The 57,671-nt window shown below is 38.8% G+C and carries 52 protein-coding genes and 2 pseudogenes (2 of these 54 cut by a window edge); 9 read left to right on the top strand and 45 right to left on the bottom strand.

Annotated elements, in window-relative coordinates:
- The 5 genes in view from purC to A3223_RS00530 are tightly spaced (at most 8 nt apart) and all read left to right on the top strand, a layout consistent with a single transcriptional unit that may run on beyond the window.
- Positions 1–22 carry the final stretch of a phosphoribosylaminoimidazolesuccinocarboxamide synthase gene (gene purC / locus A3223_RS00550; protein ID WP_021091373.1) on the top strand. It extends 689 nt beyond the left edge of the window, so 22 of the gene's 711 nt are visible here — the last part of the coding sequence; the start codon falls outside the window, past its left edge; its stop codon occupies positions 20–22.
- An 8-nt stretch (positions 23–30) separates the two neighbouring features.
- Positions 31–267 (top strand): phosphoribosylformylglycinamidine synthase subunit PurS, encoded by a 237-nt coding sequence (gene purS / locus A3223_RS00545; protein WP_021091323.1) that lies wholly within the window; start codon positions 31–33, stop codon positions 265–267.
- Complete coding sequence (gene purQ, locus A3223_RS00540) at positions 264–929, top strand: phosphoribosylformylglycinamidine synthase I (RefSeq protein WP_084107919.1); 666 nt, start codon at positions 264–266, stop codon at positions 927–929. The genes purS and purQ overlap by 4 nt, the downstream gene beginning before the upstream one ends.
- Positions 923–2,218: an SH3 domain-containing protein gene (locus tag A3223_RS00535; RefSeq protein ID WP_084107918.1), complete on the top strand. Its 1,296-nt coding sequence runs from the start codon at positions 923–925 to the stop codon at positions 2,216–2,218. Before purQ ends, A3223_RS00535 begins: the two co-directional genes overlap by 7 nt.
- A complete protein-coding gene (locus A3223_RS00530; protein WP_257639246.1) occupies positions 2,199–2,873 on the top strand; it encodes a lysophospholipid acyltransferase family protein in 675 nt (224 codons plus the stop codon). Before A3223_RS00535 ends, A3223_RS00530 begins: the two co-directional genes overlap by 20 nt.
- A 142-nt stretch (positions 2,874–3,015) precedes the next feature.
- Here the strand turns inward: A3223_RS00530 and A3223_RS09955 are convergent.
- Both A3223_RS09955 and A3223_RS09950 read right to left on the bottom strand, forming a co-directional pair.
- A pseudogene (locus tag A3223_RS09955) lies at positions 3,016–4,068 on the bottom strand (methyl-accepting chemotaxis protein); the annotation flags it as partial.
- Positions 4,069–4,095: 27 nt separating this feature from the next.
- Positions 4,096–4,929 (bottom strand): annotated as a pseudogene (locus tag A3223_RS09950) (Cache 3/Cache 2 fusion domain-containing protein); the annotation flags it as partial.
- 309 nt (positions 4,930–5,238) lie between these two features.
- Between A3223_RS09950 and htpG the strand changes: the two are divergent.
- Complete coding sequence (gene htpG / locus A3223_RS00520) at positions 5,239–7,095, top strand: molecular chaperone HtpG (protein ID WP_084107915.1); 1,857 nt, start codon at positions 5,239–5,241, stop codon at positions 7,093–7,095.
- A gap of 59 nt (positions 7,096–7,154) precedes the next feature.
- On the opposite strand, the gene A3223_RS00515 is transcribed toward htpG, so the two are convergent.
- From A3223_RS00515 to mltG, 18 genes are all read right to left on the bottom strand, one after another.
- Positions 7,155–11,861, bottom strand: coding sequence for a hypothetical protein (locus A3223_RS00515; RefSeq protein ID WP_084107914.1), 4,707 nt, complete (start codon positions 11,859–11,861; stop codon positions 7,155–7,157).
- Positions 11,862–12,086: 225 nt separating this feature from the next.
- On the bottom strand, positions 12,087–12,944 hold the full coding sequence (gene sdhE / locus A3223_RS00510; protein WP_084107913.1) for an 8-methylmenaquinol:fumarate reductase membrane anchor subunit: 858 nt from the start codon (positions 12,942–12,944) through the stop codon (positions 12,087–12,089).
- A gap of 2 nt (positions 12,945–12,946) precedes the next feature.
- Complete coding sequence (sdhB, locus tag A3223_RS00505) at positions 12,947–13,912, bottom strand: 8-methylmenaquinol:fumarate reductase iron-sulfur subunit (protein WP_084107912.1); 966 nt, start codon at positions 13,910–13,912, stop codon at positions 12,947–12,949.
- Between the two features lie 9 nt (positions 13,913–13,921).
- A complete protein-coding gene (gene sdhA, locus A3223_RS00500) occupies positions 13,922–15,784 on the bottom strand; it encodes an 8-methylmenaquinol:fumarate reductase flavoprotein subunit (protein ID WP_084107911.1) in 1,863 nt (620 codons plus the stop codon).
- A gap of 399 nt (positions 15,785–16,183) precedes the next feature.
- Positions 16,184–16,651, bottom strand: coding sequence for a hypothetical protein (locus tag A3223_RS09755; protein WP_234402226.1), 468 nt, complete (start codon positions 16,649–16,651; stop codon positions 16,184–16,186).
- Positions 16,652–16,671: 20 nt separating this feature from the next.
- Positions 16,672–17,196, bottom strand: coding sequence for a hypothetical protein (locus A3223_RS09750; protein ID WP_257639218.1), 525 nt, complete (start codon positions 17,194–17,196; stop codon positions 16,672–16,674).
- 11 nt (positions 17,197–17,207) lie between these two features.
- The gene (locus A3223_RS00490; RefSeq protein WP_084107910.1) at positions 17,208–17,951 is read right to left on the bottom strand and encodes an ABC transporter ATP-binding protein; all 744 of its coding nucleotides are present in this window, start codon (positions 17,949–17,951) and stop codon (positions 17,208–17,210) included.
- A complete protein-coding gene (locus A3223_RS00485) occupies positions 17,948–18,859 on the bottom strand; it encodes a FecCD family ABC transporter permease (protein WP_257639245.1) in 912 nt (303 codons plus the stop codon). Before A3223_RS00485 ends, A3223_RS00490 begins: the two co-directional genes overlap by 4 nt.
- Before the next feature lie 90 nt (positions 18,860–18,949).
- Positions 18,950–19,789 carry a class I SAM-dependent methyltransferase gene (locus tag A3223_RS00480; RefSeq protein WP_084107909.1) on the bottom strand — a complete coding sequence of 280 codons (840 nt, stop codon included), beginning with the start codon at positions 19,787–19,789 and terminating at the stop codon, positions 18,950–18,952.
- A gap of 86 nt (positions 19,790–19,875) precedes the next feature.
- Positions 19,876–21,489 (bottom strand): TonB-dependent receptor, encoded by a 1,614-nt coding sequence (locus A3223_RS00475; RefSeq protein ID WP_234402224.1) that lies wholly within the window; start codon positions 21,487–21,489, stop codon positions 19,876–19,878.
- A gap of 24 nt (positions 21,490–21,513) precedes the next feature.
- Positions 21,514–22,059, bottom strand: a complete 546-nt coding sequence (locus A3223_RS09745) for a Plug domain-containing protein (RefSeq protein ID WP_234402223.1) — start codon at positions 22,057–22,059, stop codon at positions 21,514–21,516.
- A 281-nt stretch (positions 22,060–22,340) separates the two neighbouring features.
- Positions 22,341–22,892 carry a 2-oxoacid:acceptor oxidoreductase family protein gene (locus tag A3223_RS00470; protein WP_084107908.1) on the bottom strand — a complete coding sequence of 184 codons (552 nt, stop codon included), beginning with the start codon at positions 22,890–22,892 and terminating at the stop codon, positions 22,341–22,343.
- Positions 22,889–23,734, bottom strand: a complete 846-nt coding sequence (locus A3223_RS00465; RefSeq protein WP_084107907.1) for a 2-oxoglutarate ferredoxin oxidoreductase subunit beta — start codon at positions 23,732–23,734, stop codon at positions 22,889–22,891. The genes A3223_RS00470 and A3223_RS00465 overlap by 4 nt, the downstream gene beginning before the upstream one ends.
- On the bottom strand, positions 23,724–24,854 hold the full coding sequence (locus A3223_RS00460) for a 2-oxoglutarate synthase subunit alpha (RefSeq protein WP_084107906.1): 1,131 nt from the start codon (positions 24,852–24,854) through the stop codon (positions 23,724–23,726). Before A3223_RS00460 ends, A3223_RS00465 begins: the two co-directional genes overlap by 11 nt.
- The gene (locus tag A3223_RS00455) at positions 24,851–25,162 is read right to left on the bottom strand and encodes a 4Fe-4S dicluster domain-containing protein (protein WP_084107905.1); all 312 of its coding nucleotides are present in this window, start codon (positions 25,160–25,162) and stop codon (positions 24,851–24,853) included. Before A3223_RS00455 ends, A3223_RS00460 begins: the two co-directional genes overlap by 4 nt.
- A gap of 8 nt (positions 25,163–25,170) precedes the next feature.
- Positions 25,171–26,064, bottom strand: a complete 894-nt coding sequence (locus A3223_RS00450) for a malate dehydrogenase (RefSeq protein WP_084107904.1) — start codon at positions 26,062–26,064, stop codon at positions 25,171–25,173.
- A gap of 4 nt (positions 26,065–26,068) precedes the next feature.
- Complete coding sequence (locus A3223_RS00445) at positions 26,069–28,243, bottom strand: NADP-dependent isocitrate dehydrogenase (protein ID WP_084107903.1); 2,175 nt, start codon at positions 28,241–28,243, stop codon at positions 26,069–26,071.
- Positions 28,244–28,326: 83 nt separating this feature from the next.
- A complete protein-coding gene (gene mltG, locus A3223_RS00440) occupies positions 28,327–29,271 on the bottom strand; it encodes an endolytic transglycosylase MltG (protein WP_084107902.1) in 945 nt (314 codons plus the stop codon).
- 73 nt (positions 29,272–29,344) lie between these two features.
- Between mltG and A3223_RS00435 the strand changes: the two genes are divergently transcribed.
- Positions 29,345–31,810, top strand: coding sequence for a YhdP family protein (locus tag A3223_RS00435; RefSeq protein ID WP_084109237.1), 2,466 nt, complete (start codon positions 29,345–29,347; stop codon positions 31,808–31,810).
- Between the two features lie 225 nt (positions 31,811–32,035).
- Here the strand turns inward: A3223_RS00435 and hypA are convergent, their stop codons facing one another.
- The 16 genes from hypA to flgH form a co-directional block, all read right to left on the bottom strand.
- The gene (gene hypA / locus A3223_RS00430; RefSeq protein WP_084107901.1) at positions 32,036–32,377 is read right to left on the bottom strand and encodes a hydrogenase maturation nickel metallochaperone HypA; all 342 of its coding nucleotides are present in this window, start codon (positions 32,375–32,377) and stop codon (positions 32,036–32,038) included.
- The gene (hypE, locus tag A3223_RS00425; protein WP_084107900.1) at positions 32,377–33,369 is read right to left on the bottom strand and encodes a hydrogenase expression/formation protein HypE; all 993 of its coding nucleotides are present in this window, start codon (positions 33,367–33,369) and stop codon (positions 32,377–32,379) included. Before hypE ends, hypA begins: the two co-directional genes overlap by 1 nt.
- 8 nt (positions 33,370–33,377) lie before the next feature.
- Complete coding sequence (gene hypD / locus A3223_RS00420; RefSeq protein WP_084107899.1) at positions 33,378–34,466, bottom strand: hydrogenase formation protein HypD; 1,089 nt, start codon at positions 34,464–34,466, stop codon at positions 33,378–33,380.
- The gene (locus A3223_RS00415) at positions 34,466–34,705 is read right to left on the bottom strand and encodes a HypC/HybG/HupF family hydrogenase formation chaperone (RefSeq protein ID WP_084107898.1); all 240 of its coding nucleotides are present in this window, start codon (positions 34,703–34,705) and stop codon (positions 34,466–34,468) included. Before A3223_RS00415 ends, hypD begins: the two co-directional genes overlap by 1 nt.
- Complete coding sequence (gene hypB, locus A3223_RS00410) at positions 34,705–35,535, bottom strand: hydrogenase nickel incorporation protein HypB (protein WP_084107897.1); 831 nt, start codon at positions 35,533–35,535, stop codon at positions 34,705–34,707. The genes A3223_RS00415 and hypB overlap by 1 nt, the downstream gene beginning before the upstream one ends.
- 170 nt (positions 35,536–35,705) lie before the next feature.
- The gene (locus A3223_RS00405; protein ID WP_084107896.1) at positions 35,706–36,311 is read right to left on the bottom strand and encodes a GDYXXLXY domain-containing protein; all 606 of its coding nucleotides are present in this window, start codon (positions 36,309–36,311) and stop codon (positions 35,706–35,708) included.
- On the bottom strand, positions 36,308–37,567 hold the full coding sequence (locus A3223_RS00400) for a DUF2157 domain-containing protein (RefSeq protein ID WP_084107895.1): 1,260 nt from the start codon (positions 37,565–37,567) through the stop codon (positions 36,308–36,310). Before A3223_RS00400 ends, A3223_RS00405 begins: the two co-directional genes overlap by 4 nt.
- 95 nt (positions 37,568–37,662) lie before the next feature.
- The gene (locus tag A3223_RS09945; protein WP_084107894.1) at positions 37,663–38,031 is read right to left on the bottom strand and encodes a Na+/H+ antiporter NhaA; all 369 of its coding nucleotides are present in this window, start codon (positions 38,029–38,031) and stop codon (positions 37,663–37,665) included.
- 16 nt (positions 38,032–38,047) lie between these two features.
- Positions 38,048–38,461 carry a nickel-responsive transcriptional regulator NikR gene (gene nikR / locus A3223_RS00390; RefSeq protein ID WP_021091291.1) on the bottom strand — a complete coding sequence of 138 codons (414 nt, stop codon included), beginning with the start codon at positions 38,459–38,461 and terminating at the stop codon, positions 38,048–38,050.
- Positions 38,462–38,506: 45 nt separating this feature from the next.
- Positions 38,507–40,732 carry a carbamoyltransferase HypF gene (gene hypF, locus A3223_RS00385; protein ID WP_084107893.1) on the bottom strand — a complete coding sequence of 742 codons (2,226 nt, stop codon included), beginning with the start codon at positions 40,730–40,732 and terminating at the stop codon, positions 38,507–38,509.
- On the bottom strand, positions 40,716–42,188 hold the full coding sequence (locus tag A3223_RS00380) for a hypothetical protein (protein WP_084107892.1): 1,473 nt from the start codon (positions 42,186–42,188) through the stop codon (positions 40,716–40,718). The genes hypF and A3223_RS00380 overlap by 17 nt, the downstream gene beginning before the upstream one ends.
- On the bottom strand, positions 42,185–42,727 hold the full coding sequence (locus A3223_RS00375; RefSeq protein WP_084107891.1) for a HyaD/HybD family hydrogenase maturation endopeptidase: 543 nt from the start codon (positions 42,725–42,727) through the stop codon (positions 42,185–42,187). The genes A3223_RS00380 and A3223_RS00375 overlap by 4 nt, the downstream gene beginning before the upstream one ends.
- The gene (gene cybH, locus A3223_RS00370; protein ID WP_084107890.1) at positions 42,727–43,407 is read right to left on the bottom strand and encodes a Ni/Fe-hydrogenase, b-type cytochrome subunit; all 681 of its coding nucleotides are present in this window, start codon (positions 43,405–43,407) and stop codon (positions 42,727–42,729) included. Before cybH ends, A3223_RS00375 begins: the two co-directional genes overlap by 1 nt.
- A gap of 9 nt (positions 43,408–43,416) precedes the next feature.
- Complete coding sequence (locus A3223_RS00365; protein WP_084107889.1) at positions 43,417–45,135, bottom strand: nickel-dependent hydrogenase large subunit; 1,719 nt, start codon at positions 45,133–45,135, stop codon at positions 43,417–43,419.
- Positions 45,136–45,144: 9 nt separating this feature from the next.
- Positions 45,145–46,290, bottom strand: a complete 1,146-nt coding sequence (locus A3223_RS00360; RefSeq protein ID WP_084107888.1) for a hydrogenase small subunit — start codon at positions 46,288–46,290, stop codon at positions 45,145–45,147.
- A 345-nt stretch (positions 46,291–46,635) separates the two neighbouring features.
- Complete coding sequence (gene flgH, locus A3223_RS00355) at positions 46,636–47,343, bottom strand: flagellar basal body L-ring protein FlgH (protein ID WP_084107887.1); 708 nt, start codon at positions 47,341–47,343, stop codon at positions 46,636–46,638.
- 68 nt (positions 47,344–47,411) lie between these two features.
- Between flgH and pta the strand changes: the two genes are divergently transcribed.
- Both pta and A3223_RS00345 read left to right on the top strand, forming a co-directional pair.
- Entirely contained in the window at positions 47,412–48,779 is a 1,368-nt protein-coding gene (gene pta, locus A3223_RS00350) for a phosphate acetyltransferase (protein WP_084107886.1), read from the top strand.
- A 1-nt stretch (position 48,780) separates the two neighbouring features.
- A complete protein-coding gene (locus A3223_RS00345) occupies positions 48,781–49,977 on the top strand; it encodes an acetate kinase (protein ID WP_084107885.1) in 1,197 nt (398 codons plus the stop codon).
- Positions 49,978–50,123: 146 nt separating this feature from the next.
- Here the strand turns inward: A3223_RS00345 and lpxD are convergent, their stop codons facing one another.
- The 9 genes from lpxD to A3223_RS00300 all read right to left on the bottom strand — a co-directional run.
- Positions 50,124–51,077 carry a UDP-3-O-(3-hydroxymyristoyl)glucosamine N-acyltransferase gene (gene lpxD / locus A3223_RS00340; RefSeq protein WP_084107884.1) on the bottom strand — a complete coding sequence of 318 codons (954 nt, stop codon included), beginning with the start codon at positions 51,075–51,077 and terminating at the stop codon, positions 50,124–50,126.
- On the bottom strand, positions 51,077–51,538 hold the full coding sequence (gene ilvN, locus A3223_RS00335) for an acetolactate synthase small subunit (protein WP_223154400.1): 462 nt from the start codon (positions 51,536–51,538) through the stop codon (positions 51,077–51,079). The genes lpxD and ilvN overlap by 1 nt, the downstream gene beginning before the upstream one ends.
- 2 nt (positions 51,539–51,540) lie before the next feature.
- The gene (locus tag A3223_RS00330) at positions 51,541–53,235 is read right to left on the bottom strand and encodes an acetolactate synthase large subunit (protein WP_257639244.1); all 1,695 of its coding nucleotides are present in this window, start codon (positions 53,233–53,235) and stop codon (positions 51,541–51,543) included.
- A 246-nt stretch (positions 53,236–53,481) separates the two neighbouring features.
- Positions 53,482–54,489 carry a tRNA 2-selenouridine(34) synthase MnmH gene (gene mnmH, locus A3223_RS00325; protein ID WP_084107881.1) on the bottom strand — a complete coding sequence of 336 codons (1,008 nt, stop codon included), beginning with the start codon at positions 54,487–54,489 and terminating at the stop codon, positions 53,482–53,484.
- Complete coding sequence (locus tag A3223_RS00320) at positions 54,476–54,958, bottom strand: HIT family protein (RefSeq protein ID WP_084107880.1); 483 nt, start codon at positions 54,956–54,958, stop codon at positions 54,476–54,478. Before A3223_RS00320 ends, mnmH begins: the two co-directional genes overlap by 14 nt.
- Positions 54,958–55,743: an indole-3-glycerol phosphate synthase TrpC gene (trpC, locus tag A3223_RS00315; protein WP_084107879.1), complete on the bottom strand. Its 786-nt coding sequence runs from the start codon at positions 55,741–55,743 to the stop codon at positions 54,958–54,960. Before trpC ends, A3223_RS00320 begins: the two co-directional genes overlap by 1 nt.
- Positions 55,740–57,005 carry a tetratricopeptide repeat protein gene (locus A3223_RS00310; RefSeq protein ID WP_084107878.1) on the bottom strand — a complete coding sequence of 422 codons (1,266 nt, stop codon included), beginning with the start codon at positions 57,003–57,005 and terminating at the stop codon, positions 55,740–55,742. Before A3223_RS00310 ends, trpC begins: the two co-directional genes overlap by 4 nt.
- A complete protein-coding gene (locus A3223_RS00305) occupies positions 56,984–57,349 on the bottom strand; it encodes a YkgJ family cysteine cluster protein (protein WP_084107877.1) in 366 nt (121 codons plus the stop codon). The genes A3223_RS00310 and A3223_RS00305 overlap by 22 nt, the downstream gene beginning before the upstream one ends.
- A protein-coding gene (locus tag A3223_RS00300) for a tRNA1(Val) (adenine(37)-N6)-methyltransferase (RefSeq protein WP_084107876.1) crosses the window boundary here: on the bottom strand, positions 57,346–57,671 show its 3' end. Its footprint extends 382 nt past the window's final position; the window shows 326 of its 708 coding nt (coding positions 383–708); its start codon lies off the right edge, out of view; the stop codon is at positions 57,346–57,348. Before A3223_RS00300 ends, A3223_RS00305 begins: the two co-directional genes overlap by 4 nt.

Genomic DNA, 57,671 nt, shown 5'->3' with positions numbered 1-57,671 from the left:
TTTAAGAAGAATTTTATCGTAAGGACAAAGATGAAAGCTGTTGTAAATATAGCATTAAGAAGTGGGGTCCTTGACCCTGCTGGCAAAGCAGTGGAGCATGCTTTAAATTCTCTCGGATTTAGCGGTGTATCAAATGTCAGAATAGGCAAACAAATCGTTTTAGATATCGATGAGAGTGATAAAGCTAAAGCGAATGAGCAACTAAAAGTGATGTGTGAAGAGCTTTTAGCAAATACCGTCATCGAAGACTATGAGATCGTGCTATGAAAGTAGCGATAATACTTTTTCCTGGCACAAACTGCGAAGAAGATACAGCTCACGCATTTAAATTACTTGGATGCCAAACACAGATCATTTGGCACAAAGAAGATAAAATAGATGCTGATCTAGTCGTTTTACCTGGTGGTTTTAGCTATGGAGATTATCTAAGAACAGCTGCGATAGCTAAATTTAGTCCAGCTATGCAAGCTGTAAAAGAGCATGCAAAAAAAGGCGGCTATATCTTAGGAATTTGCAATGGTTTTCAGATGCTGCTTGAGCTTGGACTCTTAAAGGGTGCGATGAGAAGAAATGAAAATTTAAATTTCGTCTCAAAATACCACCACCTAAAGGTAATCTCAAATAACAATAAATTCTTAGCAAATTTAGCCAAAAATGAAGTGGTTAATATCCCTATTGCTCATGGCGAGGGCAACTATTACACTGATGAAAACACTCTAAAAGGCCTTTACGACAACGATCAAGTGCTACTAAAATACTGTGATGCTAAAGGTAACGAAATAAATCCAAACGGCTCAGTCGACAATATAGCTGGAATCTGTGATGAAAGCAAAAGAATATTTGGCCTTATGCCTCATCCTGAGCGTGCTTGTGAGAAAATTTTAGGTACAGATGATGGTATGAAGATGCTAAAAGGCCTAGTTTGGTAAAACATTTTCTTTTTATTTCCCTACTCGTACTAAATTTATTTGCTGTAAATACCGATGAAGTAAGCGTTTTTGACATGATGGACGAAGCTAGGGAGGATAAATTTGTAAATAGCCCTACTTCAAATCCAAAAACTCAAAAACCGCCAAAAGAACAAGATTTTTCAAGAAAATTTGTGTCACCACAGCCAGAGCGTATCACTCCAGAGCAGATGCGAAACATCGTGCCAACAAACGAGCCAGATATTAGTGTTCCAGACAATCAAGTATATGACAAGATCAAAGTAAAAGAGCTTCTTTTAAAAGCCACAAATGTACCAAAAAATGTTGTTATAGGAGAAATTTTTAGTGTTGAGATAGTGGCTGATACACAAAATGACTTTGAGTTTGAGTTTGAGACACAGCTTGATGAAACAAATATCAAATGGCTAAATAAGAAAAATTTTCAATGGGTAAAAAGCGAAGACAACAAATATGTAGGTACTTTTTATCTTGAGGCAACAAGCATTGATGCAAAGACTTTAAAAGTTGGCTTGGATCTAAAAAGAAATGGCGAAAACTATCAAAGCTCAAGTATAAATATCTTTTTACCAAAGCTAAAAGAGCTTAGAAGTGATGAGAACTACAACCATATCGTGGCTGATAATCTTGAAGTTAAGAAATTTAAGACAACAAAATTTGATGATATAAACAATATCATGGTTGTAGAAATTTATGGTAACAACGTAGATCTAAGTGCTTTTAATATAGAAAATAAGACAATCTTAAAGCAAGGCGTAGATACGATAAATGGCGACTTTAACTCACAAAGCGCATATTATTTTGCAGTATTTAAGCCAAACAAAAAATCGCTTGACTTTAACTACTACAACCTAAAAAAGGCTAAATTTGAAAGCTTTTCTTTACCAGTGAGTGTCGAAGATGACGATGTCAGCACACAAATCGGACTAAATCCAAAACAAAGTGAGTTTAGCACCTATAAAGATGTCACGATCTACTCTTGTGTGGTAATTTTTTTATTATTAGCTATTTGGCGCAGAAGGCTTAGCTACTTTTTCGTAGCAGCCGTTTTTATAGCACTTGGAATTTACACCTACAACCCTTTTGGTAAGGCTGTTCTAAAACCAGATATTAGCGTTTCGATCTTGCCTACAAAAAACTCAACCATCTTTTACACATCCCGTAAAAATGAAAATGTAGAAATTTTAGACACAAAAGGTGACTACTCAAAAATTTTATTTGCTGATGGTAAGATTGGCTGGGTAAAAAAGGATAATCTTGTCAAAAATTAGAGCTTTATTTTTTGCTATTGAGTTTATTATCAGCGTTATTCTTGTCGTCTTTTTTATGTGGCTATTTAATGACAAAAATAGAGCCATAAGAAAATTTTGGGGAAGATCGCAAAGGTTTTTTGGTGGATATAAACTTGAAGTGATAGGCAATTTTAGTGATGAAGCAAATATCTTGCTCATAAACCACCAAAGCATGCTTGATATCATCGTCATCGAAGAGCTTCACCCAAAAAATGTATGCTGGATCGCAAAGGCGCAGATCGGCAAAATTCCTATAATTGGTAAAATTTTAAGCTTGCCAAAAATGATAGCGGTTGAACGTGAAAATAAACACTCGTTAATAAAGCTTTTAAGCGAAGCAAAAGATAGAGTTGAAAATGGCCGCGTTTTAGCGATATTCCCTGAAGGAACTAGATCTCAAACTAATAAGCTTTTGCCTTTTAAAGGTGGTGCAAAGATGTTAGTTGAAAAGCTAAATTTAAAAGTTCAACCTATCGTTATAGTAGGAAGCGATGCTATGAAAGTAAAAGAATTTAGCTTTAAAAAAGCAGATATCAAGCTCTTTTGCCTTGATCTAGTCGATACTTCAAAAGAAAACTGGCTAGAGGCAACTAGAGAGAATATGCAAAAAGTCCTAGACGAAAATAGAAAATAAATTTGGCTTTGCAAATTTACAAAGCTCCTACTCTATATCATTATCTATAAAAATTTGATTTTATATACTAGAAATTTTATCAATAAATTTAAAAAGGTCTAGCAAGGGCTAGACCTAAAAATATTAGCTTGTAGATAAGCTCTTAAGTTCTAAAGACACTAAGTTTTGAATTTAATGCATCTGTCATCTTATTTAGATGTTCTGCTGCTGAAGCTATCTCTTCGACACTTCTAGCATTTTCAGATGAAATTTGGTTGATATTTGAGATGCCTTCCATGATTTCATTTATATTTTTGCCAGTTGCGATGTAGTCTTGCATAGTCTTATCAGACATTGCTATAGCGTTATTCATTGTCTCACTCATAACATTTATAGTTTTTTCAACATCGCTTGCCACGTGAGTTAGCTCTTGGATCTGCTTAGAGTTGATACCCATTTGCTCGCTACTATCATTGATCGCTTGGACAATGACGTTAATAGTAGCATTTATCTCAGTTAAACTCTTTTGAGTCCTCTCAGCTAGCTGTCTAACTTCATCAGCAACAACGGCAAAGCCACGTCCATGCTCACCTGCTCTTGCAGCCTCAATAGCTGCGTTAAGTGCAAGTAAATTTGTCTGATCAGCTATATCATTGATAACAACAAGAACTGATTTTACCTGCTCGGCATCACGGCTAAGCTGATCGATCTTATCAGCCATTTGATTTTCTACATTAGCTGAATCAATAATCTGCGCTGATAGCGATCTTATAGCTTCAGTTGCCGTTTTTATATGTGTGCTTGCTTTTTGAAGATCGTCTTTGCCAGCTTGAGCTACCGCTAAAGATTCTTTCATATTTTCTTGCATTACTTTACATCTTTGATTTGTCTCTTCTACTATTTCAGTTGATTTTTCTACACGTTTGCCTGTCTGAAGAGATGTAGAACTAAGCTCATTTGCAACGGAGCTATTTTCGCTTGAAAGGTGCTTTGTATCACTTATTAATATTCTTATTCTTTCAATAAAATCATTTATATCTTTACTTATCTTAGCTATCTCGTCTTTACCATAAATAGGAATTTTAATTGTAAAGTCAGATGTTATCGCATTTAAATTTGTTCCTAGTCTATCAATAGGATTTGCAACCATCTTTTTAAGTAAGAGCATCGAAACAGCTATCAAAAGCAAGGTAACTATGATACTTGCTATGATGAAATTTTTACTAACTACTTTTAGTGGTGTTAAAAAATCATCAGTAACAGCTGAACCTAAAACCATCCAGTCTAGTTTATCAAATGACTCAAAAGCAACTATGCAGTCAACCCCATCAATTATAATAGGCTCAATACCTTTTCCTTTTTTAACAATATTATCCATAGTAGTTTTTAATTCGCTACTTAGCTCTTGATTTGTCTTGGTTGGATGAAAGTCAAATTTGCCAGTTTTAGTATTGTAAAGAGAAAAATATCCATGCTTACCAAGTTTCATCTCAGAAAAAGTCTTTTTCATATTGTTTAATCCCTCGGTAGGATCATAACCAACAAATAAAATTCCTATTACCTCGTTATTTTCAATAATAGGATCATAAATACTCATATAGTTGCGTCCAAATAAATTTACAACACCTATATACCTCTCTTTATTCATGATATTTTTATAGGCTTGACCGTTTTTGTCAATCATCGTACCAACAGCTCTACTACCATCAGCCTTCGTCACCGATGTACTAACTCTTAAAAAATTATCACCCGATTTTGCAAAAATGGTTGAAATTCCGCCTTTTGTAGCGTTATTAAATTTATCTAGAATATCGTAGTTATTGTTTAAAATACCATTTTGAGATATTAGTTCTATCGCCTCGTATTTGTCAGTTTTGCTCATCTGGTGATTAGTTGAAATTTTTCCAATCATCTCTTTAAAAACACTCATTATTAGCTCTGCACTACTTACATTATCTTTTTCAAATAATTTAACCGTATTCATAGCAAGCTGGACGTTTTGTTCTACTGTTGTAAGCACACCATCTTTTATCTCGCGCTCTAAAATATTTGATGTATATACAACAAAACAAGTCATAGATACTGCCAAAACCGTAGCAATCGTTGCTGAAACTTTTACCAAAATGCTTCGTAAATTCATTTTGTCTCCTTTTTCTAAAAATTTTCGCCTTGATTATAGTACTATTTTAAATAAACTTTATACAAGAATGCATAATTAATAATAATTAATAAATTATCATTATTATTTTATTCATAAACTATAACTTTTTTGAAATCATTTTAAAAAATTAATTTAAAAACCTTGATAGTAATGCTATCAAGGTTAAGTATATTTTTATCACTTTGTGTTATAATCTGCCAAAAATTTTAAAACAAGGAAAGAAAAATGGCAGATAAATTTGAATTTCAAACCGAGGTCAATGACCTTTTAAATTTGATGATCCACTCTCTTTACTCAAACAAAGAGATATTTTTAAGAGAGCTCATCTCAAACTCAAATGACGCTCTTGACAAGCTAAACTACCTTTGCTTGACCGATGAAAAATATAAAAACTTAAGCTACACTCCGAGGATCGACATCAAAGTAGATGAGAAAGCTAAGACTTTAACCATCAGCGACAATGGTATCGGCATGGATAAGGACGAGCTCATCGCAAATTTAGGTACCATCGCAAGAAGTGGCACAAAAGGTTTTATGAAAAATTTAAGCGGCGATGCCAAAAAAGATAGCTCGCTGATCGGTCAGTTTGGTGTTGGCTTTTACTCAGCATTTATGGTGGCAAACAAGATCGAGGTCATAAGCAAACGAGCACTTAGCGACAAAGCCTATAAATGGACATCTGATGCAAAAAGCTATGAGATCGAAGACACCCAAAAAGATAACTTTGGAACGGACATCATCTTGCATTTAAACGATGATGAGTTTGCAAATTCTTGGCGTATAGAAGAGATAGTCAAGAAGTATTCAAATCACATTCCTTATCCTATTTTTATGGATAAAGAGAACTATGTCGCTCCAAAAGAAGGCGAAAAAGAGGGCTCTTATGAGACCAAAAATGAGCAGATAAACAAGGCAAATGCGCTTTGGAGGCTAAATAAAGCTAGCCTAAAAGAGCAAGATTACAACGACTTTTATAAGCAAATTTCACACGATAGTAGCGATCCGCTCCTTTACATACACACAAAAGCTGAGGGCAAGATCGAGTATTCAACTCTATTTTATGTGCCAAGCACCGAGCCGTTTGATCTATTTAGGGTTGATTATCAAAGTGGCGTGAAACTCTATGTGAAAAGAGTCTTTATCACAGATGATGCAAAAGAACTCTTGCCGCCATATTTAAGATTCATCAAGGGTATCATTGATGTTGAGGATCTACCATTAAATGTAAGCCGTGAAATTTTACAAGAAAATGCGATCATGAGAAGCGTCAAAGAGCAAAGCGTGAAGAAAATTTTAAGCGAGCTTGCAAAGCTAAAAGATAACGATCGTGAAAAATACATAAAATTTTACAAACTATTTGGCAAGGTTTTAAAAGAGGGACTTTACGGCTTTAACGCTGAAAAAGAGCAAATTTTAGATCTTTGTCTGTTTAAAAGCTCAAAAAGAGATGAGCTTATCAGCCTAAAAGAGTACAAAGAGGCGATGAAAGAGGATCAAAAGTCAATCTACTACATCAGCGGCAACAATGAAAATATGCTAAGAAATTCGCCGCTTCTTGAGAGCTTTAAGAAAAACGACATCGAAGTGCTTATTATGGATGAAGAGATCGATACGATCGTAATGCCAATGGTAAATTATTTTGACAAAACACCTCTAAAATCAGTCTCACACGCTGACATAAACGACGAGATAAAAAGCGATGAGAAGGTCGATGAGAGCAAGGTTGCAAATACGCTTGTTAAAATGAAAGAAATTTTAAAAGATGAAGTCAAAGATGTAAGACTAAGCTCAAGACTATCAAGCTCGGCTGCGGTGCTAATTTACGATAAAAACGATCCTGATTACGCTATGCAAGAGATGCTTAAACAAATGGGACAAGGTGCAAATGCTCCAAAAATTAAACCGATCTTGGAGATCAACGCTGATCATGAAATCTTTGCAAAACTTGAAAAAAATGAGGCGATGGTTTATGACATAGCGCCTTTGCTTCTTGATATGGCAAGGCTAAATGAGGGCATGAGCCTAGAAAATCCTGCCAAATTTTCAGAGCTACTAACGAGAGTAATGATAAAAGCTATCTAATTTTATAAAGCCCAAAAGAAATTTTGGGCTTTAACCTACTTCTATAAATTTAAAATTCCCTATAATAAATCGACCTGTACGCCATCTTGTATCTCAAGAAAAACAGTGTGTCTTGTGTTTATTGTATTTCCATTGATAGTTTCTTGGCGATTAAATGTCGCTTTATATACTTGATTTACTGCATCACCCTCACTTGTAACATCTACTTTGTTGTACATATCACCTACAACACTATGTTTTCTATTTAGTGTAGCAACATCAGCTTTTGTAGCTTTTACAAAGTCATGTGTGAGCTGTACTAGGTCTTTGCTGTCGCCTATGACTTTTAGTACCGTATTTACACTCTCACTAGCTGCACTATTGCTTGCATCCCTTGTGTTTCTGCTATCAATAATATCAAAGACACCATCTGGGCTAAATTTTATAGATACCGCTTGATCGGCACTGCCTAGCTGGATCTTTTCAAAGTTATTTATCTTTTTAACGTTATCTAAATTTGAAAAATCCACATCATCAACGACTATCAGAGTATCCACACCACCTCTGCCGTCTATCGCCCTACCTTTACTATAAACAAAGGCATCGTCTAGGTTATCACCTTTTATATCGCCCTCTTGTCTTAGATATACTAGATCGCCAAAATTTGATTCGCCGTATTTACTAGCGTCACTTAGCTCGTAAGAATTTGTAGTCCCTATCTTTTTTAGATGTCCATTTTGAATAAGTGCTTCAACGTAATTGTTGCTAAAGAGATGCGTGCCACTACCTTGTGCTCCAACCAACATAGATGAAGGATACGGATCTTGGGGGCCATAAGTGTTTGCTACACTTTTTGGAAGCATATATAAAGATAAGTTCATCTCACCAGTTCCGTCCATATACTCCATATCAAGTTTATAAAAACCAGCTTTATCAAATGTAAAATCTCTACTCCACCACTGACCATTTTTACCATACGATGCTTCCGTCGTCGGGTTTATATATGTTGTTGGACTTCCAAATTTTTGTGTCGTTCCATTTATAGTAAGCTCTGCATAGTTATGCAAATCTGCTGCTCTTACAGAGTATATTCCAGGTGCACTTACATATATCCAGCCATTCATCTTCATAACAAGATCAGAACCAACAGGATTTGACTCACCAAGAGTATAGTTGCCGGGTCTACCTTTTAAAACACCATTTGCAAAGCCTATATTGTCACCAGTGCCAGCAGCAGTATCGACGCCATTTCTAAATTTCTTTGGTGCATATGGATTAGACGCATCATATAAAGCACTATCTTCATGCCTACCAACTCTAGCTAGATCCTCCGCATGCATATTTCCTTGATTAGACAAAGTCTTATAGTGTGTTCCTGAAGCAAACTGCACAACATCGTAGGTAGTAGAGGCGCTTGGAGAATAAATTTCCATATAGTTTTTATAGATAGGCTTGCCGCCTTGCGTACTATAAACACCAGAATTGTTACCAACTCTAGCTCTCCATGACGGATCTACGTAGTTGTAAAACCACATATCAGCATCAAGACCGCTGTTGCCAATAAATGTAACAGTGCTAATAGATACGTTTCCTGCGGCGTCAGAATTTTTTATCATAAAATTTGCCCCAGTGCTATTGGCTGATAGGGCAAAATTTTCAGAATAGCTATGTGTATTATCAAGAGACGAGCTTTTGTGAACAGAATTTAGCAAGTCATAAAGATCGACTTTATTTATGGTATTTTTATTAAGAGTATTGTTGCCATTTGAGTCGGTTCCAATACTACCTGAAATATCTACACTAGTAACATTAGACGTGGCATTTGGTGTAGCTATCGCATCTGGAGTAGCATCAAGATCGACTCGGACCAAGAGATCATCATCTTTTGTTTCATCACTCTTTAAAACAGTCGCTCTAATATTTGAGTATCTTTCATCTAGCTTTATCCCAAGCGCTTCAAAGTCCATATTTACACGCTTGTCCGCACCTACAACTAGATCTATATAATTTTGTCCGTTTGGTAAAATTTTAGCATTACCATGATCATCTTCAAGAACTAAACGAAGCTTGGTTCCAGGAGCACGGTCTACACCAAAGACTATATTTGGCTGCTCATCGTTAGTAAGAGAAATATTGTACTCTTTTATAGTTTTGCTCTCATTATCAAAGTTATTTTTCTGAATAACTTTTTCATTATCTCCTGCCCTTAAGTATTTTGCGATATTTATAACTCCTCCATCTATCTGCGTGGCAAGCTTTACATCGTCAATATACTCTAAAATTCCAAAGTCAAATAATCTACCACGGATACCATCAGTCGTCGTAGCCTCGCCAGGTGTTGTGATAGTCGCTCTAACCGGCGTAGAATGATCCATAGAAATAGGAACGTCTGGTATGCTAAATTTACCACCGGCTATTGGAAGCGGTGCCGAACCATCACTTGGTACGGCTGTTAATCCATCGTCGCTTATGGTATATTTGACAGTTGTTGTAACAGATGGTATGGTAGGAGTTGATATCGTGACGTTTATACTGCTTCCTGGTTTTGTATTATTAGGCAGGTAGATATCAAGATCGCTTTGAGTTGATGACGAGCCAGAAGGAGTTGTGATACTATCTATCAGTCCATCACCATCATTATCCCTTGCAAACTGCACCTTTATGCTATTATCTAGAGTTATCTTGTCTGTGACTGGGGCTGCTTTATTGCCAGCTTTGTCAGTAAATGTAGTTGTAAAATTTGTCGTAAGCCCATAAAGTCTTGTGGTGGTCTCTATGGTACCATTATTTACACTAATAGGCGCACCATCATCTCTCGTGGCACTATATACACCAGATGCGTTTTGAGAAATTTTAATAGTGATTTTATCTGTTTTACCATCACTTCCTGCGATATCTATCTCAAATTTATCACCATCTTTTGCATCGTTTGGAATTTTTATCTTTATAGATGTCTTTACGCCATCAGGACTAAAACCACTCTCCTTGCTAGTTAGAATGCCGTCTTTATCGCCATCTTTTGCAAACTGCACATGCGGAGATCTTATAGGTGCAACTATGTCACTTGAAATTTCACTCACGCTTGAAGCTTTGGGGGTGCCAGTCGTGCCATCAATGATCGTCGTACTTAGCCTTTTTATGCTTGGATCGCTCGAGTTTGTTGGATCAGTGATTGTGATCTTGCCATTCTCGATAGGAATGATCTCTGTACCACCATCAAGTGTAGCACTAAGTCCGTCAGGTGCGATAGTATATGTCTTTGTTACACTTGTTGGTGTGCTAGCTGGATCATCAACTTTTATACGGATCTTATCGCCAACTACGGCATTGTTTGGTATATAAATATCTATCGATAAGGCCGTACCGCCACTTTTTGTGAGTTCAGCTAAATTTATAATCCCATCTTTATTATCATCAAGAGTAAAAACAGTGATTGGATCGTTATTGTTTGCTATGGTTATGGTTTCAATTACACCTGGATTGCCCGACTTACTTATCATTTGGATATTTACATTTGTTGGAGTTGAAGATGAAATTTTAACCGCATTTGCTACGTTAAAACCGACATTTCCACCACTCTCACTTGTGAGCGGATAGCTCTCGCCACTCTCTTTATCTACAAGCATATTGCCTGATGTTTTAACCAGTACCTTTTCATGTAAAGTTCCGTCAGGATCGGTAGCCGTTAGCTTTATCTTATCACCTATTTTCATATTTGGCGACAAGATGATCTTGGCATCATCACTTGGCGTGCTAATTGTTGGATTAAAGCTATTCTCACTTGCATCTATGACGCCATCTCGGTTTAAATCTTTTCCCAAAACGACCTTTTTGAAGCCAAGAGTCGGAGTGATTGTATCAACGCTTACAGTTGCCTTTGCCACAGATGAGTTAGTGCCATTTGCTAGAGTGATACTAGAATTTACACTAAATGTAGCATTTGGAGTGACAGCGACACTTGGAATGATAAATTCTTTTTGCTCTGGGTTTGTGGCATTTGACGAAATAGGTAAAATTTCACTTGGATTATTTATATTTATCACGCTTGTGCCAGCTTGATCAACCTTATAAACAAGCATGGTCTTTACACCGTTATTTTCGACTTCCAATGTCACTTTGTCGTTTGGCTTGAAGTCATTATTAAAAGTAACCGCCATGCCAGTATGATTTGCATCGCCGCCTGCTTCTGCAATATTTATATAGCCGTCGCCATCAATGTCTTTTAAAATTCTAACACTTGGTGCTGCAATAACCGGAATACTCTCTTTTTGCTCTACCGCTGCTACCGCACCGCTAATAGACCTATGTGCCAATGCCGACTCTTTTAATATGACTGGCAGTACAACCGCACCACCATCAACACTAATAATATTTGAGATATGACCTTGTGTATCAAAATTTAAACCATTTATGCTTGCAAAGCTACTACCGTGGTTTGAGCCATGAGAACTATGACTTGCATTATGAGAGCTGTCGTCTTCGCCTTTGTTTTTTGTTTCTTCATTCTCAACAAGAAAATTTCTCTTATCTTCTTCTATCTGGGCTTCGCTGCCTTGCGTATTAAAATTTGCTTTTGATAGCTCTTTTGTGATGACGATAGTTTGGGGCTCAAGTAGCGCAATAGGCGAAGCGTGATAGAAATTTATAACGACTGTATCACCGCTGCTTTGTGTTATGATCTCGTCGCCTAAAAATATCTCATCTCCCTGTTTTAGTGCGATCAACTTTTCATTGCGTTTTACAAATACTTTTCCACTTATTTTTGCGACTATACCAACGTTTTGCATATTTAGTCCTTTAAATTTAATAATCAATCCATTTAAAATTTCACGCGATTATAGCTAAAAAATATTTTATATAAATAAAAGAATTTACATAATAAATTTTATTATTTTTGACCCATTTTTATATTAAAAAATAAATTAAAATTTTTATAAAATGCCAAATTTGCTTTGTTTGTAATAGAAAAATAAATTTTAAGAATTTCCCACGCCAAAGGACGTGGGATAAATTTACGCTATCTTAGTAGCGTCGATGATGTTTAGATCAAGTCCTAGATCTTCGACAGATAGTCCAAGTGCAAGACCTACAAGCTGAGAGAGGTGGATGATAGGTTTTCTAACATCTGAGTAATTCTCATCTTGATATCTCTCTTGGTAGATGTCAAGCTGCATTTGACAAAGTGGGCATGGTGTGACAACTACGTCAGCGCCGTTTTCATCGGCATTATTTACGATTTGGCTTGACATTTTTCTTACAGATGTGCCGGCTGGATAACTAGCGTGGAATCCGCAGCAGTCAAGTCTTTTCTCAAATGGCACAATAGTAGCACCAAGTGCACTTACAACGGTTTCAAAGCTCTTTGGATTGACTGAGCTTTCCCTGTTATGAAGATCTTTTTCAGGTCTTAGGCTATGACAGCCGTAAAATAGCGCTACTTTTAGCCCACTAAGTGGTTTAACAACCTTTGCTCTTAGCGTTTCTATGTTTTGATAAAGCACCCAAAGAAGGCTTGTGATCTCGGTTGAGCCATTATATTTCATATTGCCCTCAGCCAAGAAAGTATTTATGCGGTCCTTTGCACCCTTATCAAGCGTAGTTTTAGCTCTTGTTAGAGTTAGCATACAAGTTGAGCATGTCGTAAGCATAGGCATATTCATCTGCTCTGCAAGTGCTATATTTCTAGCATTTGCCACAAGCGTAGCGATAGGATCGACGTCTTGTGCTTGTTGGGCACCACAGCAGCTCCAGCCCTTTATCTCGTGAAGCTTCCAGCCAAGTATCGGAGCGATAGCCTCAAGCGACATCTTAGCCTCTTTAGCTGCTTGAGAGAGTACGCATCCTGGGAAAAAAGCGAATTCGTTTTGCATAATTACTCCTTACTAGCAGCTTTGCGAGCCGCATTTATCATTTTTACTAGATCATCATGTCCTTCTATGTCCTCTTCACCAAAGATATGAAGCGGATTCATCTTACCTGCAAGCATTAAATTTGCAGCAATATCCATTTTGCCCATATTTTTAAATACTCCCTCAGAGCGAAGTGCAAGCTTGATCTCATTTAGTCTGCCTGAGCCATCAACTAGATCGGTTAAGAACGCCTCAGCGTGATCTGGTCCCATACCATCATCAAAGCCTTTTTGCATAGCCATAATGCGAAGATCAGTTATATCTTTGCATGCACTTATACCTTTTGGACAGCGATCAGCGCACTCTTGGCATTTTACACACATCCAAAGGCCATTATCGATAGCTGGTTTTAGATGCGGCATAGGATCTTTGCTACGTGAGTCAAATGCCGCTCTATAAGCATGCACAAATACAAATGGCTGCATATAATCGCTCGCATCAGCTTCAAGTTTATTACACTCACTAGCGCACGCACCGCAAAGTATGCAGTCCCATTCAAGCGCTACTTTTTCATACTCTTTTTGACTTTGCTTACAGCCTTTTTCTGCGCTAAATTCTGACTTAGCAGTAATGCTAGGCTTTATCTTGCGTAAATTTTCGATACTTGGCTCCCAGTCCACCATAAGATCAGAGATGACCCTGAAATTTCCAAGTGGAGAAATTCTTATACTCTCTGGATTGTCATACTCAGCCAAAAGCTCATTCATCTTCGTATCACAGGCTAGATATGAGTGGCCATTTACTCTAACAGCGCACGCACCGCATATCGCTGAACGGCAAGATGCTGTGAAATTTAACGTCGCATCCTTTTTTTGTTTGATATCAAGAAGCACTGTTAAAAGAGTTTTGCCTTTGATCTCTTCATTTGTTAGCTCATAAGTTGATTCATATTTTTTAGTTCCGTCAAAGCGGTCGATAATAATTTTCATCCTAGCTCCTTACTCTGGCTTCTTGCCGTCAAGTGAAAATATGCCTGTCACAACGTCTTTGTAACTAAGTTCAAGCTTGCCGTCTTTTAGTGTGACTATGCTGTGTTTTAAGAAATTTACATCATCTCTTTTTGGATAGTCCTCTCTTGTGTGAGCACCACGGCTCTCAAGACGATTTTGAGCTGCAAGGCATGCTGCACGAGAAAGAAGTATAAGGTTGCCAAGCTCGACATAGTCAGTAAATGCTGTGTTCATGACTGGGTTTTGATTTGGCACTTTGATAGTGTCATATTTTGCTTGGATAGCTTCTAAATTTTTAGAGAGCTGATCAAGTTTTGCACCAGTTCTAAAGATACCCATTAGATCCCAGTTGTTTTTACCAAGCTCTTCACGAAGTGCGTACATGTCGTTCACACCGCCCTCGCCTGTTGCGATAGATTTAAATTTATCTTGCCACATTTTTGCTAGCTCAGAAGTCTTTTTGCCGCTTGCAAATTTTGCATTTTGAGCGTAAGCACCAGCACCTTTGCCAGCTAGATCGCCAGTTACAACTGCGTCAGTTAGGCTGTTGCCACCAAGGCGGTTTGCACCGTGGATAGATACGCATGAAGCCTCGCCACCTACATAAATTCCAGGAATTTTTGTGCTCATATCATCAAATTTAGCTACCTCTATGCCACCCATTGAGTAGTGAGCTGTTGGACGGATAGGCACTGGTTGCTCGATTAGATCGATATTTTGGAAAAGCATAGCTGTGTGGCGAATTTTTGGAAGCTTTTTCATAATGGTATCTTTGCCAAGGTGGCGAACGTCACAAAGCACGTAAGCGCTCATACCCTCACCAAAGCCTCTGCCTTCGCGAATTTCTGTCTCGATCGCACGAGCGACGACGTCACGAGGAGCTAGCTCCATCTTTTCGTGATAGTTTTTCATAAAGCGCTCGCCCTTGTTGTTTAGTAAGTATCCACCCTCGCCGCGAGCAGCTTCTGTGATTAGTGTGCCACCATTTTGAACGCCAGTTGGGTGAAACTGAAGCATCTCAGGGTCTTCAAAACCAAGACCTGCTTTAAGCGCAGCAGCGATGCCATCACCAGTTGCTATAAATGGAACTGATGTGCGGTTATAGAAAATTCTAGTGTATCCGCCAGTTGCGATGACTAGAGATTTGCAAAGAACTGGATAAATTTGACCATCTTGGATGTTGCGAAGAACGACGCCTTCGACCTTGCCGTCCTCAAGACCGATCTCAAGCAGCTCATGATCCATTAGAAATTTAACGCCAGCTGTGATAGCGTCGTCAAGACAAGCGTGCATCAAAATGTGACCAGTTTTATCAGCTGCGTAGTTACAGCGTTTTTTGCTAGCGCCACCCATAAAGCGAAAAGCAACATCGCCATTATCTTTACGGGACACGTCACCATTATCTATACGAGAAAAGAGCATGCCATTGTGGTCTAGCTCGTGGATGACTGCGCCTGCTGCCTCGCAAAATTTTACAACTGCATCTTGATCGGCAAGATAAGCTGCACCTTTAACTGTGTCATAAGCGTGAAGTTTGAAGCTATCGCCATTACTAAAGTCAGTAACGCCATTTATTCCGCCCTCCGCCATACAGGTTGCGTTGCGTGATGGCATCATCTTTGTAGCGACAACGACGGTTGAGTTTGGATATTGCTTGCGAACGGCTGTTGCTGCACGAAGTCCAGCACCACCAGAGCCGATTATTAGCACATCAACAGATGGTAAGCCACTTTCATTGCCTTTTGGCAACTCGCCAGCAAAAATGTTGGTCGCACCAGCCGTTGTAGCTAGCGCACCTACGCTGATACAGGCACTTTGTAGAAATTCTCTTCTGGTAAATTTTTCACTCATTGATAACTTCCTATCTTAGTAAATTTTTAGCGTTTAAAAACGCACCGCCAGTTTATTTCTTAATATTTTTTAAAACTACTATATTAATTAAATAATTAATAATGGAAGATTACATTAAATTTACTTAAAAGAAACATAAAGATTTATTTTAGATTAAGAAATGAGAGCTGATATTAAAATCAAAAAGGATGAAATGGGCTTTTCAAGGTAGTTTTTATAAATTTAGTGGTAGAAAAATTTATAAGATATATAAAAATTTCTACCGATTTGAAGTTTATTTTTATTTTTGAGTTTTTAAGCTTTAAAAGCACTTTTTTTAGGATATTATAAAGATAAATTTACTTTTATACTTAAATAAATATATTAAATATAATAAATAACCTTATTTTTGTCCTATTATCAAAATTCACCCTTTGAGTGCAAAATTTCTTTTAGCTCGCTATCACTTAGCTTGTAGTTATAAAACCTCTCGTAAAACTCTTTTGTTTTTTGCTCTAAATTTAGATCGCTAAATTTCTCTGGGTAAAATGTCTTAGCCAGCCAAAGTGGATAGAACGCACCTTCAGCACTTCTTACGCTCCAAAGATAAACGCCACTTGGCACTACAAAAATTTCTCCATTTTGCACAGCTTTTAGCTTGGCAAATGATGCGTTTTTGGTGATAGCATCGGCACTTTTTTGTGAATTTGTGATGATGATATCTTGGTTAAAGATGATGACTTGCTCTTCATTTATTGATTTTGAAATTTTAAAATCCCCATCGCTTAGTTCTGAGCTTAAATTTATACCACCAGCCACGCTAATATACTCTGCGCCGATATCTTTTGAGCTAATGGTGTTAAAGTTTCCTGAGTTATAGTTAAGCACCAAAACTCTCTTTTTTGGCGTTAAATTTGCTGTTTTTGGCTTACAAATTTTATATTCTCGTTAAAATAGTCATTAAACTCACGCGCCCTTTTTACGCTCTTTTCGCCCCAAATTTCAGCGATCTTGCTAAAGCTATCTTGTATCTCTTTGATGCTTTGAAATTTATCTATCTTCACAACCGCGATGCCAGCGCTCTCTAGCTGAGCCTTGCTATTTTCATCAAACATCATGCCAACTGGCCCAAAAACAACTTGCGTTTTTGACGCGATAATAGTCTCGACGCTGCTACTTAGCATGCCACTTTTGTTGTTGTTACTCTTTATATTTGGAAAAATTTTTGACATAAGTGGAGGCAGTTTTGGCGCACCGCTAATTATATGATCCTCGTTACCAAGCATCGCAGAGACTTGCACAAAAGCCCCTATCAAAGGTGTCGCACGCTCGATCACATCAGGTACTTCTACTTTTTTATCGTCGCTATCAAGTACCACTCTTGCTTGCAAACTAACAAGCAAAAAAGCCAAAAGTAAAATTTTCTTAAACATATCTTCTCCTTTCAATCCACCATCACGCAAGAGAAATGCTCGCGTTCATCGATGATATTTTTCACCACTCGTATATCTACACCGTAAATTTTCTTTAAATTTTCACCATTCATCACCTCGCTAGCCTCGCCGTAGATGTAGTTTTTATCACGCCCAAGCATCGCAACTTTTGCGTTTAGATAAAAGACCTGCTCTGGCTGACGAGAGGTGAGGATGATGATGTAGCCTTGCTTTGCGAGCTTTTTTATCTCTTTTAAATGATTACCAAAGTCTAAATTTGCTGTTGGCTCGTCAAGTAGCATCACCTTTGAGCGTTGCGCTAAAGCCCTAGCTATCAGCACCATTTGCCGCTCGCCGCCTTTAAAGCTCTCTAAATTTAGCGTCTTTAACGCATCTAGTGCTATCTTCTCATCCTCTTTGCTAGGGCGCTCAAATATACCAAGCCTTGCATTTGCACTCATCATCACCACGTCAAAAACGCTAAAAGCAAATGGCGGTGTATGAGCTTGCGGGACGTAGCTTATAAAGCTTGCTCGCTCTTTCTCGCTCATCTTTAGCGCGTCTTTGCCGTCTATTAAAATTTCTCCCCCAAGTGGCTTTAAAAAGCCAAGTATCGTCTTAAACGTCGTCGTTTTGCCGACGCCATTGCTACCAAGCAGGCAAAAGATGTCGCCATCTTGTAAATTTGCATTGAAATTTTCTATAACGACCTTTTTGTCGTAGCCACAGCTTAAATTTTTTATCTCAAATTTCACGCAAAACCCTTTTTGCTCTTATAGAGCAGATAGACAAAAACAGGCGCGCCAACTAGCGAAGTGATGACGCCAAGTGGGATCTCGCTTGCCATTAGACTGCGTGAAGCGGTATCAACTATCAGTAAAAATAGCCCTCCGCCAAGCAGTGAAGCTGGAAATAGCGTGATGAAATTTGCTCCCACGACAAAGCGCATGATGTGAGGGATGACAAGCCCCACCCAGCCCACGATACCGCAAAATGAGACACAAGTAGCGGTTAGAAGTGTTGAAGCGATGATGATTATGATGTTGTAAAATTTTACATTTAGCCCCATCGCCCTAGCCTCTTCTTCGCCAAAACTAAGCGTATTTAGCTTGTAGCGAAGCATGAAAAGTGGCACAAGACAGATCATAACTACGCAAAAAAGTAGAGCCAAATTTTTATATCCGCCGCTTCTTGCAAGGCTTCCCATCAGCCAAAAAGTAACTTCTGGTAGCTTATCTTCGCTATCAGCTAGAAATTTTATGAGCGAGCTAAGTGCTCCAAAAAGAGATGAGATGACGATGCCAGTTAGCACCATCACGAGTAAATTTAGCCTACCCTTTGCGATAACGCTGCTTATAAAAACGACAGCAAAAACGGCAAAAAGACCGCAGCCAAAGGCACTAAGCTGCACGCCTATGTAGTTGAAATTTAAGATGATAGCCACGCTAGCTCCCACAGCTGCGCCGCTTGAGACGCCAAGGATGTCAGGCGAGACTAGAGGGTTTTTAAAAAGACATTGATAGACAGCTCCAGAGCTAGCAAGCGCTGCACCAACAAGGACGGCAAAAAGCACCCTTGGCAAACGAATTAGCGTAAAGACCGTATATCCTTGCTCGTCGCTTGGTTGCTCGTTTAAAATGGCTGATCTTATAAACTCAAAAATTTGAGCGTAACTTATCTCGTAGCGTCCGATACCTAATGAAAAAAGAGTACCAGCAAAAGAAGTGCAAATAATGCAAAAATGATCTTTTGACTACTCAAATTTCATCTCCCGTACGTCCCACCAGATGAGATAACTCTTTGTCTCTCTTTTAAATTTATATCCGTCATTTGTTTTAGTAAGATACTTTTCTACGTTTCGTTTGTAGATTTCTTCTTTTTCGGGCGCGATCTCACCAACAAATCTAAAATAAGAAAACGCCTCTTCAAGGCTAGCAAAATCCCTCTCAAAAATGGTGTCGATTATCTTTAAATTTGGATTTGCTCCCATGTCGTAAGCGATATTAAAGATAAAGTTATAGCCAAATCTCCTATCGCTAAGACCTGCCTCATTTTCATCTTTTATCCCTTTTAAGAAGTCTTGCCAGAATGTCTTTAAACTTGGATAATCCATTAAAAAAGAGGTCATCACGACATATTTTTTAGCAAATTTGCAAAGCTTTTTTATATCAAAAAGCCCAACTGAGCGTGATGCTAACACGATGTCGTGTTTTGGCAGATCCTTTAAACTCTGCTCATCACTCCAGTCTTTTTGGATGAAATTTATATTTTTCGCTCCAGCCTCTTTTGCATTTTTTTTGGCATATTCAAGCATTTTTGCAAATGGATCTAGCGCACTTACGCTCTTTGCCAGCTTTGCAAGTGGTACGCTAAGCCTTGCTGGACCACACCCCACGTCAAGCACGCTATCATCTTTTGTGATAGGTAAATTTGAGAGCAAATTTAGCGTAGAAGCCGCCTCCATGCCAGTCATCTCGTTATACATATCTGCGTAATCATCCCAGTTTACGCTACCATCTTTGCCTTTTACTTTTTGTAAAGTAGGCGAAAACACTCGCTCCAAAATCGCTTGATAATCAACCAGCCCTTGCATCTTTTTTCCCTTTGGTTATTTAAATCTGCCCTATAAAAAAGGCAAATTTAAAGAGCCTAAAGCCAAAATAAATTTGGCTTTGGTTTTTAGAATCTAACTTGAGCTGAAAGCATGAAGGTTCTGCTTTGTCCTAAGAAAAGCGAAGTTCCGCGTCCAGCAATCGCTCCATCTACATCAGATGGAAGCATTCCTGCCCAGTATTTTTTATCAAAGAGGTTATTTATGTCAAATCTTATAGTTGTCTCTTTGCCTAGCCAAGCTTTTGTAGTGTATCTAGCTCCAACATCTGTTGTGAAATAGCCATTTACGCTATGAGCGTTGGCATTGTCGATGTAGCGTTTGCCTGTGTAGTGGAAATTTGTTGTAAATGCAAGTTTGTTTGTGCTAGGAACTGCGTAGTCAAACAAGACATTTGCTTGAAATTTTGGCTCACCAATAACCGTTTTGCCTTCAGATACGCCATCTTTAGCATTTTTTATCTTAGCATCAAGAAGTGTAAAACCACCATACATACTTAAAGTATCAACAAGCTTTCCACCAGTAGTTAGCTCAAAGCCGCGGTTTCTTTGTGTGCCTTGAATTTTATACTCTGCACTTGCTCCATTTCCAAATAGGTATGCTACTGGACGTTTGATCTCAAAGATCGCAGCTGATAGATCAAGCTCACCTAGTCTTGCTTTTGCACCGATCTCATATTGTTTACTTCTAATAGGCTCTACTGTTAAAGTCTCGCCTGCTCTAGGTCCTCTTCTAAAAGTATAAGTTGATTGTTCATTTGAGATACTATCTGCATAAGTAGTATAAAGGCTTACGTTTTCAACTGGTTTATAGACAAGGCTTACACCGTAGTTAAAGCCACTTTTATCATAGTTTTTCTCTTTAGATGGATCTAGCTTATAGCTTGTAAACCAGCTTCTTGAAACTGACAAGATAGTGCTAAAGTAGTCATTAAATTTAATATCATCAACAACAGATACATTTTTCATATCACTACTTCTATTTTTATATCTGCCACTTCCTTTTGCTACGTGCTGATCGTTAAATATTACTGGATTATATAAATTTGATGTTCCAAGTTCTTTTTCACCGCCTTCATTTCTAGCACTATAAATAGTCCAGCGATATCCATTTATAGCTACGGCAAAATTATGTGATAAAGAACCTGTTTCAAAATTTGTCAAACCTTTTAAGAACCAACTATCTACATCAAATCTGCCAGATGCTCCGCTTCCTCCAGTTTGAGTCACCTTAAAATCACCTTTTGAGTTTAAAAAATCATTGTTAGAGGTATACATATCTCTGATAGCCTTTTGCCACTGATAGCCACCTTCAAAATACCAGTTGTCTGTTGGAGCATATTTTAGTTTTACGCTAGCTGTCGTTGTTTTAAGATGATTGCCACCAAAAGACTGCTCAAGTCCTCTTTTGGTATCTTTTACAGGGCTAGGTACATCAAAATTTGCCACTCCGTTTGTTAATGGCATACTAAAAGCACCTGGCATACCTGAGTTTTTATGCTCATAGTGGCTAAAGTTTGTCTCAAGTGTTAAATTCTCTGTAAGATAAAAATCAAGTCCTAGTGAGGCTAAGCGACGAGAAAATTTGCTATCTTTGGCATTCTTTTCTCCGCCTGAGTAGTAAAAGACGCCCCTATATCCAACCTTTTCAAATTTATTTGAAGTATCAAGTCCTACGCCCAAATTTGACCTTGAGCTGTAATCAGTCTAGATGATATTTTGAAGTGGAACTGGGCACTTACGAGAGTAGAGGAAATATCCAGAAGGCGTGGCGCCACCATAAAGCGAGCCAGCAAGGCCGTTTTGGATCTGCAAACTCTCAAACATCGCCATAGGTATAGCTGTGGTTGATGTAGAGTAAAAGCCGTCCCAAAGAACATTACCTACGACTGAACCTTGAAAACCACGGGTTTGCGGACGACCAACATCGCCACCGCCGCGATACTGAATAGAAGCTGAAGGAAAATACCTAACTGCATCTTCAAAACCTTGAACGCCTTGGTTATCAAGAACCTCTTTTGAGATTGTATTTACTTGATAAGGCATATCTATAACTTTTTTATCAGCCAAAGGACCAGCGGCTACTCTTTTACTTAAAATTCCTTCATCGATGCCACTCTCGCTGATGTTATCACCGACTGAATTTACTTCGATACCCTCAAGTTTTGTCGTTTGCACAGCAAAAACTTGACTTAAAAAACCACTGCACATCAAAAGTGCAGCACATGTTGCAACTGAGATTTTGTAACTCAATTTTTACTCCTTTTTACAAAAATTTTACATCTGAAATGTTACTAAAACAAATCTTAAATATAATTTATTAATTTATTAAATATTTAAAAATATATTTTATTTAAGAAAGCTAAAATAAGGCATTATGAGAACAATTTTTAAAAAATTTCATAGCTTTGGCAAGATAAATAAATACTATAAATATAATCTTTTATATCGATAAGTGATGCTTAAAATTTTAAGAAAAGTAATAATTGATTTTTCTGTTTATAGTAGAATTTTGGCTAAAAATTAGCCAAAATTTATTTTAAAAGCTCTTTTGCGTATTTTAGACCTAGCTCGTAAGCTTTTGCGTTTGCTTCTTTGACCTTAGCTGGCACGCTTGCTAGCATCTCTTCACACACTAAATTTTCATCCATGCACCCACTCATCGCCACTGCTACGCCAAGGGCTACGACGCTTTGAGTGATGACATTACCAACCTCGTCTTTTGCGATAGAGATGATAGGAATTTCGTAAATTTTCCAGCGCTTTTTATCCTCATCGCTCACTTTTACCAAATTTGGCTCAACAACGATCGCACCGCCCTCTTTCACGCCACTTTTAAAGGCGTTGTAGCTTATCTGCGCGGTAGCAAGCATAAAGTCTATCTCGCCCTCGTTTGCATAAGGGTATAAAATTTCTTTCTCATCAAGTATGATATCGACCTTCGTTGGACCGCCACGCACCTGAGATGTGTAGGTAGAGGCCTTGACGCCATATCCGCCTGCTTTTATCTTGGCAGCTGAGAGGATCTCGCCAGCTAGTATGACGCCCTGTCCGCCAACGCCGACAAATCTTAGTTGTGACTTCATGCTAGCTCCTCAAAATTTATCGCTTCATTGCTCATTGCAGCCCTTCTTACCTTGTCGTAAGCTTTGGTGTATTCGATCTTTTCTTCATCTTTGTGAAGCACACCAAGTGGGAAAATGCCCTCTTTCTCTTCGTCACTTAGCATGTCGAATTTGACCTTGCTAGTCGTGCGGCCCTTTATCCACTCTAAATTTTTCACCGCCTCGCCCATTTTGTTCTTGCGACCTAAATTTATATGGCAGTTTGAAAATACATCAAAAAAGCTGTATCCATCGTGGCTAAAGCCCTCTACAAAGAGCTTTGTAAGCTTCTCTGGCTCGATGACGCTACCACGCGCGACAAAGCTAGCACCTGCGGCGGTTGCGAGCTTACAGGCGTCAAAGCTAGGATCGATGTTGCCGTATTGTGCTGTGACCGTCCACATACCTTTTGGCGTGGTTGGGCTAGTTTGAGAGTTTGTTAGCGCGTAGATGAAGTTGTTTATTAGGATGTGATTTAGCCCGATATTTCGGCGGCATCCGTGTATCGTGTGGTTGCCCCCGATCGCCAGTCCGTCGCCATCGCCAGTTACTACGATGACGTGCTTGTCTGGATTTGCCATCTTTACGCCAGTTGCGTAAGCTACGGCTCTGCCGTGAGTTGTGTGGATGGTATTGCAGTCGAGATATCCACTAAAACGGCCAGAGCAGCCTATGCCTGAGACTACACAAACGTCGTTCATGTCCCAGCCCATGGTGTCGATCGCGCGAATGAGCGCCTTTAGTATGACGCCATCGCCACAGCCCCAGCACCAAAGAGTAGGCATTTTATCTGTTCGTAAATATTTATCATAATTAAAAGCCATAAATTTCTCCTATCTTCGCCTCGATCTCGCTTGGGCTTATCGGTCTGCCGTTTGCTTTTAGCAGTTTTGCAAAGTCATCTCTTAAGATGATCTTTAAAATTTCGCCACTATACTGGCCTAAATTTAGCTCGCAGACTAAAATTTTCTTAAATTTATTTGATATCTCTTTTAGCTTTTTAGCTGGAGCTGGGAATAGTGTGAGCGGTTTAAATAGCCCTACTTTTAGCCCTTTTTCGCGTAAATTTAATATCGCTTGCTTAGCTGAAAGCGCCACACTACCAAAGGCGATGATGCAAATTTTAGCGTCATCAAGCATAAACTCTTCATATTTTTCGCACTCGTCAGTGTGTAAATTTATCTTATTAAACAGCCTATTCATCGAATATTCAACGATCTTGCCATCTTCTGTTGGAAAGCCAGTGGCGCCGTGGTGAAGCCCAGTTATGTGGTAGTGATAGCCTTTAAAGAAAGGATTTAGCGTAGCTGGCTCATCTGGTGCGGCCTCATAAGGTTTATACTCTTTTGGCTCGCCATTAAATTCTCTTCTTTTATAAATTTCTAGCTCGCTAATCTCTGGCAAACTAACCCTTGCTTGCATGTGGCCTATCGTCTCATCAAGTAGCAGCATAACTGGCGTCATAAACCTAGCTGCAAGGTTAAACGCTCGAACTGTCTGCGTATAGCACTCCTCTAGGCTGCTAGGCGCTAGCACTATCATATTTACATCGCCGTGAGTTGGGTTTTTAGCCTGCAAGATATCGCCTTGTGCGACGCGGGTTGGCAAGCCAGTTGATGGGCCACCGCGCATAACGTTTACGATGACAAGTGGTATCTCAGCTATAAAGCCAAGGCCTATTTGCTCAGCCTTTAGTGAAATTCCAGGTCCTGAGCTAGCAGTCATCGCCTTAGCACCACTCGCACTTGCGCCAAGAGAAACTGAAATCCCAGCTATCTCATCTTCCATTTGTATAAATGTGCCGCCATGTTTTGGCAAAAGCACGCTTAGCTCGTGGGCGATCTCGCTACTTGGAGTGATCGGATATCCGCCAAAGAAGTTACAGCCACACTCGACAGCAGCCCTTGCTACTAGGGCATTTCCAGTTGATACTAGCTCTCTCATGCGCTCTCTCCAAGCTTTGCAAATTTATTTGCCTTTACGGCAGTAGCTCGCTCTTTGCTCTCAGCGGTTAGCTTTGCAAATTTAAAGCCTTTTTCAGCCACATAAATGGCAAAATCAGGGCAGTGAAGCTCGCAGTCGCGACAGCCTATGCATGAGTCAGCATAGACGACCTCTATCATCTTACCAAGCACCGCTTTTGGCTCAAGTCTCATCGCTAGCACACCAGCTGGGCAGTAGCTCACGCAGACATCACAGGCTTTACACCTGCTCTCATCGACCCAAACAGGTACATTTTCTTTTATTATCATCTATATTCCTAATCCAAATTTTCTTTTAAAAATTTAATGTTTTTTCTAATATCAGCTTCGCTTTTACTTAGCTGCTCTTGCTCACTTTCATTTATATTTAGCTCTAAAATTTCTTTTAAGCCCTCACGTCCAAGCCTTACTAGCCTGCCGCAACTTAGCTCATCATCAAGAAGTACGCTAGCGCTTAAAATTTCATCACTCTTGCCTATTATCGCTTCACACATCTTCACAACTGCAGCTGCTGGTGCATAGTAAGCTGAAGTGCCAAGAAGCTTAACGATCTTTGCACCACCTGTACTTGTCTCTTTTTTAAGAGTTGCAAGCTCATTTTCGTTTAAATTTTCGCTAATGTTGCTAGCAGATACGATCATCTCGTCGTTGTGAGCGCCAATTATCTTTGTCTTTAGCTCTTTTGCATCCTTATCTTTTAGAAGTGCTAGCTCATATCTGCATCTTGCCCCATCAAGCTCACCAGCCATGCCGATCACTTTATTTTTGCTAAAGCCACTAAATTTATGAGCCGTCCAGACCATCACATCAAGCGGATTTGTCACGACAATTATCACCGCATTTGGTGCAAATTTTGCGATATTTTGAGCTGTTTGTTTTACAACAACGGCGTTTTTAAGAAGTAAGTCCTCTCTTGTTTGACCCTCTTTTCTTGGGCTTCCAGCAGTTACCACTACGATATCACTGCCCTCTATTAGCATAAAGTCATCGCCACCGCAAACGGTAGTTTTTGCGTTAAATACGCAACTTGACTGCGCTAGATCGATCGCTTTTGCACGTGCCACGTCACCAAATATATCCACAAGTACGATCTCATCGCAAACTTCCCTCATACAAAGTGCATATGCTATGCTCGCACCGACGTTTCCTGCTCCAACTATACTTATTTTCATTTTCTCATCCTATTATTTGATTTAAAATTTTACTTGGCCTCATGGCCTCATTTGCTTTTACTTCATCTGGCAAATAATATCCGCCAAATTCCGCGCTTGCACCATCATTTTGTCTTAACTCTTTTAAAATTTCGCTCTCATTTTTCTCTAGCCCGTCTGCTAAATTTTCAAAAATTTTACTTAAAATCCCGCCACTTTTTGCCATCTCTCTTGCCCAAAAAAGTGCCAGATAGAAGTGTGACTCCCTAGTATCAAGAGTAGCATTTGGCGTTTTATTTTCGTCCAAATAGCTAGCAACCGCTCTATTTAGCGCATCACTTAGCTCTTTTGCCTCTTTTTTTTGCTTAACAAACGCTAGATGTTCAAGCGAAGCACTAAGCGCCAAAAACTCACCTAAGCTATCCCAAAGTAGATGATTTTTCTCTTTTAGCTCTTTTACAAGCGTTGGGGCCGTTCCGCCAGCACCTGTTTCAAACATCGCTCCACCAGCAAGTAGCGGCACAACTGAGAGCATTTTTGAGCTGCCGCCTAGCTCAAAGATCGGGAAAAGATCGGTTAAATAATCTCTTAAAACGTTACCAGTTACGCTTATAATGTTTTTGCCAGCTCTTATCAAGCTAAGCGTTTTTGTGGTTGCTTGCTCGTAGTTTAAAATTTCAAATTTTACGCCAGCGCTAGCAAATTTCTCTTTAAATCTTTCAAATTTAGCTATCAAATTTCTATCGTGAGCACGGCTACTATCTAGCCAAAATATAAGCTCATCTTTTGATATCTCGCCTCTTTTTAAAGCAAGCTCAAACCACGCATTTATCGCGTCTTCTTTAGCCTGAGTCATCCTAAAAATGTCGCCCTTTTTAACGCCAATTTTAAAGACGCTCTTGCCCGCTTCGTCAAAAACTACAAATTCTCCGTCCTCTTTTGCGATGAAGGTCTTATCATGGCTGCCGTACTCCTCAGCCTTTTTAGCCATTAGCCCCACGTTTGCTACGCTACCGATCTTGCTCACGTCAAGTGCGCCATGCTCCTTAAAGTCCGCTACGCAAGCCTCATAAACCCTAGCGTATGTTCTATCTGGGATCATGCAAAGCGAGAAATTTAGCTCGCCGCTTCTATCTTTTACCTTGCCAGAGCTTCTAATGAGTGCTGGCACGGAGGCGTCTATTATGACGTCATTTGGTACGTCAAAATTGCTGGCATTTTCATTTAACGCCCAAATTTTTGCCTTTTTGCTCAAAATTTCATCAAATTTAGCCAAAATTTCATCTTTGTTTTTAAGCTGCAAAATTTTAGAAAACATATCTTTTAAGCCATTTTTAGCCTCCACACCGTGAGCCTTAAATTCTTCGCCGTATTCAGTAAAAACCTCTTTAAAATAGCTTTTTATCGCATGCGCAAAGATGACTGGATCGCTAACTTTCATCATCGTGCATTTTAGATGCAAGCTCAAGGTCAAATTCTCTTTTTTTGCCTCATCAAAGCAGCTTTCATAAAATTTATCTAGCTCGTTTACGCTTAAATATGTAGCATCAACTATTTCGCCACTTTGGATAGCAAGCTCTTTTAAAAGCTCTTTTTTGCCATCCGCACTTATGAAATTTACATAAAATTTCTCATCTTTATTAGCGATAATTGAGCGCTCATTCTCATAAAAATCGCCCTTTTGCATGTAGCAAATTTTTGTCTTATTTGCCTTATCCCAGCTGCCGTTGCTATGTGGATGTTTTTTGGCAAATTCTTTAACCGGTGGCAAGACTCTTCTATCTGAGTTTCCTTGCCTAAGCACTGGATTTACCGCGCTGCCAAGCACTTTTTGGTATTTTTTAGCAACCTCTTCGTCGTAGTCTGTGATGATCTCATCTGGATAAAAAGGCACATTTATGCCCTTGCTTCTAAGCTCCTCTATCGCTGCTTTTAGCTGAACAAGCGTGGCTGAGATGTTTGGCAGTTTTATGATATTTGCCTCTTTGTGACTGGTCAGCTCGCCTAAAAGCTCCAGCTCATCGGACTTATTTAGTCCAAGCTCTTTGCTAAAAAGAGATAAAATTCTCCCAGCCAGGCTAATATCGGCCCTAGTTATGCTAATGTCAGCGCGTGATAAAAAGCTCTTTACGATAGGAAAGAGAGAGTAGCTTGCAAATAGCGGTGCTTCGTCAGTTTTGGTCCAGATAATGTCACTCATTTTAGCCCTTTTAGTTTTTTAAAATTTATCACTTTCTTTATTAAATCTCGTTGTATTTTAGGCATTTGCCGCAAATTCTAGCTCTATTTTCCTATATTTTGGTTGTGCTCGCTTAAGGTTTTTGAAAAAATGTGTTTTTTCGCCTTTTTGTCAAGCACAAAGTATAAATAATCGCTCTTTGCAGGGTTTATCGCCGCTTTGATCGCACTTATCGAGACGCAGCAGACTGGACTTGGCGGAATGCCGTCGTTTAGATAGGTATTAAACTCGCTCATATCACTTCTTATGCGCTCAGCCGTGATCACATCGTGCGAATAAATTCCATAGTTTAGTGTGCCATCCATCTGCAGCCTCATGCCCTTATTTAGGCGGTTATAAATTACTGAGGCGACAAGTGGCATCTCAGCGTCGTTTGCCGCTTCTTTTTGGATGATCGAAGCGATCGTTAAAATTTTAAACCATTTTTTCTCATTGTATTCGCCAAAAATTTTATTGCTGATATCGCTTTGAGCCTTTCTTGATGAATTTACAAGATAAAAAGCAAGGTGCCTTTCGCTGATGCCTATTGGAATTTTATATGTATTTGGCATCAAAAAGCCATCACTCACTGGAGCAAGGGCGTTATATTCGCTATTTAGCTTAACTGGGTCAAGTCCTAGCTGGGCAGCGATCTGGTTTAAAAAAACGATAGTTGTTTCGCCTGGTATTAGCGTTATCTCGGTTAAAGCCGCTTTTGACTTTGCAAGTTTTTTTAAAAAATCAACCCTTGAAATTTTGTCTTGGCCGATCTCTATCCAGCCAGATTGCGGAGAGCCGATAAAAAGTATGGCGTACTTGTCTATCACGCTTAAGTTAAAGTTGCGATTAGCTAAATAAGATATAATCTCGCCCACACTTCCCTTTGGTATAAAAACGACCTTGCTTGTGTTTATAGGGCGTGCCAAATAGACAAAAATACTTAGGAAAATGATGGCTACGATATCAAAAAAAATGTCTAAATATGGCTTTTTCATAAAATTTTTTATCATCTTGATTCTTTCATTTATCTTACTTTTAAAATACGGCATAAAAATTAACGATTTCGAGTTTTACGGCGTAAAATTGGAGCAATTATATATAAAATTAGATAAAAAAATAATTGCAAGAGCAAAGCAGATAAGGCTTCCAAATTTTAAGAAAGAGAGCAAGCAAAAAAGCAGCGATGAGCGCCTTTTAAATCTTAGTAAAAGCGTAGATTTTATAGATACGATTTTTCAAGAAATTTCACTTGAAAATGTACAAATAGGCGATGATTTTAAACTAAAAATTCTATTTTTAGATGATATATTTTTTGTTGATAGCCCTTATTTAAATGTAGACATCAAATTCCAAAACGAACAGCAAGACGGAATAGATCTTTTTAGTGTTAGAAATTTAAGCTTTAAGGATTTTAACGTCAGCATTAGCGGCGAAGGGAGTGCAAATTTTGATAAAAATGACTATAAATTTGAGGGAAATTTCACTTCTCATGAGCTGCATGGTAAGCTAAATTTTGCTCTAAAAGATACATTTTTAACCTACAAAGCTTACGATGTCGAGGCTGGAAGCATTAAAAACTTCATTGATGAGCTTGACAGACGCATAGAGCTAAATAGTGAAGTTAAAAGCTGGATATATGGATACATCGTTGCTGATGATTACGAGCTAAAAGAGATAAATGGCAAGGCTGATCTAGCTAAAAATGACTTTTATCTAAATGATCTAAATGCCACCGCAAATACTAAAAATTTGCTCGTTAAATTTGAAAAAGGCTTGCCAGCCGTAAATGTAGGCGAGGCAAATATCACACTTAAAAACTCAAAGCTTAAATTTGATCTTATTTCGCCTATTTACAAGGGTAAAAAGCTTGATGGCTCAAGCGTTGTGATAAATAATATCTTTGATGAAAAAAGCGCAAATTTAGAGCTACTTATAAAGACAAAATCAATTTATGATGAAGCTATAAATGAGATATTAAAAGCTTATAAAATCATCGTGCCAGTAAGGCAGCTTAGCGGAAAAATGGATGCTAGCTTAAAAATTTTGATAAAGCTTGATGAGAAAAGCTTAGAAAATTTTGATGAAAAAAGCGTCATTGCAAATGGAGAATTTAAACTAAGTGACGCGGTTTTAGAAATAGCTGGAAGTAAATTTAATACCAAAAATGCTCTCGTAAAGCTCATAAATACGACAAATTTAAGCATCGATGCTACTGGCTTTGGGCTTGAGTTTTTTAAAGCAAATGCTAAGGCTGATATAAATTTACAAAAAAGTACTGGCGAGATAAAAGGCGTGATAGAAAGCTTTGATCTAAAAGAGAAAAATGATGAAATTTTAGCCTTTAAAAATGAGCCATTTAGCGCATTTTTAGACTTTAGCAAGGCTGGTGAAACTTTGCTTAAGATAGAGCCATTTGGGCTTGATATGAGCTTTGGCAGTGAAAGTAAAATAGCAACAAAAAATAGTAAATTTTTCATAGAGAGCTCGCCTGTTTTAAAGCAAAACGGCGTGCATGGTTTTGATGAGCTTAGCATAAAAAGCAAGGATTTTACTGATCTTGAAATTTTTGCCAAAGAGGCAAACTTTGATTTGCCGTTTTTAGATAAAAATGGCTCAAAGTATGAAAACGATGATCTTAAAATTTTAGTCTCAAAAGCTGGCGTGAAGGTAGATAGTGCAAGTAAAAAGCTAAGCCTAGACATAAAAGAAAAAGCCATAAACGTAAAAACTAAAGATCTAAATTTGCTAGTGCTTGACGATAACAAAACCAGCGAGCAAAGCACTCCGCTTGAGCTTTTAGCAAAAAATGGCGATATCATTTTAAGGGATCTAAACAAGACCTTGCCATTTGCTAGCTTTAGCGCCGAGAAAAATGGCAAAAGCACCTCACTAAATGGGCTAGCAAAACAAGGAAGAGTTGGCTATTTTAATGATGAAAAGAGTATAAATTTAGACGCAACCGACATAAGCGGAGAATTTATAAACGACCTTTTTGGTATCAAGAGCTTTGAAGGCGGTAAATTTCGCCTAAAAATGCTTGGAGAAAACTCGAAGAATTTCAAAGCTGAGGTGAGATTTTTTGATACTTTTTTAAAGGATTATATCTTTTATCAAAGGCTACTTAGCTTTTTAAACTCCGTTCCATCGCTTCTTAGCTTTAAAACACCTGACTTTAACGACAAGGGCTTTACTGTTAAAAATGGTAAAATTTTACTCACTAGAAATGGCGATATGATCGAGTTTTTGGCGATTGAAATGATAGGCACAAGCGCTGATATCGGCGGGCGTGGCATGATCGATCTAAAGAGCAAAAAGATAAATATCGACCTTGAGCTAAAGCTACTAAAAGATGCTAGCAGTATCATTGATAAAATTCCACTGGTAAATCAAATAATCCTTGGCAAGGACCGCTCGCTCTCAACCGTCATCGCCATACGTGGCACTACCGATAAGCCTGAGTACTCGACGCAGATCCTGCAAGACGCCTTGCTTTCGCCACTAAAGATAATAAGAAACGTGATTCAGGCTCCGTTTTTGATATTTGAGTAGTTTAAATCTACAAAGCACGAAAATTATAGAAAAATTATTGGCTGCTTCTAAAGCCAAGAGTGAGCGCTCATTTTTGATTATTTTTATTATCCTCAGCTCGCAAAGTGCGTAAAAAGGATATCAAAAGCTAAAGATCAAGACCTTGGTAGCTATTTTTTTGATACTAGTGCTATTAAAATATTTTAATAAAAAGCATGAAATTTTACATATAAAAATATGTAAAATTTACTTCATCTCAAGGCGCATCAGATACATATCTTCGCCGTCAGTCACCTTTAAATTTTGACTTTTACACTTTGGACAAGTAAAGTCATTTTCGCTAAGCTCCCCGCCAAATCTACAATCCAAACACTCAATAACAATGCCTTGTAAATTTATCACAAGTTCGGCATTTTCGCAGATCGTACCAGCCTTATAAACATCAAAAGCGCTCTGCAAATAATGAGGCTCCACTCCGCTTAAACGGCCAACTTTTATCTCGATCTTGCTTATCTCTTTTGCGTTTTCTTTGGCGGCATTTTTCTCGCAAAGGCTGACTAAATTTTGAACGATACTAAGCTCATGCATTAGCAGATCCTTGGTAGTAGCTCGCCCTTTGGCGGCTCGAGAAATCTTCTTGATTTATAGGCGTTTTCGATGATGACACGCTCGTTTTTAGCTTCCATTACCGTGCCTATTATCATCGCGTTTTTATCAAATTCTCGCAAAATCCCAAGTGCCTCTTCAGCCTGACTCTCATCGACAGCCATCACAAAAGTGCCCTCATTTGCAAGCTCGTAAGGCTCAAATCCAAATAGCTCACAAACGCCCATCACTTCGTCTGCGACCTTGATATTTTCTTCAAAAACTAAGATGTCAAATTTGCTAAATTTAGCCCACTCGTTTAGCACCGCACTTAGTCCGCCCCTTGTCGCATCACGCATAGTTTGTGGTTTTATGCCAGCACTAAATAGCTTTAATACAACCTCTTTTAGGCTCTTGCAGTCACTTTTTAAATCAAGCCCAAGCTCAAATTCTTCTCTTGCTGCTAGCACCACGCCGCCGTGTCTGCCAACATCTCCAGAGATGAGAATTTTTGCCCCTGCTTTTAAATTTTTAAGCTCCACACCCTCGCAAACTATCTCGCCGATACCTGCTGTGTTTATGAAAATTTTATCGCATTTGCCCTTTGGCACGACCTTCGTATCGCCGCAAACTACGCTTACACCGCTATCTTTGCAAGTTTCTGCAAGCGAGCCAAGCACCTTTTCAAGCTCCTCTATACTAAGCCCCTCTTCAATGATGAGCGAGCAGCTTAGGTATTTTGCGCTTGCTCCAACCATTGCTAGGTCGTTTATCGTGCCGCAAGCCGCGATCTTGCCGATGTCGCCGCCATTAAAAAAAATGGGAGTTACCACAAAGCTATCGGAGCTAAATGCGATCTTGCCGTTTAAATTTAATATCGCCGAGTCGTTGCTTTGCCTTAAAATTTCGTTATCAAAAATTTTAAATATCGTCTCGTTTATAAGCGAGTTCATCTCCTCGCCGCCGCCGCCATGGCTTAGCATTATCTTTTTCATTAAATTCCTTAACCAACTCTTGCGTATTTAAAATATGCCGCACAAGCGCCCTCACTTGAGACCATGCACGATCCTATCGGATTTTGCGGGTTGCAGACCTTGCCAAAGACTTTGCACTCTGTCGGCTTTGCCAGTCCTCTTAAAATTTGCCCACAAATGCAAGCCTTGCTCTCGCCAGCGCTCTCTGCGCTGCAGTCAAACTGCACCCTGGCATCAAGGTAGGCAAACTCATCTCTTAGTTTCATGCCACTTTGCGTTATCTCGCCAAGTCCCCTCCAGACAAAGTCGCACGGTTCAAAATACTTAGCTATAAGCTCTTTTGCTCTTAAGTTGCCCTCTTCTTTGACAGCCCTTGCGTACTCGTTATAGACCTCATATGTGCCTGCGTTTTGCTGACGGACTAAATTTAGCACACTTGCCATGATGTCAAGTGGCTCAAAACCGCTAATGGCTATCGGTCTTTTAAACTCATCTGCTAACTCTTTATAAATTTTACTGCCAGTGATGACGCTTACGTGGCTTGGGCCTAAAAATGCGTCTATCCTCACGTTTTCGTCGCTCATTATGGCTCTAACTGGAGCTGGGACGGTTACGTGATTTATATGAAAGTATAAATTTTTAATGCCCTCTTGCACCACTTTTTCAACTAAATTTGCGCTCATTGGCGTCGTCGTCTCAAAGCCGATCGCAAAAAATATGACCTTTTTGTCTGGATTTTGCTTAGCGATATTTAGCGCATCAAGTGGCGTGTAAAGTGCTCTTATGTCGTGCCCTTCTCCGCGAAGCTTTTGCAAGCTTGTCTTTGAGCCAGGCACTCTTAGCATGTCAGCTAGCGTGCAAAAGATCACATTATCCATGCTAGCTAGCTTACAGGCCTCATCTATGCGGCTCTTTGGCATCACGCAGACCGGACAGCCTGGGCCGTGGATGAAATTTATATGCTCTCCAACTAAGCTTGGCAGTGCAAATTTCATAATGCTATGCGTATGACCGCCGCAAATTTCCATGATATTTAGGGGCTTTGTGCTCTCTTTTTGGATAAGTTTTGAAAGGGCTAGGATTAAATTTTTATCACGAAAGTCATTGATAAGATCCATCAAATTTTCCCCGCGTTCATATCATCAGCGATCTTTTGATAGACCTCTAAGCTCTCAAGTGCAAACTGCGTATCGATCTTTTGCATAGCGTAACCTACGTGAATTAGCACATATTCGCCAACTTTCACTTCTTCAGATATAAGGTCTAGGCTTACCTTTCTAGTAACGCCTAGAGTCTCTACCGTAGCGACGTTGTTTTCGTCAATTTCTACCACTTTTGAAGGGATCGAGAGGCACATTATCTTAGCTCTTTTTTAAATTCCAAATAACTTATCCACTTATCAATGCCCTCACCAGTTTTGCTATCTATCACAAAGATGTCAACCTTTGGATTTAGCTTTCTAGCGTCACTTTTCACTCGCTCGATGTCAAAGTCAAAGTGTGGTGCGAGCGAAGCTTTTGTGATGAGAAGCACGTCAGCAGCCCTAAACATCACTGGGTACTTACTCACCTTATCATCGCCCTCTGGCACTGAAAGAAGCACAGCGTTAAAGTGTGAGCCAACATCATAGCTTGCAGGACAGACTAAATTTCCAACATTTTCTATAAAGACTAGATCAAGCTCGTTTAGCGGCAAATGATGAAGCCCTTCATGCACCATAAATGCGTCCAAGTGACAGGTCTGACCTGTGCTTATCTGATGAGCCTTTGCGCCAGCTTTTACTATGCGATCAGCATCTTGATTTGTCTCTAAATCGCCCTCTACAACGCCTATTTTAAACTTACCAGCCTTTATCGTAGCTTCTAAAAGCGTGGTCTTACCAGCACCAGGACTACTCATTAAATTTACACAAAGTATCTTTTTTTCATCAAGATGAGCTCTGTTGTGAGCAGCTTCTTTGTCGTTTTCGGAGAGAATTTTCTCTATCACGTCTATGGTTTTACTCTCATTTAACACAGGGTGTGCGTGAGCCTCGTGGCTATGTTCGTGCGCGTCATGAGCGTGATCTGTATGTCCATCATGAGTGTGTGGGTGCGAGTGAGTGGTGCCATCAGCGTGAGTGTGGGCGTGGGCGTGGGCGTGGGCGTGGGCGTGATTACCCATTGAACAACCGCAATCTTTACACATTTTTTCATCCTTTTTTATTAATTTATGGAGATTTTAACTCTTAAATTTAAAAATAAAATTAAAATTTAGGAGTTTTGGCAAATAGATCAAAATTAATTAATTTATTTAAATTTTTATTTAAATTTAAAAATATAAATGAAATTTGCACAAGAATTTTGACTAAATTTACTTTACTCTTTTTGCCTAATCTCATCCAACTTATCAAAATTTTCATCACCGAGTAGTTTTTTGCTATTCTTTCCGGCACTCTTTTGGATTATTAGATCCTTTAATCTAGCCTTGCCATTATCCATCACCATCAAAATAGCATATGCATCAATGTCTTCTTCCCTCATTTCATCTTCGGTATTAGCCGCACTATCAGGTGACATATAAAAGTGCTCTATGCCGTATTTTACGAGCGAGTAGCCATCATATCTACCAGCTAAAAAGACTCCATTGTCTGGCTTGCTTATACTAAATTTAGCAAAGCCGTAAGTGCCATTAACATCTGGTTTTAAAACAGCATAAACTCTAGCCCCATCTCTTACTCTCTCATCGTATTTATCGATATAGCGGTCATCTTTATCATTTTCGTCAAAATTTCTTGAATAAAAATTTGAAAAATCATAGTTTAAATCAACATAGTTTCCCCGAAAAAGATCTCTTGGATCGTAAAGACTTACCCTTACTCTCACCTCTTGTCCAAAATAAAGTGGCATAAGTGCGTAGCCAAGCATAATGCCAATAAGCAAAATTTGAAAAATTACAGCTACTATTAAGACTTTTATCTTCATTTTTTACGTCCTTTTCTAGCGACAACTAGCACTATAAAAGCAAACACCATAAATAGCGCCGTAGCACCGATATAATCACCTATTAGCTGGAAATACCTCACGGCCGCAACCAAAAATATCATACAAAGACCAAGTTTTAACTCACCTTTTTTTATAAGGACCGCAGCTGTTATGATATTTGCGAGCGAGAAAAATATATTTGCATAGCCAGGCCCGTAGCTAAAGACAAATGGCAACGACACGAGCAGCGCCCCAAGTAGCAAGCCACTCTTGTTTTTTTCTTTAAAAAATAGTACAAAATAAGCAACACTAAATAGGATAAAGACAAAGCCAAAGTTGCTTTTAAAAAATGACTTCACAAACCAAAGTTTTTCATCGTAAAGCTCAAATAAATTTCTTTCTTCAAATAAAAATAGACAAAATAGCAACACAAAAACACCAAAATTTTTACCAAATTCTTTCGTAAATGCGCCAAGCCCTACTCTAAATTTATCTAGTAGAGGCGAAATGCTGATAAGCAAAAGCGCATAAGATAGCGATACGATCGCAACCATCGGAAGTCCAAACAAAAATCCATAATCAAATATCGCTCTAAGACCACTAATGTAGCCGCAAAATGAAATGATGTATATAAAAATATCTACAAAAAGCACAAAAGCAAGCCATTTTGAGTCGTCTTTGTAAAGCGTATATGCGCCAAGTACTATAAAAATGATAAAGCCAAAACCAAAGTCGCCCTGATAGCCCACCATAAAAAACCAAACTGTCGCAAAGATAAGGCTTTGGGCTACCAACACACCTTTTTTACTAGCAAAAGAAACTGCAAACGCTCCGATACTCCAAAGCAAAATACCACCGCTTGGCTCATCGCTAATGTTATAAATTTGAGCAATAAGAGCAATCGCCGCACCAAAGCAAAAATTTCCAAGAAAAAACATCGCCGTTGATAGATTTTCCTTTCCCTTTGCGAGATAGTAAATTCCACCAAAATTTACAAGCCCAAGCACAAACAATACAAGTGCTAAACGTCCTAGTCTTGGTATTTCTTCCCAGTTTGCACCAACGAGCGTAAAAAAGGCTAGTGCAAAAAAAAGATATGCTACGAGCTTTAAGACAAAACTTATCTTGTCACTATGGGCATCAGGGTCGATGTCATATAAATTTGCTATTTTTATAGCGGTCTTTTTATCGATTATGCCGTCACTTTGCCACCGATCCAGCTCTTTTGCTAGAAAAATTCTATTTAAAAAGTTCATTATTCACACTCTCTTTTATAAGATATACAAAACACTAAATTTCCAGCAAGTGTCTTAAATGCCGTATTTATGTCCATTGACACTGCCTTAGTCTTTCAACAAAAAATATAATTGTGATTTAAAATATAAAAAAATACAGAAGCTAAAATGCTGCCGATAATAAAATTTTTTAGCAAGGTGGCTTGGGCCAGACTCCTAAGCTTTGCTTTAAAAATTTCTCGCTTAAGTCTAAACCCAAGTAAAAAGAAAAAAACGGCCATCAAACTATCATTTATCAAAAGGATAAGGGGCTTTTGTATCGGCGATTTGCCAAAATTTAGCCTTGTATCGATTTGTAAAAATGAGTTATAAAAACTGCTTAAAAAAACATTTTCAAAGATAAAAGCCACTAAAGCAGCAGCGATAAGAAAGATACCACCGCTAGCTTCACCTATAAAAAAATACCAAAAATTCCTAAAACACATAAAGACCCTTAAAAAACTAAAACCTAGGAATAGCTGCCCTTGTGAGTTTAGAAAATTTTACACCCTTTAAGCCGGCGATCCTTTCAGCAAAGCGTTCAATTTTGCCAGCCTCGCCTCTTATTGAAATCGTTTCTAAGCAGTTATGATGATCGACATGAACATGGTTTGTGCAGATGATTTTCACATCAGAGCTATGCTCTATATCCATCTTTTTATTCACCAAATCGTTGTGATGATGCATATAAATGAGCGTCAAAACCCCGATCAACTCCTCACTAGCGTCCTTCCAGCTATCACTTACGATCTTTTCGCGTATCAAATCCCTCGTAAATTCGCTCCTAGAAGCGTAGCCTTGTTCGCTAACCTTTTTATCTAGTTCGTCTAGTAACTGACTAGGTAAAGAAACACTAAAACGTATAACACTATCCATTTTCTGCTCCTTTCTTGTTTGATTACCGTTTATAATCATTATACATCACTTATTAGAAAATGTGGATAAATAATAATAAATTTGCCCTAAATTTACGTTAGAATCGTTGCTACAGAATTTTTTATTGATATAAAATTTCAAATTTACTTTAGTAAATTTTTTGTAAATAAGTTCGAGTAAAGTCTTATTTTGAAAAACTCCACCGCTTAGTAAAATTTCCATTTTTTCTTTTTTTGAAATTTCAAAAATAATATCAGCCAAGCCATTTATAAATGCCGTTGCAGCCACTCTTGGCTCATCTTTTAAAGCACTTTTAAAAGCTTCTTTAAAGCCGATAACTCCATTATCTAGACTAAATTTATAACACGCATCTAAATTTTTATCATAAAGTGCTTCAAGCCTCATACCACTCTCGCCCTCAAAACTCGAGTGAAAAAGCCCACAAATAATCGCCCCAAATGCGTCAAATATCCTACCAACCGAGCTAGTCTTTACTAAGTTTAATCCTTTTTGCTCCATTTTTTTAAAATTTGCAAGCATTTTTTCATCAAAATTTACTAAGAATTTACGAGCTTCGTCCTCAAGAGAGTATTTTAAAATAATAGAATATGCGATTAGATAGATATTTTTGATGCTGTTTTCGCCCCCAAATAAGCTAAATTCATCAAAGTGATAAACTCTCTCGTAACTCTTTTTATCTAGCCTAAAGACCTCGCCACCCCAAATTTTGCCATCTTTCCCGTATCCAGTGCCATCAAAGCAAAAGCCAAGGTACTTTTTATCTGCTAGATCATTTTCAAAGATCACGCTTAGCAAATGCGCGTAGTGGTGCTGCAAATAAACTAGCTCAAAGCCCTGATCCTTCGCCCATTTTGTATTTAAAAAATTTGGATGCAAATCGGCTATGACCTTGTCTATTTTTAGATCATAAGTCATTTTAAAAAGGGTGAAAATGTCTTTAAACCTATCAAAAGTCGCCACGTTTTTTAGATCGCCGATATATGGACTAACTATCAAAAGACCGTCTTTGTAGATGCAAAATGAGCTTTTTAGCTCCGCTCCAAGTGCTAAAAATGTCCCTTTTTGCTTGAAATTTGTATGGATGAAATTTGGATTTAGCCCGCGGCTTGTTCTTGTAAAAATTGTCTCATCAGCAACACAAAATGCAATACTATCGTCACTTGGTGAGTAAATTTCTCGGTCGTGATCAAGGTAAAAGTCTATAACCTCACCTAATTTTTCTCTTAGCTCGCTCTCATCTTTTATCACGACTTCGCCTGAGATGTTTGCGCTAGTTGCGATGATGTCGTGCTCTAAATAATCAAATAGCAAAAGATGTATGCCGCTAAATGCGAGCATGACGCCAAGCTTATTTAAATTTGGCGCGACGCTTTTTGCGATATTTGAGCCATTTTTTGCCTCAAGCAAGACGATTGGCTTTAAATTTGAGCTAAGTAGCTTCGCCTCCGCCTCTGAAATTTGCGCTATTTTTCTAGCATTCTCTAAATTTTTACTCATCAGAGCAAAGGGCTTGCTTGGGCGGTGCTTTCTAGCTCTTAGCTCGCAAACTGCGGCTTCATTTGTCGCGTCACAAACCAAATGAAAGCCACCAAGCCCTTTAATGGCTAAAATTTTGCCCTCATTTATGAGCGTAGCCGCCTCTTTGGCTGCTTCGTTCCCACTAGCCAAGACTTTGCCAAATTTGTCTTTTAGATATAGTTTTGGTCCACAGTTTGGGCAAGAGATCGGCTCTGCGTGGTAGCGGCGATTAAGTGGGTCTTTGTACTCGCCTTCGCAAAACTCGCACATCTTAAACTCGTTCATCGTCGTATTTACCCTGTCATAGGGCAATGCTTTGATGATAGAAAATCTTGGTCCGCAGTTGGTGCAGTTTATAAATGGGTATTTGTAGCGTGGATTTGTGGGATCATAAAACTCGCGCAAACAGTCGTCACAAAGTGCGTAATCAGGCAAAATGGGAGCTTGTTTGGTAGCTCTCTTTGAGGCGATGATCTCAAGCTTTTCATAAATTTTATCTATCTTAAATTTCTTCAGCTCATCGATCCTAGCAAGGGCTGGCAGCTTCTCATAAAGCTCTTTTTCAAAAGCCAAAAAGCTAGCCTCATCACCGCTAAAATTTAGCTTCACGCCCTCGTCGTCGTTGTAAATTTCACCAACGAGCTTAAATTTGTCCGCTAAAGTATAGACAAAAGGTCTAAAGCCCACACCTTGAACTAAGCCTTTGATCTCATATCTAAAGCTTGATCTCAACGCCAAATCCGGGGTCAAAATTTGTTTTTATATTTGGGTTTAGGTGCTTTTTTATCAAGTTGCTAACTACCTTATTATAAAATAAATCCCCGCTTAAAATAACATTTTTAATATTAAATTTATCTCGTTTTTCATAGCTAAAATCGCTCAAAAAGTGCGCCAAAGACTCGGTGCAACCAAAGCTGATGTTCTTCTCTCCAGCGCCAGCAAGGACAAACGAAATGATACTTTTTACAAACTTAACCCCGTCTAAACCAAAGTCATCTTTCATCTTGTAATCGATCCTAACGCCCTTTTGACCGCTAAAATCGCTTGCCATAAGAAGCAAATTCTCCCCTGCTTTTTTAAAGTCATCACCTAAGCCAAGTATGCGCCCAACTATGCAAAATAGCGAGAAAAAGCTAGCATTTGAGCTAAAATTTCCACTTGGTAAAGTATGCTCTTTGCTGAAATTTTCAAGTAGCCTTTCGCCGCCCTCCTCGGCTCTTATGAGCTCATAAATTTCTTCAAAGCTACTAAATTTTGGCAAAAATAGAAGCTGCGTTTTGCTTGATTTTGAAAGCAGGCAAATTTCATCATCACTAAATTTGCTAAATTTTAATCCCAAAGCCACTTCGCCCAAATAGCTAAGCTCAAATTCCTCATCTTTTGTATAGAAAAATGGGCTTAAAACTGCGCTACTTTCAAGCAAAGATAGTCTTGAAAGAGCATTTTTTTGCTCCTTTACCTTAATGCTTAAAAAGCTAAAGCTTTCTTTATTTAGCTGCTCGCAAATGGCGTAAAGAAAAAGATCATTTGGTGCCATCACATCAAAAAATAGCGGTGCATCCTCGTGATTTTGCCTATAAATGGCTGTCGTCTTTAGTGCTAAAAGTGGCTTTTCAAAGCTAGCTAGAAATGTCAAAGCTCTATCATCGGCGATAAAAATTTTTGGTAGCTGCTTTAAATTTACGGGCATCAAGAAATTTGCATCAAAATTTACCCCAAGAGAAATTTCATATAAATTTTCATCTTGCTCTACGCAAACGCCCTTGCCGTTTTTTAATAAATTTAGGCAAGCTTTGAGCTTTTCATTAAAATTACCAATTGTTATCTCGCCCTCAAATTTACTCTCACATAGCACGCCACTTTCATTTAAGATAGCCTTTTCGCTAGCCAAAAATGTGCTCGCTTGAGTCGGAGTTAGGCCGCCAAATTTTATCTCATTTATCTTGCTATCTTCGTCAAGCTCACTTGCAGCCAAGACTTCACTGTGCTTTATAAAAAGACTAAAAGGCAAGAGTGCGCTTGCTTTATTTGCCACACTCTCAAGCTCACTGGCATTACCACTTACCTTTAGACAAATTTCATCATCTTTGCACTTTAAGCTATGAGCTAGATCGCCAGCAAGCAAGCGTAAAAATGGCACTAGAAACGAAGCGTCCTTGTGGCAAATAAATTTAAAAGCAAGTATCATTTTAAACCTTTTTTAGCGTATTCATCAACTATATCGTTTAGGGTAAAATTTGCCACCTTTTCACACTTAAAATCAAGCTCTTTTAAGTGATTAAGCAGCGTTTTTTCTAAAATATTAGAAGCGTTTATAACCTCATCTGAGAGGCTAAAATTTGATGACTCTATGCGGCTAGGCACGATGCCTAAAATTTTAGTCGTAGGTCTATCGCCCGCAAGCTCCATTAGATGAAGGGTCTGAAGCATCTCTATCTCGTGAGCCGAGCCGTCCCAGCTGATAAAATTTGGTACATTTATAAAATCAAAAAAATAAACATCGCCCACGCTTGCACCGTTTGCGCTAATGCAATCAACGACGATAAGATAGTCAAATTCGCTTATGATGTGAGTTAGAGCGAGGGCTAAAGTGCCCCCGTCCATTAATGTAAGCTCGTTTTTAGAGCTTGTAAATTTGTAGTTTTTGTCCATCAAATTTACAAAATGAGCACCTATGCCCTCATCGGCAAACATCACGTTGCCGATGCCTAAAACCAGCACTCTCATCAGTGTTCTTTTACAAATTTATAGCCGCTAACGATAGCGTCCATTGCTCCATTTTTGCCCTTAACAGCATTAAATACCGCCATATAAACATGAATCGGCACAAATATCATAATGACCCACATACAAATTCTATGTATCGTTCTAACATTTGCTAGTCCGCCCATAAGCTCTTCAAAAAACCTAGCTGGCTCATAAAGCGCTCCGCCAAGTCCCTCATGATAAACATGAACATAAAGCACAAGACCGCTTAGGCAAATAAGAGTCAAAACAAGATAAAAGAAAAAGTATGAGGCAAACTGCAAAGGATTATAAACACCCCTTAAATGCGGATGAGGGCCCATAAAAAGATAATACTTAATCTGTGCGATCCAAATTTTTGGATTTAGAAAATCAACCACACTCATCCACTCTTTTTTGCTGTGTTTATCAAAGACAAATAGATAAAATTTAAAGATAAACGCCGCTATCAGCACAAAACCAGCGATCTGGTGAGCCATACGCCACTTTGCTTGCATGAAATTTGTAGGCTCGCTCGTGATCTCTGGACTCACAAAAACGTATGAGATATAGTAGCCACTCACAACCAAAAGTGTGATCGCTGCAAATCTAATCCAGTGTGTCAGCCTAACGCCGATGGAGAATTCGTATTCGCTGATCCTGTCAGCATTTTTATGTGACATCTTTTCTCCTTATAAATTTGGATTTATCTTATAAGTACTCAAATCATTTCCCTTTGTATCCATAACATGCACAGCGCATGCGATACAAGGATCATAAGAGTGAATTTTTCGTATTATCTCAAGTGGCTTTGAAAGATCAGCGATCTTTAAACCAACTAAGCACGCTTCGTAGCTTCCCATTTGATTTTGTGCGTCTTTTGGAGAGGCGTTCCATGTGCTTGGCACGACTGCTTGCCAGTTTGTGATAACACCATCTTTTATGCGGCACCAGTGGCTAAGCGCACCTCTTGGAGCATTGCCTTGAAAATTTCCTTTGTACTCTTTTTTATTATCGATTACATATTTTGCACAAGTCTCTTGATCTGATTTTAAATTTTCTACCAAGGCATTAAATGCATCCATTGTATGCTCTGCAACTACTTTTGCCTCAAGCATACGAGTAGCGGTTCTGCCTAGAGTTGAGAAAACTGCACTTAATGGCAAGCCACTCTTTGCTAAAAATTCGTCAACTACTTTTTTAACTCTCTCGTTGCCTCTAGCGTAGTTTATAACGATACTTGCTATTGGACCTACTTGCATAGGCATGCCATCATATCTTGGTGCTTTGATCCAGCTATATTTACCTTTTGTATCAAAAAGCTTACTATGAGCTAGTTTGCCCTCGGCGTCTATACTCTCACCGTCAATAAGACCTGTGTAGTTTGCCTCAGTATCGCCGTCATACGGATGAAGCGCTTTGTCGTTTTTATACCAAGACCTAGTAGCTTCTTCAGTGATTTTATTTTCATCGATATCATAAACCTTGCTAAGATCGCCATTTAAGATATAGCCACCTTTAAATAGATGATCATTTTTGCCGATCAAAAACTCATCGTAGCAGAGTAAATTTGCCACACCAGCATCGTTTAGAACGCTTGGCTCGTTTGCATAAGCCTTAGCCGCCATCAAAATGTCTGGATAGTAAGCTCTATCGACAAATTCTTTGATCTCAGCAAATTTGCTCATATATTCGCCCATTCTAGCTGGATCCATAAGATCCATCACGCAAGTCACGCCGCCAACTGTTAGGCTTTGTGGATGTGGGTTTTTCGCGCCAAAGATCGCCATCATCTGAGCTGCTGTTCTTTGAATTCTAAGGCACTCTAAGTAGTGTGAGAGGACGATTAAATTTTGCTCTGGCGTAAATTTATATGTGCTATGTCCCCAGTATGCGTTGGCAAATGGTCCAAGATTGCCCTTTTTAACAAAGGCTTCAACCCTCTCTTTTACCTCTTTTAGCTTGTCAGCTCCCGTGGCAAACGGAAGATCAGTATATTTAAACGCCTCTTCGCTAGCTTTATGCACATCTGCGCTTAGTGCAGAGACCACATCTGCCCAGTCCATGCCGTGAAGTTGATAAAAGTGCACGATGTGATCATGAAGATATAAAGCTGCGTTCATAAGCGTTCTAGTTAGCTCTGCATTTAGTGGAGGCTTGATGCCAAGGGCATTTTCAACCGCGATGATGCCTGCTCGGTAGTGTGAATATGTGCAAACACCACAAATTCTTTGCATGAAAAAGCCAGCATCTCTTGGATCTCTGCCTTTTACGATCTGCTCTAAACCACGCCAAAGAGTTGAGCCAGAATACGCCTCTTTTACAATATTATTTTCATCTACGACAACTTCTATTCTTAAGTGTCCCTCGATACGTGTTATAGGGTCTATTACTATTCTTTTTTCACTCATTTTTTCGCCTTATTCTTTATCTTTACTCATAGAAGCTATAACAGCGTGAGCTGCTATGCCGATGCCTGTAAGAGCTAAAATTCCAATGCCAACTTTATCGCTGACATTATCAGCTCCAAGACCTAAAACAGTATCAAAGAGTCTATCTGCCATAGGCTCTTCAAATGGTCCCATCGTATCCCAGAAGTCTGGCTCTGAGCAGCCTATACAGCCGTGACCTGCTTGAACTGGCCATGATGTGTGCTGGTTAAATCTCTCGCGTGAGCAGTTATTAAATGTATATGGACCTTTGCAACCTACTTTGTATAAGCAGTAGCCATTTTTTGCACCTTCATCGCCGAAGTTTTGGACAAACTCGCCAGCATCAAAGTGACCACGTCTTTCGCAAAGATCGTGAATTCTTAAGCCATAAGCCCATTTTGGTCTATTGTAAACATCAAGTGCTGGAAGTGTGCCAAAAAGTAAGAAGTGAAGCACGTTGCCAACGATATTTTTCTCACTTGGTGGACAGCCCGCAACATTAATAACTGGCTTATCAGTTACCTTTGAAAGTCCCACTGAATTTGATGGATTTGGTCTTGCAGCTTGAATGCCACCAAAGCTAGAACAGGTGCCGATCGCAAAGATAGCAGCTGCATCTTTTGAAGCATTTACAGCATGAGTTTTACCTGTTGTGCCATGAGGTCCAACAGTTAAGAAATTTTCAGTCGCACCAGTTGGGATACCGCCCTCAACTAGCAGGATGTATCTACCTTTGTATTTTTCAATAGCACTCTCTAAATTTTCTTCAGCCTGCCAACCAGAAGCTGCCATGATAGTTTCGTGGTATTCAAGGCTTATGTAGTCAAATATAAGACTATCTATGCTTGGAGCATCGGTTCTTAGTAAGCTCTCGCTACAGCCTGTGCATTCTGCCATATGAAGCCATATCACAGGAAGCCTGTCACTAAGCTCAGCAGCACGAGCAACCATCGGTGTCATCGCACTTGGTAGAGCCATAAAAGCTGTCATCACACCAGCCCACTTCATAAAATCACGCCTCGTAAAGCCTTTATCTTTTAAAAGCTGCGCAATACTTGAGTCGCTTTTCATCTTAGGCAACGCACTAAGCTCACTTAAGCGCCTATCTATCTTTTGACGCAAGTCATTATTCATATAAGCTCCTTTGCTTGAAAATTTTACTTTTGTTAATAATATCTTTGTTTAAAGAAGTAAAAAATTATTTTATAAAATTAATATTTATAATTAAATAAATTTTAACTAAAAAATTTAAAATCCCTTTTTTGCGATATATTTTCAAAATATAAAAAATAATATTTTGAGAAATTTTATTTTGTTTTGATGAATTTTCAATATTTTAAGTACATTATTCTGAAAGTAAATATCAATTATAATTTTTAATAATTTTTAAAAATTTAGCATATTTAAGACGAGAGAAATTTTTGAGATATAAAATTTTAAAAGCCCAAATTGATTAAATTTTAGGCTTTTAAAGTTGCATTAAAATGGCCAGATAGCTTCCATAAGCCTTGTGCCCCAAGGTTTTTTGGTAGATTTGTCTAGCTCACCTTCGGTTTTATACAAAATTTTGGCGTCAGCTATGTATTTTGAGTCGATTTCGTTGTTTTGTGAGATGTCGTAAGGTCTGATGACACCACTTACTTGCATGATCTGCTTTTCGCCATTTATAAGTAGCTCGCGGCTACCTTCTATAAAGTAATTGCCGTTATTTAGTATTTTTATGATCCTGGCTGAAATGGTTGCGGTAAATTTCTCGCTTCTGTTGCTTGTGCCACTACCTGTAAATTTATTGCCGCCACCTGCTTTAAAGCCGATGTCACCGTATTTATTTAGATTATCAGCCACAGTTGAAAGCGGTGCAGCCCCAGCTGTGAAAACACCGCCACCAAGCGAGATAGTGCTATCTTTGTTGGTACTTTTGCTACCGGTTGAAGTTTGGCTTGCATTTTCTGAGATAACGATAGTCACGATATCATTTACATTCATCGCCTTTCTATCTGAAAAAAGAGGATTTTCGCCCTTACCAAAGAGGCTGCCAGCATTGCTTTGTCCGGTTCCACTATCTTTTGAAGGGAGTTGCTCGACATAAACCGGGGGTTTCATATTGATGTGAGGATCAGCACTTGGTGTGCAACCGGTATAAAAAACACCCGCAGATAAGACGAGCCAAATCGTTTTATGATTCATAAAAAATGCCTTAAAATAAGTATCTTTGTGCTAAAATTAAGCAATTCAAGTTCCTAAAAAGGTCGCAAATGAAAAGTTGTTACGTTTTTACAGACAAAAATTTAGCACATCTGCAAGAAATTATAGCTACAAAATTCAAAAAAGTTGAGATTTTTAAGATAATCCCAGATGAAAACGATGAAAACAACTTAATAAATTCAAATGAAAAAGAATTTTTTCTAAAATTTATAGATAAATTTGAGGAGCTAAAAGCCAAAAGCGACTTTGTCATAGTTCTTGGCTGTGAGAGCTTTAGTGTCTTTGGTAAAAGCGAGCTAAATTTAAAGCTAGCTAGAAATTTAAACGCTCCAGTCTTTGATGAAAAGGCAAGCGAGCTAAAAGCACTAAATCTAAACTCAAAGCTTCTAATCACCGATAAGATCGATGAAATTTTAAACTATCAAGCAGATATCATCACACCATTTAAATTTCAAAGCTTGCTTCTAAAAAGAGCTAAAGTGGCGAACAAGACCGTTGTTTTGCCAGAGAGCGACGATGAGAGAATTTTAAAAGCAGCTAACATCGTATTAGAAAAAGGGGCGGCAAATATCATCTTGCTAGGACTTGAAAATGAAATTTCAAAAAAAGCGGCCGCTTTGGGGCTAAATCTAAGCAAAGCCAAAGTGATCAACCCAGAACAAAACGAGCTAACAGACGAGTTTGCAAAGAAAATTTATGAGCTAAGAAAGCATAAAGGCGTGGACGAAGTCAAGGCAAATATGCTTGTAAAAGATAAAATTTACTTTGCTACGATGCTAATTCATGAAGGCTTAGCCGATGCCTTGGTAAGTGGCGCTACGATGAGCACAGCTGATACGATCCGCCCAGCCTTGCAAATAATAAAAACAAAGCCAAGTGTAAGTGTAGTAAGTGGGGCATTTTTTATGGCACTTGAAGAAGAAATTTTGCTCTTTGCCGACTGCGCCGTCACGCCAAATCCAAGCGCAGATGAGCTAGCTAGTATCACTCTGAGCAGCGCTCAAACGGCAAGTGCTTTTGGACTTAACCCAAAGATTGCCATGCTGAGCTACTCTACGGCTGAGAGTGGAAGTGGGGCTGATGTGGAGTTTGTAAAAGAAGCTGCCAAAAAGGCGAGCGAGCTTGATGCAAATTTAAAAATCGCAGCACCTATTCAGTTTGACGCAGCCGTTGATCTAAGCGTGGCTAGTAAAAAGATGCCAAACTCAGAGGTTGCTGGGCATGCAAATGTCTTTATCTTTCCAAATTTAAACTGCGGAAATATCTGTTATAAAGCAGTTCAGCGAAGCGCAAACGCTCTAGCTGTGGGTCCAATACTTCAAGGGCTAAAAAAGCCAGTTAATGACCTAAGCCGCGGTTGCCTCGTTGAAGACGTGGTAAATACTATCTTAATCAGTGCCATACAAGCAGGAGAATAATATGAGAATTTTGGTTTTAAACTCGGGTAGTAGCTCAATAAAATTTCAACTTTTTGCAATGGATACAAAAACCAGTCTAGCAAGCGGTCTAGTCGAGCAAATCGGTAGCTCCAGCTCAAGAGCGGTACTAAAAGCAAACGGCGAAACCTACGAGATAAAACGCTTCATAAAAGACCACCATGACGGACTTGAGGCGATGAACGAGCTCTTTGTTACATCACACACATTGCACGATCTAAGCGAGCTTGATGGTATCGGACATAGGATAGTTCACGGGGGCGAGAGCTTTTTTAGCTCAATGATCGTTGATGAAAGCGTCATCAAAAAGATCGAGGAGATAAGCCCACTTGCCCCTCTTCATAACCCAGGGCACCTTGCTGGCATTAAAAACGCGATGAAAGAGAGCAAAAATGTGCCTCACGTGGTCGTTTTTGACACGGTATTTCATCAAAGCATGCCAGAGTACGCCTACCGCTACGCTCTACCTTATGACGTTTGCAAGACTCATCACATCAGAAAATACGGCTTTCACGGCACTTCGCACAGATATGTCTGCAAGCAAGCGGCAAAAATGCTTGGCATAGAGTTTGATAAATTTAACGCTATCTCACTTCATCTAGGTAACGGCGCCTCAGCATGTGCGGTGCAAAACGGCAAAAGTATCGATACCTCGATGGGGCTTAGCCCACTTGAAGGACTCATAATGGGTACAAGAAGCGGTGATATGGACCCAGCCGTGGTCATTTACTTGCTAAATATCGGCGTTTTAAAGTGGAACGAGATCGATAACTTTTTAAACAAAAAAAGCGGACTTTTTGGAATTTGTGGCTCAAGTGACATGAGAGAGGTCGTAGCCAAGATGCAAAACGATGAGCGAGCAAAGCTTGCATTTGAGATGTTTTGCTACCGAGTGAAAAAATATATTGGCTCATATTACGCCATTTTAGGACGCGTTGATGCACTTATATTTACTGGCGGTATCGGCGAAAATGCACCAAATACAAGGCAAAAAATTTGTGATGAATTAAAACATCTTGGCATTCACATAAATCACGATCTAAATTTCCAAGACATGCGAGGTGAGAGATGCATAGATGGGGATGACGCTAAGATAAAAACACTCATCATCCCAACAAATGAAGAGCTAGAAATCGCGATAGAAACGGCTAGAGTAATAAAAGAGAGCAAAGCCAAATAAATAGATATTTAAAATAAAATGATTAATTTGTGTTTTGCCAAACTCAACATATAAATTTTAAGTCTAGCTCGTTTTAAAATAGAATTAGCATTCTTAGGCTACGAGATAAAAAGCTTTTGCGAGTTTAAAATCGCAAAAGCTTGCAATCAATTTTTCTTAAAAAATCTCAAAATTTTTGCTTGAAGTTTAAACTGATCCGAAAGCTCCATTATCGGATAAGCTCCAGCATATTTTTTGCCACCAGGCAGGTCTTTGCTAACGCCTCCACGTGCAGCGATCTGCGCGAAGTCGCCCACTTTTACATGACCAGCTGAGCCGCTTTGTCCGCCCATTACGACGTTTCTGCCTAGCACTGTTGAGCCAGCAAGGCCAGTTTGTGAGACTATTAGGCAGCCATTTCCAAGCTCGCAGTTATGGCCTATTTGAACGAGATTATCTATCTTTGTGTAGTTTGCGATCGTCGTGCTTTCAAAAACACCACGATCTATTGTCGTGCAAGCACCGATCTCGACATAATCGCCTAAAACTACATTGCCATTGTGGTAAATTTTTACATGCTCGCCAGTTTTTGTATGTGCATAGCCAAAACCGTCACTGCCTATAACGCAGTTTGCCAGCAGATGACACTCGTTACCGATGACGCAGTCGTTATAAATGACTACGTTTGGGTGGATGATGCAGTTTTTGCCGATAGTCACATTATCGCCCAAAAATGCCCCAGCCATTACTACCGTATTTTCGCCCACGCTCACGTTTGAGCCTATATAGACATTTGGCATTATCTTTGCACTCTTGGCGATATTTGATGGCTTTGGCTCACAAAAAAGCGGCTTAGCATAATCTTTACTAAGCAAGGCAAATGCAAGGTGCGGATTATCGCAGACAAGTGCAATCATGCCAGCTGGCACCAGGTCCAAAAGGGCTTTTGTGACCAAAATAGCTCCAGCATTTGATGTGCTTATAAATTTTGCATTCTTCTCGCCATCACAGTATGTTAGCTCAGCTTTATTTGCATTTTTTAAAGAATTTAAGGCAAAAATTTCTATATCTTCTCCGCTAAAAGTAGCATTTACTTTTGAGGCTATTTCACTTAGTTTCATCATATATCCATTATCACAGATCCGCCGCGTACGACGTCAACTGGGTTAAATTTCTTTATTGATTTTAAAAAGCTCTCGATCCTACTCGCATCGTCAGCCACCATGACAACGATGTAGTTTTCATTTGTGTTTGTCACGATACCGTTGTATGCCTTTAGTATCGCTTCAAGGCCAGCAAAATTTTCACCAAGCGGAATTTTCACAAGAGCCATCTCTTTTTCGACAAATTCGCCACTTTCTATGACTTTATACGTTGGTATGAGCTTGTGAAGCTGTTTTACGATCTGCTCTAAAACTCTCTCGTCGCCACTTGTTACGATACTTAGCCTTGAGAAGTTGCTCTCAGGTATCGGAGCAACGGTGAGCGTATCGATGTTGTAGCCCCTGCCCGCAAAAAGCCCAGAAATTCTAGCTAAAACGCCGTGTTCATTTAAAACTATAACCGAAATCGTTCTTCTGATACTCATTTTTCTTCCTTGCTCTTTAATATCATATTATAAATCGCAGCTCCAGCTGGAACCATAGGAAGCACATCCTCAAAGCGGTCGATCCTAACGTCGATCATCGCTGATTTTTTGCTATCGATCGCCTCTTTTAAAGCCTTTCTAAACTCATCCTTGCTCTTGCAAACAAAGCCAATGCCGCCAAATCCCTCAGCGATCTTTACAAAATCAGGCTGCAAGCTAAGATCAGTTGATGAGTAGCGTTTTTCATAAAAAAATGTCTGCCACTGACGAACCATGCCTAAGAAGTTGTTGTTTAAAATGATGTTTATAACAGGCATATTTATCTCATGAGCAGTCATTAACTCTTGGATATTCATAAGTATTGAGCCATCACCTGTAAAATTTATAACAAGATTGTCTGGTTTTGCACATTTTGCGCCGATCGCTGCAGGGAGGCCAAATCCCATTGTGCCAAGTCCACCACTTGTGACAAGCTGTCTTGCTCGGTTAAACGGATAAAACTGCGCCACCCACATTTGATGCTGTCCGACGTCTGTTGAGATTATCGCATCAGCTCCTGCTATCTTCGCGGTCTCTTCGATGACCCATTGTGGCTTTAAGACCTTGTCGCTATCTGTGTAGCCAAGTGGATTTAACTTAGAATATCTATCTAAAATTTCTCTCCAAGGTGCGTAGTTTTCAGGCTTTGCATTGACTTCTTCATAAAGCTCAGTTAGCACGTTTGTAAGATCACCAACGATTGGATAGTGGGCATTTATGATCTTTGAGATGGAGCTTGGATCGATATCGATGTGAATTATCTTTGCATGTTTGGCAAACTCATCCGTCCTGCCAGTGATCCTATCACAAAACCTAGCCCCAAGCGAAACGAGAAGGTCGCACTCGCTAAGTGCCATATTTGAAGCGTAGCTGCCATGCATGCCTGCCATGCCTAAATTTAGCTCATCTTTTGCGTCAAGCACACCAAGAGCCATCAGCGTCTCAACCGCTGGGATGCCAGTTTTTTTCATAAATTTACGGATGATCTCGCTTGCATTTGATGCGACTGCACCGCCACCGATGTATAGAAGTGGTCTTTTAGCTTCGTTTATCGCAACTGCTGCTTTTTTTATCTGTTTTGAGTTGCCCTTATAGGTTGGTTTGTAACTTGGAATAGAAATTTCTTTTGGATAGACAAAGTCACCAAGTCTTGATGTGATATTTTTTGGGATATCGATATGAACCGGTCCTGGACGGCCTGATCTTGCGATGTAAAACGCCTCTTTTATGATGCGAGGTAGCTCTTCAACGCTATTAACTAAAAAGTTATGCTTAACACAGGGGCGTGAAATGCCGACCGCATCGATCTCTTGAAAAGCATCTGTACCGATCATAAATGTTGGTACTTGACCGCTTATTAAGACGATTGGGATACTGTCGCTATAAGCTGTTGCAAGGCCAGTGACTGCATTTGTAAAGCCAGGACCACTTGTCACAAAGGCAACGCCGACTTTACCGCTAACTCTAGCGTATCCATCGGCTGCGTGAACGGCCGCTTGCTCGTGGCGAACCAAAACATGTTTAAAATAAGTCTGCTTGTATGTTTCGTCGTAGATATTTAAAGCTGCACCGCCAGGATAGCCAAAAACTATCTCAACGCCCTCTTCGTGCAAGGCCTCGCTTATCATCTGTGAACCAGAAATCTGTTTTATCATCACTTTAGCCTTTTGATAAATTTATCGCAGATTATATCCCAAAGCATTTTAAATCCATTTTAACTTTCTAGCGAATTTTAGGTATCGTTTTGATTTTCTTGAAAAATTTTTAACTAGTTTAGAAGAATAATACAAAATATTTTACATAAAATTAAACATATTATTTTTAGTAAATTTAATAAATTTAAGAGCTAGAACTCATTTGCATAAATTTTATGTCTTAATTTTTTAATTAAACTAAGTCTAAAATTTTGCTTCATTTTTTATATCATTTAGCTTTTTAACGGCTTCGTCAAAGTCATCAGAATTTATGAAAACATTAATATTTTCATTTTTCTTATAGACTTTATCATAGTATTTTGTAAGTAAAATTTCAGCTACTTTAGCAATGTCATTTTCATTAAATTTAGCCACAGCTTCATCTCTAGCTTTTTTATCAATAAATGGCGAAATTTTCTTCATACACTCGTCAAAAAAAGCTTTATCCACACTTTTATAGTCATCTACTATACAAGAAATTCTTTTTTCTAAACTTGCGCTCACTTCGACATTTATACCATTTCGCATCGCCTCATAAAGACTTTTTGGCAAACTTAACGAGCCGATCCTTCTGCTCTCGCCCTCGATAAAGCAAATTTCATCTTTTAGCGTGATGAGCTTTTCAAATAACGCATCTTCAAAGCTTTTTTGGCTTGGCTGCGCGCCATTTATCGCTCCAAAGACAGAGCCTAGGTGATTTGCCATAGCTTCAAGGTCTATTGATGGGCTTAGAGCCCTTATTAGCTTACTTTTATAGCAGCCAGTATTTCCAAAAAGAGTGATAAATTTTGTGCTCAAAGGTCGATTTAGAAATTCTAAAACGTGATTTCTATAAGCTTTATAGCCACCACTAAGCCTAAAAACTCTATATCCTATCATGCTTAGCACATAGCCAACAGAATTTGATCTAAGCCCACCTTTAGCGCAGTAGATGCCAATAGCTGAACCAACCTTGGCTCTTTTATAAGCCTCATCAATGATATTTTGTAAATTTTTGCAGATATACTTTGCACCAAGACTCTTTGCTAGGGATCTATCGCTTTTATAGATCGTGCCTACCTCTTTATGTTCCACGTCATTTAAAGCATATAAATTTATGGCATCTTTTATGTGTGAATATAAAAATTCATGTGGCGATCTTGCGTCTATTAAAATTTCAAAAGAGCTTCTTTTCTCTAGCCACTGCTCTGCATCAAGCTCAAATAACGGCACTAAATGCCTTTTTTAGTTTCTCAAAAAGTGGATGAAATGGCGTGCCATTTACTCTCACATCAGAGATGGTGGTTATAAAATTTGTATCCCCGCTCCACCTTGGCACAAGGTGATAATGCACATGTTCAGCTATACCAGCTCCCGCTGCCTTGCCTAAATTCATACCTATATTTACGCCATTAGCATAAAGCTCTTTTTTTAAAATTTCAACTCCAAGCCTTACAAATTTACTCATCTCAAACCAAGTCTGCTCATCAAGCTCTTCGATCTTGTCGGTATGCTGATTTGGTATTATCATAAAATGCCCTGGAGAATACGGATATAAATTCATAATCCCAAAACAATATTTAGCTCGAAAAAGCACACCATTTTTATCATCATCATCTGAGTTTACAACATCACAAAAAACACAGCTATCTTTTTTAGCGCTAAAGTATTCGCTTCTCCAAGGGGCACAAAGGTGCTGCATTACTCGCCCTCCTTTATCTTTTTGACGGCATTTTTTATATCATCTTGCCTCATAAAATGCTCTCCTATCAAGAAGGCATCTACGCCTATTTTGCTTAGCTCCCTAAGCTGCTCATGCTCGTAAAGACCACTTTCAGCGACTATTATCTTGCCATTTGGCAAAAGTGGTATGAGCTTCTCACAAAGGCTCATATCCATCGTAAAATCATCTAAATTTCGGTGATTTATACCTATTATATTTGCTCCTGCAAAGATAGCCTTTTTCACATCACTCGCGTCGTGAGTTTCAACCAAAACTTCAAGACCTAAATGATGAGCGTAGTCTAAAAGCTCTTTTAGCTCATTTTGAGTTAATGCTTTTGCGATAAGCAAGATAAAATCCGCTCCATAAACAAGAGCTTCAAGAATTTGATACTTATCAATAATAAAATCTTTTCTAAGGATCGGCCTTGATGCGTAGCGCCTAACTTGAGTGATATACTCGATGTTGCCTTTAAACCAATGTGGTTCAGTTAATATACTAAAAGCATTTGCGTATGGCTCGTATTCCTGAGCGATTTTTATCGGTTCAAAGTCTTCTCTTATCACCCCCTTACTTGGGCTTGCTTTTTTGATCTCAGCTATGATTTTTATCGGCTCATTTTGACTTGCTCTAAGTGCATTTAAAACATCTCTTGGCACGTATGGATTATACGCGAGCGAGCGGCCAAGCCACTCCTCAGGGAAGTCTGCCTTTCTTTTCGCAAGATCATCTTTAGTTTTTTTTATTATCTCATCAAATATCATTTTTTAAGCCTTTTGTTTAGATTTATTATACAGCGCTCTATTAGGTGCAAATGCTCTTTTGCCTCTTTCGAAGATCTAAAATCAATATCCTTCATCGCATGCTGCATGATGCTTTTTGCCTTTTTGCACTCACCGAGCTTAAAATATCCCCACGCTAGCGAATCCTCATAATAAGGCGACTCAGGCGAGATAGCAAGCGCCTTTTGCACAAGCCCTATACCCTTTCTAGGGTCAATATCATGATCTATCAGCAAGTAGCCATAGTAGTTAAAAAACATATCATTTTCTAGTTTTGGCACGCTAGCTTCAAATTTGTCTAAAATTTCAGCCATTTTTTGTTCGTTCAAGTTGTCTTTATTCATCTCGTATTCGTAAATCGCGGCTTTTGCTAAAAAATTTAAATCCCTGCTATCGTTATAAATTTTAACAGCAAGTATGTATGCGTCACCAAAATTACTAGTTGCCGCATAAAGATCCATAAGCGCCACATCGTTGTAGCTATATTTTTTTAAAATTTCAATTGCTGCTTTGTAATTTTTATCATAGATAAAAAACTGCACGATCTTATCAATATACGAAGTGTCGTGATTTAGCTCATAAAGCTCTTCAAAGAGTTCGATCACTTTTGGGAAATTTCTTTGCTGGGAGTAAATTTCAGCCAAAAGCTCGCAAGTCTTTAGCGTACAGCCTTGTTCATCTCTAAATTTCTCAAGATATTTTGTAGCGTCTTTTATCTTATCCATGCGATTTATCAAAATATCAACAATACGGAGCAAGTTTTCTTCTTCTTGCTTTAGAGAGTATGCCTCTTCAAAGTATTTTAGTGCAGTCGTTGTTTCATTTTGCATCATACAAATTGTGCCAAGCATGAGTAAATTTTGAGCATTTGGCTCTTTTGTGGCAAGCTCTTGCATTAAACTTTTAGCCTCATTTAGCTTTGAAAGATTTACTAAATTTGCCACCTTTATACGGATAAAATCGCTATCATCTTTTAAGCTTTTTTCGCCTTCATTTATCAAAGCGTCTAAATTTTCATTTTTTGTAGCAAAGGCGAGCTTGATCGCCTCTTTTAAATAAGCTTTTTGATTCGTATCTTTAAAAATGTTTGAGTAAGCTTGAATGCTAGCATTCACATCTCCGCTGTCTTGAAACAATAAAGCCTGCATTAGGCGTAAATTTATACTTTTATTATCGTCAGCCAAAAGTAGCTGCGAGTTAAAAAATACGCTCATAAAAAATACTAAAATTTTACGCCAATGCATTCTGCTTTTAGCTCCTTTAAATTTTTTTTAAAATAATTCCAAAACGGAAAAGTCCTACACTGCTGTGGCCTTAGCTCATAGACTGAGCAGTTTTTATTTTTTTCATCAAAAAATACACAAGCAAAGCCATCTTCATAAGGCTTCTCTTTTATGCTACACCTTAGCCCAACTCTTATTAAAAACTGCTTTTCAAACTCATCTTTACTCATATGAAATGCAGTGCAAAATTTTGAAATTTCTTCTTCGTTTATCCAAATGTAGCCACTCTCTCCCGTGCAACACTTGCCGCCACAGCTCTCGCAAAAGCTGGCATCAAACTCATAGTTAAAGCCTTGCACCCTCACGCTAGTTCCTGATAATCGACGCTCTTTGTGTCAGCTTTTTTAAAAATTTCAATCGCCTCTTTTGTATGCGAGCCATTTTCACTCATCACTAAAGGTGGCAAAATTTTTAGCTTTGAGTTTGAATTATTTCTCACCTCAAATAAGGCCAAATTTGCTGGCTTATCTGCCTTTGTATGAATAAATTTTAGGCTTACTAAATTTAACTTAAACTCTTTTAGACACGCTACAATCTGACTAAGATCATCAGGTGCATAGCAAAAAAACGCCCTTTTGTGAGGCTTTAAATTTACGCTTATACCTTTTATAAAGTCTTTTAGACCCA

Source organism: Campylobacter concisus (genome assembly GCF_002092855.1).
Taxonomy (GTDB): domain Bacteria; phylum Campylobacterota; class Campylobacteria; order Campylobacterales; family Campylobacteraceae; genus Campylobacter_A; species Campylobacter_A concisus_AI.
Note: the sequence above shows the minus strand (reverse complement) of the source record. Positions and strands in the feature narration are given on the sequence as shown.

Excerpts from the sequence above, each read along its gene's own strand:
- sdhB (WP_084107912.1), bottom strand. The coding sequence starts at position 13,912 with ATGAAAATTATTATCGACCGCTTTGACGGAACTAAAAAATATGAATCA.
- mltG (WP_084107902.1), bottom strand. The coding sequence starts at position 29,271 with ATGATAAAAAATTTTATGAAAAAGCCATATTTAGACATTTTTTTTGAT.
- A3223_RS00460 (WP_084107906.1), bottom strand. The coding sequence starts at position 24,854 with ATGAGAGAGCTAGTATCAACTGGAAATGCCCTAGTAGCAAGGGCTGCT.
- A3223_RS00445 (WP_084107903.1), bottom strand. The coding sequence starts at position 28,243 with ATGAGTGACATTATCTGGACCAAAACTGACGAAGCACCGCTATTTGCA.
- hypA (WP_084107901.1), bottom strand. The coding sequence starts at position 32,377 with ATGCATGAGCTTAGTATCGTTCAAAATTTAGTCAGCCTTTGCGAGAAA.
- A3223_RS00400 (WP_084107895.1), bottom strand. The coding sequence starts at position 37,567 with ATGAACTTTTTAAATAGAATTTTTCTAGCAAAAGAGCTGGATCGGTGG.
- hypE (WP_084107900.1), bottom strand. The coding sequence starts at position 33,369 with ATGAAAAAGATAATGCTAAGCCATGGCGGCGGCGGCGAGGAGATGAAC.
- A3223_RS00415 (WP_084107898.1), bottom strand. The coding sequence starts at position 34,705 with ATGTGCCTCTCGATCCCTTCAAAAGTGGTAGAAATTGACGAAAACAAC.
- A3223_RS00455 (WP_084107905.1), bottom strand. The coding sequence starts at position 25,162 with ATGATAATAAAAGAAAATGTACCTGTTTGGGTCGATGAGAGCAGGTGT.
- A3223_RS00345 (WP_084107885.1), top strand. The coding sequence starts at position 48,781 with ATGAGAATTTTGGTTTTAAACTCGGGTAGTAGCTCAATAAAATTTCAA.
- lpxD (WP_084107884.1), bottom strand. The coding sequence starts at position 51,077 with ATGAAACTAAGTGAAATAGCCTCAAAAGTAAATGCTACTTTTAGCGGA.
- A3223_RS00320 (WP_084107880.1), bottom strand. The coding sequence starts at position 54,958 with ATGCAGCACCTTTGTGCCCCTTGGAGAAGCGAATACTTTAGCGCTAAA.
- A3223_RS00375 (WP_084107891.1), bottom strand. The coding sequence starts at position 42,727 with ATGAGAGTGCTGGTTTTAGGCATCGGCAACGTGATGTTTGCCGATGAG.
- hypD (WP_084107899.1), bottom strand. The coding sequence starts at position 34,466 with ATGGATCTTATCAATGACTTTCGTGATAAAAATTTAATCCTAGCCCTT.
- A3223_RS00360 (WP_084107888.1), bottom strand. The coding sequence starts at position 46,290 with ATGAATAATGACTTGCGTCAAAAGATAGATAGGCGCTTAAGTGAGCTT.
- A3223_RS09750 (WP_257639218.1), bottom strand. The coding sequence starts at position 17,196 with ATGTTTAAGAAAATTTTACTTTTGGCTTTTTTGCTTGTTAGTTTGCAA.
- flgH (WP_084107887.1), bottom strand. The coding sequence starts at position 47,343 with ATGAATCATAAAACGATTTGGCTCGTCTTATCTGCGGGTGTTTTTTAT.
- A3223_RS00405 (WP_084107896.1), bottom strand. The coding sequence starts at position 36,311 with ATGAAGATAAAAGTCTTAATAGTAGCTGTAATTTTTCAAATTTTGCTT.
- A3223_RS00365 (WP_084107889.1), bottom strand. The coding sequence starts at position 45,135 with ATGAGTGAAAAAAGAATAGTAATAGACCCTATAACACGTATCGAGGGA.
- A3223_RS00450 (WP_084107904.1), bottom strand. The coding sequence starts at position 26,064 with ATGAAAATAAGTATAGTTGGAGCAGGAAACGTCGGTGCGAGCATAGCA.
- sdhE (WP_084107913.1), bottom strand. The coding sequence starts at position 12,944 with ATGCAAAACGAATTCGCTTTTTTCCCAGGATGCGTACTCTCTCAAGCA.
- htpG (WP_084107915.1), top strand. The coding sequence starts at position 5,239 with ATGGCAGATAAATTTGAATTTCAAACCGAGGTCAATGACCTTTTAAAT.
- purQ (WP_084107919.1), top strand. The coding sequence starts at position 264 with ATGAAAGTAGCGATAATACTTTTTCCTGGCACAAACTGCGAAGAAGAT.
- cybH (WP_084107890.1), bottom strand. The coding sequence starts at position 43,407 with ATGTCACATAAAAATGCTGACAGGATCAGCGAATACGAATTCTCCATC.
- trpC (WP_084107879.1), bottom strand. The coding sequence starts at position 55,743 with ATGATATTTGATGAGATAATAAAAAAAACTAAAGATGATCTTGCGAAA.
- A3223_RS00480 (WP_084107909.1), bottom strand. The coding sequence starts at position 19,789 with ATGCAAGGGCTGGTTGATTATCAAGCGATTTTGGAGCGAGTGTTTTCG.
- sdhA (WP_084107911.1), bottom strand. The coding sequence starts at position 15,784 with ATGAGTGAAAAATTTACCAGAAGAGAATTTCTACAAAGTGCCTGTATC.
- A3223_RS00465 (WP_084107907.1), bottom strand. The coding sequence starts at position 23,734 with ATGGCTTTTAATTATGATAAATATTTACGAACAGATAAAATGCCTACT.
- A3223_RS00470 (WP_084107908.1), bottom strand. The coding sequence starts at position 22,892 with ATGAAGTCACAACTAAGATTTGTCGGCGTTGGCGGACAGGGCGTCATA.
- nikR (WP_021091291.1), bottom strand. The coding sequence starts at position 38,461 with ATGGATAGTGTTATACGTTTTAGTGTTTCTTTACCTAGTCAGTTACTA.
- pta (WP_084107886.1), top strand. The coding sequence starts at position 47,412 with ATGAAAAGTTGTTACGTTTTTACAGACAAAAATTTAGCACATCTGCAA.
- A3223_RS00310 (WP_084107878.1), bottom strand. The coding sequence starts at position 57,005 with ATGCATTGGCGTAAAATTTTAGTATTTTTTATGAGCGTATTTTTTAAC.
- purS (WP_021091323.1), top strand. The coding sequence starts at position 31 with ATGAAAGCTGTTGTAAATATAGCATTAAGAAGTGGGGTCCTTGACCCT.
- A3223_RS00515 (WP_084107914.1), bottom strand. The coding sequence starts at position 11,861 with ATGCAAAACGTTGGTATAGTCGCAAAAATAAGTGGAAAAGTATTTGTA.
- A3223_RS00380 (WP_084107892.1), bottom strand. The coding sequence starts at position 42,188 with ATGATACTTGCTTTTAAATTTATTTGCCACAAGGACGCTTCGTTTCTA.
- A3223_RS09945 (WP_084107894.1), bottom strand. The coding sequence starts at position 38,031 with ATGTGTTTTAGGAATTTTTGGTATTTTTTTATAGGTGAAGCTAGCGGT.
- hypB (WP_084107897.1), bottom strand. The coding sequence starts at position 35,535 with ATGTGTAAAGATTGCGGTTGTTCAATGGGTAATCACGCCCACGCCCAC.